The following is a 57,671-nucleotide window of genomic DNA, read 5'->3' on the forward strand; positions in this document are numbered from 1 at the left end:
AGTCAAGTGAAACGAGGAGACCACCTGCTAATTACGGAGGCCATGAAAATGGAAACAACCGTCCAAGCACCAAAAGACGGGATTGTGAAAGAGGTCTATGCAAGTGCAGGCGATGCGATTTCAACAGGTGATTTGTTAATTGAAATTGAATAAAAGAAACATAAGGACCATAGCTCTTACTACTATGGTCCTTTTAAATGGGAAATTCTGTTTGTAGAAATAACTCGAATTTTGTTGACAGATAATGCAAGTGAAGGGCATAATGCATAAGTACACGAACAATTATATCTATGTTACTAAGGTCGATTGTGAAATTTGTGCATAAGAGTAATAGGATAATTCACTTTTTTAACACTTTATTGCCATGAAACGTTCACAATCAAGAATGGCGCATTTTACAGTGTTTTTTGGTACGATGGAGGCAGTAACTGTAAGGAGCGAATGAGAAAATATGGAAACTGATATTAACGTATTTTTAGCTTTCGGTGCAGGGTTTTTAAGCTTTATTTCACCATGTACCCTTCCACTGTATCCAGCATTTTTATCATACATAACGGGTATGACTTTAGATGAGCTAAAATCTGAACGAGGCATGATGCAAAAGCGTGCTGTTTCTCACACCTTGTTCTTTTTACTAGGATTTTCAATTATCTTTATTATGATAGGACTAGGCGCATCATTAGCAGCAGAGTTCTTCCTTAATTATCAAACCTTATTACGTCAGGTTGGTGCTATTTTAATCGTCGTATTTGGTTTAATGATTGTAGGTTTACTACAAATTGACTTTTTAATGAAGGATCGTAAATTCCAATTTAAAAATCGACCATCTGGTTATCTAGGGTCTGTTCTAATCGGAATAGCCTTTGCGGCTGGCTGGACACCATGTACAGGTCCAATTTTAGCATCGATAATTATGTTAGCTAGTACAAACCCAGGTGCAGGCTTTAGCTATATGCTTGCTTATTATTTAGGCTTTGCGATTCCATTCTTCGTGCTATCGTTCTTTATTTCACGTATGACTTGGATTCGTACACATAGTCAAAAAATAGTGAAAATCGGTGGCTATATAATGATTGCCGTTGGGATATTGTTATTTTTTGATGGGTTAACGTATATTACACGCTTGTTACAGCCTATTTTCGGTGGATTTACAGGCTTCTAATCTGCTAAACTAAAGAGGCATACCGTACTTTAACGTGGAGGGAGATGAACAGATGCCTACAGTTTTGGTAGTGGATGATACGCTATTTATGCGTGTTGCAATAAGTAATATGTTTACAGAGTGGGGATATGAGGTAGTCGGCAAGGCAGCCAATGGTAAAGAAGCTGTAGCGATGTATCGAGAGTTGCAACCAGATCTTGTCACAATGGATGTAACGATGCCCGTTATGACAGGTATTGCGGCAGTAAAAAAAATCATCCCTGAATTTCCAAATGCAAAAATAATTATGATTACAGCTTTAGGTCAACAAAAGTTAATTGTGGAAGCGATTGAAAGTGGTGCGAAAGATTTTATCACAAAACCATTTGAGCCAGAAAGATTGAAAGCTGTAGTTGATCAATTGCTTGGACAAAATTGTTAATTTGACATTAGAGGAGGATTTTTTATGTTAAGCAATATCCCTTCTCACTATTATGTTATAGGTTCGACCATAATGGCCATTTTAATGGGTAGCTTTGTCATGGTAATACGTATGAGAGCATCCAAAAAACCAACAAATGAGAAGAAAATTATTATTCCACCTATCGCAATGTCTTCAGGTGCGTTAATGTTTTTATTTGAACAATTCCGTGTGCCGCCTACGCAAATTTTAGAGGCCTCAGCAGTCGGAATGGTGTTCTCAACTATACTAATTGCTACTTCAAAATTTGAAGTAAAGGGACAAGATATTTATTTAAAACGTTCAAAAGCCTTCGTTTTTATTTTAATCGGGCTCTTAGTGTTCCGAGTTGTGGCGAAAATGATATTAAGTAGCTCCATTGATGTTGGTGAGCTAGCAGGAATGTTTTGGATTTTGGCCTTCGCCATGTTAGTTCCTTGGCGAATTGCCATGCTTGTTCAATTTATCAAAGTCAAAAAAACCATCCCGCTTAAAAATTTGTAATGGAAAGCCTACACTAGCGTTTAGTGCAGGCTTTTTATCGTTTTGGGGAACGGATAGAATCATTGAAATGTTTGATAGCACTACATACATAGAATAGAACATCAAAAGTGACGGATAGCTCTACTAATAAGCACTAAAGTTAGTTTGTGTGGATAGCAGGAAATTTAAGTTTTAACTTCTTTCAGCAGAAGTCTCCCACCTCTATAGATATGAATGTGATGGAGGATGAATTGCTAGATTAAGATAAAGAACTGGCAAACCGTTGTGCGGATTATAGTATAGGCTATGCGATTATTTATGGGGCGTTTGGATAATCAGTCGCTAATGAAGCCTATCGTGTGTTGAGAGAACTGACACAAAAGCATGGCGTTGGTTTTTTGACGTGAGTGGTGAAGGAGAGATGTTCTAAATCATTAAATCGTATGTCAAAAGGTGGATGGAGAAATGACAGAAAATCTTATGGCACAGTGGCAAGTACAAAGAAAAGCATTTAATATGAAGAATGCCAAAGCAATTAATGCCATGCATGAATTAAAGGAGCAAGTTCAACAAGCAGAGCCAACAGAGATAAATTTACGCTTACTTGTCGAAATCTTCTGTATGTTGCACATGTATGATGAGGCATACAAAATTTTTATATCTGTTATGGACGTGAACAAGAAAAAAGAAATACAGTACGATTCTTTATTGGATGGACAATCCACAAAATGTAAAGCCTTTATTACCATGTAGTATTCAGGAGGAAATTGAGATGAAAACACCATTACCAACATTTAAATATATGCCAAACCCAATCCAAGCCAACATTTTTGAAACAGGAGAAATCGTTGTTTGTGATTGCTGTGAGCAGGAAGTGGAGATTTATTATACAGGTGGAATTTATGCGGTGACAGAAGTAGAGTATCTTTGCCCAAGCTGTATTCATAGCGGGCAGGCTGCCGAAAAATTCGATGGCGAATTTCAGCAAGATTTACTCAATTCAGAGCTTGTTAACAATGAGACCTACACGGATGAGATATTACATCGAACACCAGGTTATGCTAGTTGGCAAGGCAACAATTGGGTAGCCCATTGTACAGATTACTGTGCGTTTATTGGCTATGTCGGGTGGGATGAGCTTGTAGAAATGGGTGTTACGGAGAAGCTGGAGCATTTTGATGGTGATACAAATGAAGAGTTAGCTGCTACTTTACGCAATAATGGTTCACATCAAGGCTATTTGTTCCAATGCTTAGAATGCCAGCAGTACATTGTTTATTCTGATTTAGATTAAATAGAGTTGGAAAATCAAAAAGTTCTAAATGACAATATAGGGGGCGTCTAGTTACGCCAATCCTTGAAGATTGCTCAGATGAATTACGAGCTTTGTTTGAAGCGATATCCGTTCCTTTTGTTGAGAAGGACAGTTATTTTTGATTTATGGACATGCGTTAAAATGTCGTGTCTATCCTTTGAGCAGAGAATATATTGCTAGTATTCTACAAGAGGGTTATCGCAAAAATAGGGGGGAATGCATTGGTTAAATGGGAATTAAAAAATTTACATTTACAAGATTTTATTGAATATCCTGATAGTTTGGAGCGTGTTTTCTTCCAAGTAGCATTAGAGTTTGAATTTGTAGGCGAAGCATGCTCTATTATAGGTCAGAATGTTGTAATGGTTGCTACCCCTGAGGCATTGAGAAATAATTTTCGTCAATATAATCATTATATGATAAAGAGAATTTTAGTTATTGATGAATTTGATTTCAAAAAGATCAAAGATACCATTAATGAAATATTGCAAATTTGTTCTAAATCATCAAAGGAAGAGTCATATAGTTACTTAAGAAGATATGTTCGATGGGAGTATGAAGGTTACGATATAGTGGAAGGCGAAAAAGTGTTTGAGCTAGAATTAAGAGATTTATCCTCATCAAATGTTGCCTCTATTGACAAGTGGCGTCCTGATAGTTTGGAGCAAGTTTTCTTTTCTTTGGATTTGGAGATTGGACTAAAAGGCGAAACTGCTTCCAATATGTTTTACGTTAAGGTAGCTACTCCAGAGGCATTGAGAAGTCGCCAACATGAATATGTCATTGCAAGAAATAGAACATTAGTTATAGATGAGTTTGATTTTAAAAAATTAAGAGAAGCCATCCAAGAAATTATGCAAAGCTGTTCCAAGCAGACTTGGGAAGAATCGTGTATATGTTTGCAACGATTTTTTCAGTGGGAATATGAGGATTACAGATGAAAACGAGGCATGTGAAAATTGATATGACGCAGTGTTTGGGTATAAAAAGATTTTATCTGTTCGACAGGAAACATTGTTCATCATACGAGATATTTGTATGGAAAAAGGACTAGCAAAGGTGAATACAATATTTCATTATATTTATTCGCAGCTTCCAATGATTAATAAAAATAAACTGTACAATGGCTTAGTATATATAGGGGAATTTGAGACATATTTCATTTAGTAGCTTTCTTACCATTGATAATCATAGGTGGCAATATGTATTATTCAGGAAGAAGTTGAGATGAAAACACCCATTACCAACATTAAAATATATGCCCAAACCAATCCAAGCCAACATTTTTGAAACAGGCGAAATCGTTGCTTGTGATTGCTGTGAGCAGGAAGTGGAGATTTATTATAATGGATATAACGCAAGATTTCATTGATGAGAACTTTAAAACGTATGTACTTGAAACGTTTTGTAACAATCGCAAAACTATTTTATTTAGCGATGTGAATCAAATTGAATCCTTACAACTGAGGAATCACAATTACACTAGTCTACAAGGTATTGAGCATTTTATAGCTCTCAAAGAATTAGATTGTGCTTTCAATGATTTAACTGAACTGGATACTCGTCATAACTATCATTTGCAAACTCTTATTTGTTGTACAAACAAAATAACATCACTAGATATAAGTAATCAGTCAAAATTAGAAGAATTGTCTTGTAGAAATAATGAGCTAACGCAACTAGATGTAAGCTATAACCCTCTTTTGAAAATACTAAACTGTACTGAAAACCAAATCACGTCTTTGAATTTGATGAACAATCCTTTCTTGGAAAAGGTCGATTGTGGCTTTAACCGAATGCGAGAGTTGGATGTCAGTCACAATGTCAAACTTGTCTCTTTGATGTGTTATCAGAATATGCTTTCGGCGTTGCATTTGGAGCAAAATCACCATCTGCAAGAACTAAACTGTGGGTATAATTCTTTATTAACACTACATTTAAATCATCATGCTGAGCTCACCCACCTTGACTGTGAAAACAATTATTTACTTCTTTTAGATATAACGAGTTGTCTAAAATTAGAGAGTGTTCGTTGCAATCATAACCACCTTAACTATTTGGATGTCAGTCAAAATTCAATGTTGCAACGATTAAGATGTTTCAACAATCATATTACGGAGCTAGATATTCGCCATAATGTGCAATTGGTTGAGCTATATTGTTCAGAAAATAAAATAACTCAGTTGGATACGACATATAATCTATTGCTAGAAGATTTGAACTATGCTGACAATCTAATGATGGAGCCAATGTACGTTATTCAAGGTGTTGGAACGTTTCAATATGATAATGGGACAACTTTTTATCAGACGACATGGAGTTATCAGGAACAGGAAATTTTTATTCAAACGAAAGCAAGAACAGAAGCAATGATTAAACGGTTATCACCCTCTATCAAAAAAGTGTGGAATCACTTGGATACACTAAACAGCAGTGCGCTAGACTTGATTACTGAAATACATGCTGAGGAAGATACCAGCGATTTACTGTTAGTTGAATTGATTTTTAACACAGATGATACAATACAATTAGGCTATGATGTAGGCGACTCGCCAGCGGGACAACTTTATATTTATGTATCTTTTGATGGGAAATTCAATATAGACCGCAAACTGGTTTATGAAACATACTAGGGCTGTTAGAATCCATTCTTAAAAGCCACGACAAACGCTAAGGGAGAAAAGTACAAGTTTGTCGTGAACTAGAAAAAAGAGGTGAACGTATAGATGACCTTATCGGAATTAGCAGCTTTTTTGAAAATCAAACCCACTTTCCTAGATTATAAAGATGAATTGTTACTGATTAAAGCATTACCAAAACTATCCACTCAGTCGGTACATGAACAAAAGGAACTCTTTTTACAAGTGCTCGATACGTTGATGGATTCGCATACGTTTGGCGGTAATTACTTGGAAAAGGAAGCAAAAAACCAACCTTATTTTGATGTATGTTTGGCTTTTCTTGAAAAATTAGATGTGCCAGTTATGATAGAAGATTTGCGTTTGTGAGGGATAGAAAGTGACTTTACAACGACTTATGGCTTTGCAAGATACTTTAGATGACATTGGATGGATAATTATAGAACCAGCATCCAATCCTTTTTGTATTCATCATAATTGTATAGAGTTATTACTAGAACATGATACGACGCAATTGCAGATGACTATTTTTATCTATTTGGCGAATGGTTTAACTGGCGTAACAAATGATTTAGTAGATGTACTCTATCTTGAAATCCTCCAAACAAACGAGATTTTTTACTTTGAGAAAATCAATACAAAAGAGTGGCGAGTATTTTTACAAACTGAGAAAGGTATCTTTACATATGGCGTATTCGAAAGGATGAACATGGGTGATTGTGTTGGAGTTGAAGGAGATAATTTCATCAAATATAAATTGGCAACCTGGTCCCGCTAACACCCAATTTATAAGTGTTAGGGTCCGCTTTTCTATCGGCATTTCTTAAACTACATACAGAATCACCATTTATTTTTTTAGAATACTCTTAAGTCACGGGATAATTTACTTTTATAGAAAAACGCTGCACATAATCGATGTGCAGCATAACCATTAATCAAATAAATGTTCATAGGGGGTAATGTCAATTTTCATTTCCGCTAATTTTTTTCGTAAAAATTTATGATCACGCTTAGGAGTTGCTTGAATATAACCACGAATAATTAAGTCATGATTAATGGCAGGCGCTTTTTCTTCTAATGCAAGCTCGCCAATTTTGCCAGCTATTTTTTCCTTTGCTACTTGTCTAAACAGCTCAGGGACAGGGCTAACAAGCTCATATAAAAGCTCCTTCTCAGGTTGTCCCCATAAATGAATGGTTTTATCTAAATAAAACTCTTGCCAATCTAAATCCGATTTACCATCCTGCTTTGGTAATGCCTTTAAAAACTTGCGGAACATAAAAAATCCACCAATCCCCATAAAGGTAATCAATACGACTACCCAAAACAAGATAAACCATAAAAACCAGCCTGTTAACAAATCGTTCACCTCTTTGCTTTCTCTCACTCTATTATAAAAGCTAGCAAAAAAAAATTCATCCTTAATGTCCCTCTTTTAGCAATAAGTCTGTATATATTGTGTAAGAAAGGGGGTGACACCTATGACAAGTGTAAATTTTGTTAATGCAACGCTTCGTTTAAAGTATGTTACTGGCTACAATGAACAAAACGAGCCAAAGTTCGCAACGAAGACATACCGAAATGTAAATGGTTCGCATTCAACAGTGGATTTAGTAGCTGTGGCGAATGCCATTGCAAGTCTATCTACACATCCATTAGACAGCATTTCTAAAGTAGAAACAACAGATTTATCCTAAGGAGGGGAAAAAAGATGACACAAGTTTTAGAACTGCATTTTGAAACAGCTATAGGAAAAACAACTGTGCTTACGATTGATGCACCAAAGCCAACAATTACAACTGCAGAAATCCAACAGGTTATGCAGACAATTATCGCTAAAAATGTTTTTGAAGGACAAGCAGGTACTCTAGTTGCCATAAAAGGGGCACGGATCATTGACCGCCAAGTGACGGATCTTGAATTAGTGATGGCATAATGAAGAAAAGGTCTTTGTGGGATTGTACTACAAAGACCTTTTTATACAGGAGAATACTCGATTTTAATTTGTGAAGGAGGAAATTAAAGATGGAGCAGTGGTTAAACATGATTTCAGATATTGGCTTTCCAATTTTGGTGTCGTTTTATTTATTGCACCGAGTAGAGGTAAAGCTGGATGCGATTCATGAAGCACTTATTTCCTTAAAGTGAAATCTATTTCACAAAGATGTTCGAAAGCTGTCACTTGGAGTCCTTGTCAACGTTATGATCATACGATAGGATGAGGGTAATGTAGGTAGGGAGCGTGTTAAGATGAAAAATAAAATAATTGGATTCATACTACTTTTGATGTTGACAACTGTACTTAGTGCATGTGGAAATGCAAAATTTAAGGCAGATTACAACTTAGCACTGCCAGATTTTGAGCATGTTAATCAACGTGGAGAAGCTGTTTCTTTAGAAAGTTTAAAAGGAAAACCATGGATTGGGATGTATATTTTCACGAATTGTACTTCTATTTGTCCACCAATGTCCTTTAATATGGCGCAGGTCCAAGAAAAGCTGAAGAAAAAAGGTGTGGAAGATTATCAGATTGTTGCGTTTTCAGTGGATCCTGATGTTGATAAGCCAGATGTACTTGCGGATTATCTAAGCAAATATAATGTACCTGATGAATTAAAATGGAATCTCCTTACTGGTTATTCACAAAAATATATTGAACAATTTGCAGTAAAATCAACTAAAATTATGGTTAAGGATGACCCTAATTCCGATCAAGTGATTCATGGTAATCAATTTTTCTTAGTGGATAAAGACGGGATTTTAGTAAAAATGTATACGGGATATGCCAAAAATATTGAGGATGTACCCATTGATACAATGGTGTCTGACATCGAAACATATATTGATGAAAATTTATAATAACAAGAAGGAAACCGTCTCAACATGAAGAGACGGTTTTTTTGGAGAAATATAATCTTTTATAGCTTGGGCTTCGTTTATGTAACTACATACAGAGAGTAGTACGAATTGATTACTATTACACAAAGGATTTATAAATAGCAGAGGAAATTGTGCAATGAGCTTTACACCTATCATAATGGTTATGTTTTTCATATCGCCTATCTAGTCAATTTAAATGAAGCGGCTATGCAAAAGAAAATGATTGGGCTGGTAAAGGAATTTAGCTGAATAACCTCTACTGTACAAAAAATTCTACTTTTCCTGTGTTAAATATTGTAAAGTAAAGATAACATCAAATAATAGGGGAGGATCCTTGTTTGATAGCTAAGTGTAAAACATGTGGAATTGAAGTAACCAAAAGCTTGAAGGAGTTGACAAATAATCAACTATTAAATAATAATGATGGACAGAATTTTGTACCAGAAGGTTATTATGTTAAAAGTGAGGGTGTATTTATGGATCAACAAGAGTCCATTATATTGATTCATAAGGAAGATTTAATAAATAGTAACTATCATTCTAGTGAAAGAAGATTAAATGGCTGCTGTGGATACGATGGGCTTGATGGAATGAACCGTATTTGCCTTCAAAATCATGAAATTGGGACAGAGTACTCTGATTGTTGGATGTCTCACAAAATTGCATTGAGTCTTGACTGTATTGATATTATTTGAAGAAAGGGGAATATTTATGAACATTGAACAAATCTATTTAGATGTAATTGGTAAAAGGTTTAACAGTCTCAAAGAGCAAGGTGACAAAACACTATCACAGTTAAATCATGAACAATACCATTGGACTATTAATGAAGAGTCAAATAGCATTGCAGTTATAGTAAAGCATATTAGCGGCAACATGATATCCAGATGGACAGATTTTTTAACAACGGATGGCGAGAAATCAACGAGAAATCGAGATGATGAATTTATAGACAGTCTTACTACTACAGAAGAGATTTTAACAGCCTGGGAAAAGGGATGGCAAGTTTTTTTGGATGCCATCGAGCAATTAACAAAAGCTGATTTAGAGAAAGTTATTACAATCAGGGGAGAGCAGCATTCAGTGATTGATGCAATTGAAAGACAAATGTCACATTATGCTCAGCATGTTGGACAAATTATTTACATTGCAAAGCAAGTAACGGGCTCACAATGGCAAACATTAAGTATTCCAAGAGGGCAATCTCAGAGTTTTACAGATGCGATGGTAAAAAAACATCAATAAAGAAAATCGTAGCTGTTTTTCGCTACGATTTTTTGATTTTGTTCTCTATGAAAAATAAAGCTGATACATGGAGGTTTCTGTATCTATAGATTTAGCGATTTCATAGGCCTCCTGCTGTGTTTTCCCATGCGCTATAATTTCATACATATATCTAATTAAAAACATTAAATTTGCATTGCCATCTATGTAGTCATCTGGGCCTAAATAGGAGCGACAGCCACTTTCTAAAAAGGCAGAAGCTAATGGCTTTTCACCTAGTGAACAGCCAGAGGCAATCACCTTTACACCATGAAGTTGACAATATTGTAGAACTTCTTGTGAACTGAAAAATGCTCCTCTTGGTTCATTTAATTCATAAATCTCCTCCCCTAGCTCTGGCATGCAAAAGCGCCCCTCATCTCCATGAAAATTAAGAATTAAATAATCCAGTTTTTGGTCAAGATCCTGACCTGATAGCACATCTATGAAGTCATTGGGCCTTCCAATTAAATGAAGCGTCACTCTTGCACCAAATGACTCTAATACAGATCTTAAAGCAATGGATTCGATATCACAATCTGGACCAACTACTAAACTAACATATAATTCTGGTTTACTCATACTTATTGACCTCCTTTATCTCGCATAAACGGGCAGTAATTTATCTGTGCCCAAAAGCGAAGTGTCGCCAACACGTTGTTGTTCACACAAGCGTTTCCGCAGGATGAGTGAGGAGTACGCCCCTCTATAGCAATGATTGAAAATTCACTTTATCTAGTCACTGTTAGTATAAGCCATTTCATCTAGTAAAGGGAAATGGAACCATTATAATAATATTGAATCTTTTTAGTGGAATTAACCGTATATAACAATAGTTGGATGTGAAGAGAGGATTTTGGAGATAGGGAAGAATTAAATGAGAAAAGGCAACATCTATTTAACACTTTTACTCGGAATTGGTTGCGCTCTAGTATTATTCATTCATTATGATACACAACATGAAGAGCTTGTATCACGGCCATCAAGTTTTTTGCAAACATTGCAATGAGCACTTCACTCATTGCTTTAACTAGCAATTGATTGAAACGTGGAAAAGTCAAGATATTTTAAAATGTGTTTATTTATTGTAAAAAATTAGTTTGATAAGAAGATTTTCGATTTACTTCATCTAGGATAATAGTTATAGATAGGCTATACTCAAGAGAGCTTATGACAATAGCAGAATAGAGGGAGCTTTATGAAGATAACGGTAGAAAGAAAATTGCAGTTTGCTTTTGGGCTAGTGTTGATTTTTCTATTATTAATTACAGGGATTTCTATGTATTATTTAAATGATAATCGTCACACGCTTAAAGAGATTCAAGAAAAAACAGAATTAATCGATTTATATCAGGATATTTCCTTCCAAACAGTTCGAGCGAATGCAGCCATAAGAGGCTATATGCTGTATGGAAAGGAAGAAATGCTTAATAATCATTTTGAAATTCGAGATACCTTACATAAATCCATTCGTCGTATTGAAGAACTTGGCTATAAAAATGCAGACTTTGAACAGTTTTTAAAGCAATTAGATGAATGGGAAAAGCCAATTGATGAAAAAATAGTGCCACTATTTCAAAATGGTGAGCATCAACAAGCACAGCAGCTTGCATTACCGATATTAGGAGAAGGTTCGCAAAAATTAGTTGTCTTTGGAAAAACAATGGCAACAGCGCAGCAAAAGGATATGCAGGCCCTTATAGAGGTAACAAGGCAAAGTGGAGACACAAGTGGTAAAGAAATTGCTGTATTGGCAATTATATCACTGCTTATCAGTATTATTATTGCAACTGTATTTGGCAGAAGGGTTGCAAAAAATATTCAACAAACTGTTGTTGAAATGGATAAGTTTTCAAATGGTGATTTACAAACACACCTTCAATTTAAAACAAAGGATGAGTTTGCCCAGCTTGCAAATTCCTTTAATATAATGTCAGAAAAACTGAGACATACGATGAAGCAAGTTGGACAATCCTCTGAACAAGTAGCAGCAACCTCTGAGCAGTTGACAGCAAGCAGTATTGAGGTAACGCAGGCAACAGAAGTGGTGACAGAATCCATTCAAGATATTGCACAGGGGATTGAACAGCAGGACTCTCTAACAAGTGATGTTCGGAATTTATCCACTCACATCTTGAAAAAAATGAACGAAATTTCTACAAGTATTGATAATGTTAATAATGCCACGGTGGAAACGAAAAGCATGGCAAGTTCAGGGCGTTCCTCAGTTCGGGATGTTATTGAACAAATGAATGAGATTTCAGATAATACGGCAGAGCTAAGCACTCGCGTTAATGATTTAGATGAAAATACGGCATCGATTGTTTCAGCAGTGAATGTTATCAAAAATATTGCCACGCAAACGAATTTATTAGCAATCAATGCCTCGATAGAAGCCGCAAGAAGCGGTGAGCATGGTAAGGGATTTGCGGTCGTTGCCGAAGAGGTTCGAAAACTAGCAGATGAATCGAATTTAGCTGCTATAGATATAGAAAAAGTCGTTGCACAAATTACTGAAAGTACTCGAATTATTGAGGAAGACATGGGCAATAGTAATGAGTCTGTAACGGTTGGCAGGGACAAAGTGAATGTGGCAAGAGATAATTTCATAACAATTGATGAGGCTATAAATGACGTACAGGCACAAACACAGGCTGTCACGGCAGCTATACGAGCGATTTATCTAGATATTGAAAAACTAGTGAAGGAAATTGATTATATTAGCGAGGTATCCATGAAATCAAGCGGCAATGTGCAAAGTGTCGCTGCATCATCTGAAGAACAAAACGCGGCGATGGAAGAAGTTGCAGCAGCCTCTTCTCATTTGGCTAAAATGGCAATTGACCTACAAGAATCGATTCAGGCATTTAAATATTAACATTCATCTCATCTTTGACGTGTCGAGATGATACAGGAGTTATAAAAAAATAAATTCAATCGTCTAAATTTAAGCGTATTCGATATATCAGTCGAATACGCTTATAAATTTTATCGATCAATATTGTGAATTTATCAACAGTTTTATATGATTTATCGAAACTTTTTTGCGATTTATCGAGAAATTTAAAGTATTTTCACTCATGGAGAAAAAATTAGTTATTTCGACCGATAAAAGCTTGGGGTGAATTGAAAAGGAAGGGAAGGTTGAAAAGGGGAGGGAAGCGGCATTCTTTTTGAGTCTAAAGTGCCAATAAAGCATATAGCGTACAAACACATCTCTAGAATAAACTTTTATAGCTAACGAAGACAAAAGGAGAACTGTTGCATGATACAATTTTTTGGAAGCTTTAAGGGCAAGCTTTATACTTTATTTGCTCTTATATTACTTATCCCGGTCATTTCTGTTGGGAGTCTGTCCTACCTTTCGGCTAAAAATTCTATAGAGCAAGAAATTTTGTTTAGTGCAAATGAAAGTGTAGATATTTTAAATAAGCTTATTGATAAAACTATTAGTGAAAAAATAAATGATGTAAGTATTTTCAGTAATGAAATAGACGCTTTACAGTATGAAGCATCAAAAACGACTATACTATCAAATTTTCAACAATATACAAAGCTTCATCCAGATGTGTTAAGTATTTATGTTGGAACAGATAAAGGTGAATTTCTACAAGAGCCTAGACTAAATGGGGAAGATTATAACCCATTAGAAAGAGATTGGTACAAGAAAGCAAAATCACTTAAGAGTGATACATTAATTACAAACCCTTATATTGATGCAGGGACTGGAGATATGGTGGTGACAATCGCCAGACAAGTGAAGGATCAATCTGGAGTTGTCGCAGTGGATATAAAATTAACGGATCTTCAAAAAATCTCCGACTCCATTAGCATCGGTAAAAATGGCTATCCATCCATTTTCGGTGACAATAATATGGTAATTGCTCATCCTACCTTAGAAGCGGGCGGAGAATTAAAAGAGAGTTTCCTTAATAAATTATACGACAGTACGTCAGGAACATATGAATATGTCTTTAATGGCGATAATCGTATTATGTTTTTTACAACAAATGAGCTAACAAATTGGAAAATTACTGGCACAATTTTTGCGAAGGAAATAGATGAATCTGCTTCAACGATCTTATCTCATACACTTTTAGTATTAGGTGCAGCTATTGTAATCAGCTCGATTGTTTTCTATTTTGTTATGAAGGCTGTGATTAAACCGATTAGAGCACTAAAGGATAGTGCTGTAACGATTAGCAAGGGTGATTTAACTGAAAAAGTCGTGGTAACCTCCAAGGATGAAATTGGACAGCTAGGTCAAGCCTTTAATGATATGCAAGGTAGCTTACGTACACTTATCCAAAAAATTGAGCGAAATGCAGAGGAGGTGGCATCTTCAGCCGAAGAGCTAACTGCCAATGCGAATCAAACAAGTATAGCAACGGAAAAGGTGGCAATATCAATCCAGGATGTTGCATCAAGTGCAGATATACAAACAACGAGTGCCAATAAAAACGCACAATCGCTTCATGAACTTTCGAAGGCAATTCTTCATATTGCAGATATCTCTTCTACTGTGACAGACCTCTCTCAACACGCTACTCATCAAGCAGATGAAGGTGGAAAGGCAGTCCAAAATACAAAGAATCAAATGCAATCGATCCATGTATCGGTGACAGAATCCAACCAAAAAATTCAAACTTTACACGAGCGCTCACAGCAAATAACATCTATTTTAGATGTTATTACGGGCATAGCGGATCAAACTAACTTACTGGCTTTAAATGCTGCCATTGAAGCAGCAAGAGCAGGGGAACATGGTAAAGGATTTGCTGTTGTTGCTGATGAAGTAAGGAAACTAGCAGAGCAATCTCAGACATCAGCCAAGCAAATTTTTGAGCTTATTCATAGTATTCAGCTAGAAACAGAACAATCTGTTACTATTATGGCGAAAGTTTCAGAGGATGTTCAAAATGGTTTACAGGTATCTGATGAAGCTATTACCAAATTCCAAGTAATCCTCACAAGTATGAATGATATTATGCCAAAAATGAATGAGGTTTCTTCTGCCTCCGAGCAAATGTCAGCAAGCGTCCAAGAAGTAGCAGCTATTACAGAGGATCTGGCTTTCTCTGCACAAGGAAATGCAACTGCATCTGAGGATGTTGCTGCCTCTACTGAGGAACAATTGGCCTCTATGGAAGAAATCAATGCCTCTGCACAAGCTTTAGCACATATGGCAGATGAATTAAAACAGTTAATTAGTCAATTTAACTATTAACACAAAAGGAGAACACTGAAAAAGTCGATTTGCCACAAAAAATGTGATGCAAATCGACTTTTTTAGTTTTTAAAACTATCAATCCCCTCCATTGAAGGAGTTGCGTTTGAGGTATTAACGATCTTCGTCCCAACAATCTGTATTTTTCAATGTTGGAATTGATTTTGCATAAAATACTGGATTTTTGCCTGTATTACGTTGCTTCGTAAAATCGTCTAAAACAAGGAAGGCAATTTTGCCAAGAATCATGATAATTGCTATATTAATAAAAGCCATAAGTCCCATAAATAAATCTGCTAAATTCCAGACTAGCTGAACTTGTGCAACGGAACCAAACATGACCATCGCCAGCACTAACGTACGGTAGAAGAACATCCACCCCTTATGGGCATTCATAAATTCAATATTGGATTCTCCATAATAGTAGTTACCAACGATCGAGCTAAAGGCAAAGAAGATAATGGCAATAGCAATAAAGTAAGGTGCCCACTCACCTACATGGATAGCAAGTGAGTTTTGCGTAAGGATAATGCCATTGCTTTCTCCTTTATCATATAAGCCCGCTAAAATAATGATAAATGCGGTTGCTGTACAAATCATAATCGTATCAAAAAAGACACCTAAGCTCTGTACAAGCCCTTGCTTTGCAGGGTGTGAGGTATTAGCGGTAGCTGCTGCGTTAGGTACACTCCCCATTCCAGCCTCGTTTGAAAACAAACCACGACGTACACCTTGCATAATGGCGATGCCAATTGCTCCTCCAGCAGCTTCCTGAAGACCAAAAGCTTGCGTGAAGATAAGTTTGAAAACTGTAGGAATTTCAGATAAGTTCGTAACAACCACATATAGTGCGACAAGTAAATAGAAAATAGCCATGACGGGTACAAGGACCTGTGTCACTTTTACAATTCTTTGAACTCCACCAAAAATAATCATGGCTGTTAATACGACCAAAATAGCCCCAATAATCCAAGGTCTTATACCAAACGCTTCACCAACAGAGGTTGCAATAGTATTGGACTGTACAGCATTAAATATAAAGCCAAAACTTAATGTTAACAGAATACTAAAAATAATACCTAGCTTGCGTTGTCCTAGCGCCTTTTCCATATAATAAGCTGGTCCACCACGAAATGTTTCGCCATCCTTCACCTTGTATACCTGAGCTAGAGTGCTTTCAATAAAGGCAGTTGCCATCCCTAATATAGCAATGATCCACATCCAAAATACTGCACCAGGTCCACCTACACCAATTGCTAAAGCAACACCGGTAATATTACCTGTCCCTACACGCGAGGCTGCGCTTATCGTAAAGGCTTGGAATGGAGAAACTCCTGACTCTCCTTCTCTTTTTTCAACAATTAAACGGAACATTTCAGGAAAAAGTCTAATTTGTACAAATTTTGTGCCGAATGAAAAATATAATCCTGCTACTAATAATAGTATGATAAGAATATATGTCCATAATATTGAGTTCGTGTTATTGACAATCGTAGATAACCATTCCATCAGCTTTCCTCCTTTCACAATACGTTTTAGTCTACACTTATTTTTTATTAAAAATCAACTTTTTGAAAATAATGAATTATGGTAATATTATGGTGTTTAAATCGAATATTTATAGCCTTTCCTATAGAAGAGGATTGTGGATGTGTGACTTTGTAATATCAAAATAACAACAAAAGTATTCCGGGGTTTTATCGGAATGTTCAGATAAGGGTAAAGAAACAGACATTATGATGAATGGAGGAGAGAGAATGGCTTTCTATTTTCAACTCTATTGGCATTTTTTACTGATGATTATGGTTATGATCTTTTTGGCAGGATTGATCACTTTTCTCATTCCACGAATCCCATCTGTATTAGTTTTAGCTTTTAGCAGTTTAATAGGCATTATTTATTCACATTTAATTGAAATGGAACAGGCTTATCTATTTTTTAGTAGTATCAATCTATTGGCTACAGTTCTTCCAATTTTTTTAATTAGGTATTTGCAATATTTGAAAAGAACGGCTGAAGAAATGGAGAAGCGCAATAGACGAATTGAATCTTAATAAGTGAAAAACACATTTTTGTGATTAAATTAAATATATAATGATAGAAAAGGAGAGAAGCATATGAATACGATTGGACTAATTGGTGGCATGAGCTGGGAATCTTCTTCAGAGTATTATCGACTACTTAATGAAGAAGTAAAAAAGCAGTTAGGAGGTTTGCATTCGGCAAAGTGTATATTATATAGTGTAGATTTTCAGGAAATTGAACATTTTCAAGCTAGAGGAGAATGGGACAAGGCTGGTGAGGTGCTTGCTGAAGCCGCCTATTCTTTGGAGAAGGCGGGCGCGAGTTTTATTGTTATTTGCACCAATACCATGCATAAGGTAATTGATACAATTCAACAGAGAATTACGATCCCCATTTTACATATAGCCGATGCAACAGCACATAAAATAGTAGAGATGGGTTTACAAAAAATAGCTCTTCTAGGGACAAAGTATACAATGGAGCAGGATTTCTATAAGGCTAGAGTGGAAACCTTCGGAATTACAGTACTTGTTCCACAGGTAGAGGAGCGAACAGAGGTCAATCGAATCATCTATGAAGAATTGTGTTTGGGGGAAATTAAACCCTCTTCCAAACATTATTATTTACAAGTAATTGATAACCTTGTGAAGTCTGGTGCGCAGGGAGTAATTCTTGGATGTACAGAGATAGGGTTGCTGATCAAGCAGGATGATGTAGAAATTCCCGTTTTTGATACAACGATGATACACGCGCAAGCTGCTGTAAATAAAGCTATTCAAAAGGAGGAATAAGATTGCCAGGTAAAATTCGAGATAGAGGTATTTCGATTGGGACGCTGCCTCTCGGTGAAAAAAATTGTATTACGGATGTAGCAGGCGTATGTGTAGGGCATATGACAATTGATGAAGCATTGACGCAAGATGGTGCATATGCATGTACAGGTGTAACCGCCATTTTACCACATAAGGGTAATTTATTTCAGCAAAAGGTTACAGGAGCAAGCTATGTATTAAATGGTTTTGGAAAAACAGCAGGACTAATACAGGTAAATGAGCTGGGGGTTATTGAAGCACCTATTATGCTTACTAATACTTTCGGTGTGCCAGCTGTTTCACAGGGGACATTGCAATATATGCTTGACATGAATCCTGATATAGGACAATCCACAGGAACGATTAATATTATTGTAGGCGAATGTAATGATAGTTATTTAAATTCAATACGTGCATGTCCAGTAACACAGGAGCATGCTATAGAAGCGATTCGTATGGCGACCAATGATGTTGCACAGGAAGGAGCGGTTGGAGCTGGTAAAGGCATGATGTGCTTTGGCTATAAAGGGGGAATAGGCTCCTCGTCCCGCATTGTCGAATATGAGACAATCACCTATACCATTGGCTGTATGGTGCTCAGTAATTTTGGGCAAAGTTCAGAATTTTTAGCACAACGTTATGTTGAGGCATCTGTATCTCCTCAATCAAGTATATCTCCAACAGATGGCTCCATTATCATTGTAATGGCAACAGATGCACCACTTAGCAGCCGTCAATTAACACGCGTTATTAAACGCTGTGGTATCGGGCTCGGCCGCACAGGAAGCCATTTTTCCCATGGTAGTGGCGATATTGTTATTGGCTTTTCCACTGCACATTGTATTCCACATCTATCAAACCAACTTGTAGAGACACGCACACAGCTTCGTGAGGATCATCCAGTTATGAATCAGCTATTTACGGCAGCTGCAGAGGCAACAGAGGAAGCTATTTTGAATTCCTTATCACAGGCAATAACTACAGTTGGCAGAGATGGACATAAAGTAGAAGCTTACCCATTTTAGGAAAGTAATAGGTTATAAAAAGTTATTGAGACATAAAAAATGGTTCAATGGCTTTTTTGTTTCATCAATTTTTATTTTTTCGGGTATTATCAACCTTAACTACGAATAAACTCCATAGATAAGTGAAAAAGAATAAAATTCGACCATCAGCAGTCATTTATGTCGTCCATTGTTTTATGATAAGAGAATAACCATTATTATGTATTTGTTCTCTATTTAACTAGTCAATGGCATATAGGTATGGTAATATCCATTTTTAAAAACTGAATTATTAGATAATTAAATGGTTATTTTATAATTTTGCTTGATTGGATTGATGCATATAGAGAAAAGCGTTTTTCATCCGATTACAGCCAATATCACTTCATTTCAATCATTGAAAATAGCCGTGTGTGAAGGCTTTGTGCCACTTATCCAAATTAAAGCGCAGCATCCAAGAATCTTTACCAAGCCCATTTACCATCAACAAAAGATACCTACAGGTGATCTATGTACGTGAAGGTGTCTATGAGCTATTAAAAGAAGCGCTTTCAGTATTGTTTAGTGTTATATAATCGTCCCTTTCAAGTAACAGTATTTGTTTACACATTTTGCACAGAAGATTGCACAACGATTTCCGCATTTTTCCACACAAGTGATTGACAACGAAACGCGAAGGTATGTTGCATTTCCAAGCTTGGATTGTATAACTGCATGACAATGGCTGGTTTTACTAACTATTCAGAGGAATGGTGGCATTATGATTACAACAATATTGCTTGAGCTAGGAGAGTTCAAGTAGAGATAGCGAGTTACGGAGCCGTGCAGGCAGTTATTCATAATCATTATGTAAAGGAGTTCAATTTTATATGAAGGTTTATATAAGTGCAGATATTGAAGGAATTACAGGTACTACAGTATGGAGTGAAACGGAGCTAAATGCCCCAGATTATCAGTTTTTTCAAAAGCAAATGACTCAGGAAGTAGAGGCTGCGATTGAAGGGGCAATTGCTGGCGGAGCTACTGAAATTTTATTAAAGGATGCACATGATTCAGCTCGGAATTTAGATATTTCAAATTTACCCATCAATTGTAAAATCATTCGTGGATGGACCTATGACCCAATGTGTATGGTTGCAGGATTAGATAACACGTTTGATCGAGCCATTTTTATTGGCTATCACAGTAAAGGTGGAAGTGAGCGAAATCCTTTGGCCCATACACTCTGTGTGTTTGCAGATGTCAAAATTAACGGAGAGTATGCCAGTGAATTTCTGATTAATACGTATGCAGCGGCATTACAAGGGGTTCCTGTTTCATTTGTTAGCGGGGATGTTGGGCTAACAGAAGAAATTCAGTCCATAAATGAAAACATTGTCACATTTGCTACGAAAGAAGGAATCGGTAATGCAACGATTAGTGTTAGTCCAAAATTAGCCATTCAGGAAACAAAAAGACTAGTGGAGGAAGCTATGAAAGTTTCACGCAATTCCTTACAAGTATCATTGCCTAAACATTTTAAAGTAGAAATTATTTATCGTGACCATACACGCGCATATCGAAATTCCTTTTACCCTAATGCTACATTTAAACCTCATAATACAGTGGAATTTATCACAGATGATTTTTATGAAGTGCTTCGAATTTTACAGTTCCTAACATAGGTGAATTTGTAGAAGGGGAAAATGAATTTTGACAATTTGGAGAGCAATTGGACACGCCCTTCTTGTTAATTTGGGGGAGCATTTTTGGACGTAGGGGTAAATATCAAATAATCCAGTAACCGTGATTATCATCCATAATAATGTGATTTAGATGAACATTCAGGTGCTTATTCGAGCAGTTTTATCGCTCCATTTTAACGGCTTGCCTATAACGTGAAAGTGGAGTGAATCTACTGCTTATTATGCGAGACAAAAAAGAAACTTAGGGGGATGCCTATGATGAAAAGATATTGGTGGCTTTTCGTATGTCTTGTCGCATTGCTTTGTGCAGCCTGTAGTGATGATTCTTCGAATGAAAAAAAATCAGAGTATCGTGTTGTCTATTCAGGGGAAATAAAAACATTAAATTACTTAAAAACCTCTGAAACCAATGAGTTTGCGGTGGCAGCGAACTTAGTCGATGGATTAATTGAGTATGATAAATATGGTGTCGTGCAGCCTGCTCTAGCGAAGGAATGGTCTTCCAATGAGGATGCAACGGTATGGACATTTAAGCTTCGTGGAGATGCAAAGTGGGTTACCCATGATGGAAAGGAGTATGCGGATGTTGTTGCTCAAGATTTTGTAGATGGCCTACATTATGTACTGGATGCAAAGAATGAATCATCAACAGCTTGGATTGCCACGGTTGTTAAAAATGGAGAAGCCTTCTATAACGGCGAAATTAAGGATTTTAAGCAGGTTGGCATAAAGGCAACGGATGAACATACAGTAGAATATACTTTAGAAACGCCTACACCATATTTTCTTTCTATGTTGAATTATGTCTGTTTCTTCCCAGTAAATGGTGAATTTATTGAGGAAAAAGGGAATAGCTTTGGAACAACACATGAAAATTTCCTTTATAATGGCTCCTATATTTTAGACAAATTCGAACCGCAAAATGAGCGTGTACTTGTGAAGAATGAAACATATTGGGATAAGGACAATGTGTTCATTGATCGTATTCGCTATAAATACAATAAAGAAGCGGCTACGGTTGCACCAGAATTATTTTTACGAGGGGAAGTAGATACTGCAAGCATTCCAACGTCCATTATTGATGAATGGTTCAAAGATGATAAGAAAAAATCACAAGTTCGTCAAACGCAAAATAACTTCTATACGTACTTCTATGCACTAAACTTTAACCCTCAATTCGATGCAGAGTATGAGCCAGATAACTGGAAGGTCTTAGTCAACAACAAAGATTTCCGTAAGTCCTTATTCCATGCTCTTGATCGTGTTCCTGCCATGCTAACTTTAGAACCATATAATCCAAAAGATTTGCTTAGCAATACAATTACACCTAAAAACTTTGTTGATATAGATGGCCTTGATTATACGCAACTAGCACCATTAGCGGATATTGCAAATCAGGATTCCTTTAATAAAGACCAGGCATTGGCATACAAGGAAAAGGCAATGGCTGCACTTGAAGGAAAAGCAACATTCCCTGTAAAAGTATTAATGCCATATAATGCTGGTAGTTCAGATTGGGCAAATCGTTCACAAGTGGTGGAACAGCAAATTGAGAAATTATTAGGAACAGACTATATCGATATTATTGTGGAGGCAGGACCATCCACAGGCTTTTTATCAGAAGTTCGTCGCCCTGGTAAATTTGCATTGCTGGAAGCTAACTGGGGACCTGACTATGCTGATCCATCAACGTATACTGATCCATTTACTGTAGATGGAACTTACAATAAACCAGAACTAGCGGAAGGTTATACTGAAGCTAATGGTAAATCAAAATATCAAAACTTAGTGGACGGAGCAAAGTCAACAATTGATACAGTAAAACGATATGAATTGTTTGCGAAGGCTGAGGCTTTCTTGATTGATGAAGCATTTGTCATTCCTTATTCAGTAGGGGGAAGCGGCTATGTTGCCTCTAAATTAAATCCTTTTGAGGCTCAATATTCTCCATTTGGAGTGACAGCAGAGAAATTTAAGGGACAACGACTATTAGATAAACCAATGAGCAATGATGAATTTAAAGAAGCGCTAGCAAAGTGGGAGCAGGAACGTGCCGATGCATTAGCAAAAGCAGCACAATAAGATGAAAGTTGGGCAGTAGGGTTAACAAGGAGATTCCGAATAAAAAATATCGGCATCTCCTTTCATCTTTCTGAAAAAGGAGGATACTTCTATGCTGTGGTATTTAGGGAAGCGACTCTTACAATCAGTGATTACTCTTTTTATTATCCTTACAATTGTTTTTTCATTATTACGATTGATGCCAGAGGAAGGCTATTTAGGAGCAGCAGCTGATAAAATGTCACCTGCGCAACAAGAAATCTATTTAACAAATTTAGGCTTACGTGATCCATTACTAGTACAATTAGGGAATTTTTATAGTAAATTATTCCAAGGGGATTTAGGGAAATCTGTTACCTATCGTACAGATGTACCAGTCGTTACAATTATTGCAGATAAAATTATGTATTCCTTGGCTTTCGGTTTAGGGGCTGTTGTGTTATCTCTTTTGCTTGGTGTTCCACTTGGTATTTTAATGGCTCAAATGAAAGGTCGTTGGCTGGATAGATTGGGGACTGGCTATATAGTGATTGTCGTTGCAGTACCAGCTGCTGTTTACTATTTAGTTATTCAAATGTATATTACGGAAATTTTTCATTTGCCAATGCTCTTTGATGAGTATAAGCCTATTACCTGGATTTTACCACTTGCTTCAATGGCATTAGCACCAACTGCCTCCTATGCCATGTGGATGCGACGTTATATGGTAGATGAATTAAACAAGGATTATATTAAGCTAGCACGAGCAAAAGGCATGAAAGAGCGCACATTAATGTTTAAACATGTTTTACGAAATGCCTTTATACCAATGGCACAATATTTACCTGCAACGATTCTTTTTACAATTACTGGATCCATCTATATTGAATCTCTGTACTCGATTCCTGGGATGGGTGGCTTACTCGTTGATGCGATACAGCGCCAAGATAACACCATTGTACAGGGCTTAGTCCTTGTTTTTTCTTCACTTGGGATTGTTGGCTTGATTTTAGGGGATATTGCCATGGCACTTGTTGATCCACGTATTAAATTGAGGAAAGGGGAGAGTGTACGCTAATGGGTATGTATTCCGAGGAAATTAATAATATTTCTCATAAATCACGTGAAACATTATTTGAGTTTGCAGTAATGGATGAGCGTCAGGCAGAAGAAACAGCCTATTCAAACTATTCCTATTGGCGTTCAACCTGGAAATCCTTTTTGAAAAATCGTATCGCCATCTTTTTATTAATCGGTGTGCTAATAATTGTAACCTTCACCATTCTTCAACCGTATTTACCAGCACAAAAATCTCCAACTGAAATTTATTTAGATGAACAGACAGGTCTACAGGCACGGAATATTACTCCAAATGCTGAATTTTGGTTTGGGACAAACTCCATAGGACAGGATCTATGGTCGCGTATTTGGGCAGGGACAAGGACCTCTTTATTGATTGGCTGTGTCGTTGCCATAGTAGAGGCTATTATTGGAATTACAATTGGTACACTTTGGGGCTTTTCGCGTAAATTGGAGTTGCCGATCACACAGCTTTACAACATCGTTGATAATATTCCGACAACCATCGTGTTGATTTTAATGTCATATATTTTACGACCTAGTGTTTCCACCATTATTATTGCGATGTGTATTACGGGGTGGGTTGAAATGGCGAGGTTTATTCGCAATCAAATTGTCATTTTACGAGATCGTGAATATAACTTAGCTTCAAAATGTTTAGGAACACCCGATTATCGCATTATTGTCAAAAACCTATTACCTTATTTGATTTCAGTAATAATGCTACGAATGAGTTTGGCTATTCCATTTGCAATAGGTGCTGAGGTTTTTTTAACCTACATCGGATTAGGTTTGCCAATCAGTGAACCGTCTTTAGGGAATTTAATTAATGAAGGACGAGTGCTGATGATGTCTCCAGAATTACGATATCAGCTTCTATTTCCGAGTATTGTTTTAAGTGTGATTACAATTGCATTTTATATTATAGGAAATTCATTTGCAGACGCAGCAGATCCCAAAAATCACGTATAAAGGGTGAGGATATTGACACAAGCACTATCTCGTATTTTGGCTATTCAAAACCTAGTGATTAAATTTTCGCTTCGTGGCAGGATACTAACAGCCATTCGTGATATCTCCCTTGATTTGTATAAGGGAGAAAGTCTTGCAATAGTGGGTGAATCAGGTTCGGGAAAATCAGTGCTAATGAAATCAATTATGGGCTTGCTCGATAAAAATGGTTCCATAGATCAGGGACAGATTATCTACAACAACTGGGATTTAACACAATTTAAAAAGGAGCAGGAGTGGCTAGCTATTCGTGGAAATGAAGTGGCGATGGTGACTCAGGACCCAATGACATCATTAAATCCACTGAAAACGATTGGCAAGCAAATAGAGGAATGCGTTATGTTACATCAGTGTCTAAAGGGCAGAGTCGCATATGTAGAAACCTTAAAATTGTTAAAGGATGTTGGTATTCAAGACGTAGAAAAACGTTACAAGCAGTATCCGCATGAATTTTCAGGTGGAATGCGTCAACGAATAGTCATTGCTATTGCTCTAGCTTGTAAACCAAAAATATTAATATGCGATGAACCGACAACAGCCTTAGACGTTACCATACAAGCCCAAATTTTACAGCTTTTAAAGCACCTTCAACAAAAATATGGGCTAACAATCATCTACATCACACATGATTTAGGTGTTGTTGCCAAGGTAGCCAATCGGATTGCTGTAATGTATGCAGGAGATATTATTGAAATTGGTGAGACACATGAAATTTTCTTTAATGCTAAGCATCCCTATACATGGGCACTCATTTCTTCATTACCACAGCTAGGCTCAAAGGGCGAACAGCTTTATTCCATTAAGGGTACACCACCAAATCTTTTTCAAGACATTAAAGGAGATGCCTTTGCACCACGCAATCCGTACGCGTTAAAGGTTGATTTTGTGGAACGTCCTCCATTTTTTCAAGTAAGTAAGACACATTATGCTCGTACATGGCTGTTAGATCCTCTTGCTCCTAAAGTACAGCCACCTGAAGCACTTCAGGCATTTTTTGAAGAAGGGAGGCGGTACGCATATGACTCATAAAGAGATTCTAGTTGAGGTGAAAAATTTAAAGATTGCTTTTGGTAAGGGTAAGCATAAATTTATGGCGATTAATGATGTTAGCTTTACTATTTTTAAAGGTGAAATATTTGGCTTAGTAGGAGAATCAGGCTCAGGGAAAACTACAATTGGTCGAGCCATTATGCGTATCAATGATGTGACTGACGGACAGATATTATATCGTGGTAGGAATATTCATGGTAAAATCCCAAAAAGCTGGGATCGGGAAATTACCCAGAAAATCCAAATGATTTTTCAAGACCCTATGGCATCCCTTAATGAACGAGCTAAGGTTGATTATATTATCTCCGAGGGACTACTTAATACAAAAAACTTTAAAAATGAGACTGAGCGTCAACAAAAGGTGCGGGCTGCACTTTTAAATGTAGGATTATTACCAGAGTTCTCTAGCCGCTTTCCACATGAATTTTCAGGTGGTCAGCGTCAGCGTATTGGCATTGCACGAGCTTTAGTAATGGAGCCAGAGTTTATGATTGCAGACGAACCCATTTCGGCCTTAGATGTCTCTATTCGTGCACAAGTATTAAATTTATTAGCAAACTTACAGCAGCAAAAGAATTTAACCTACTTATTCATTGCGCATGATTTGTCAGTAGTCCGCTTTATTACGGACAGAACGGCTGTTATTTATAAAGGGAAGATCGTTGAGCTAGCAGATACTGAGCGGCTGTTTTCTAATCCTATTCATCCCTATACGCGAGCATTGTTATCAGCCGTGCCAGAGCCTAATCCCTATAAGGAACGAAATAAAATCATAGAGATTTATGATCCAGCACAGCATTGTTATGATAAAAATCCTCCGTCGTTTAAGGAAATAGAAGAAGGACATTTTGTTTTGGCAAATGAAGAGGAAATGGCAAGATACAAGGCATCTCTACACATGGAGGGACACAAATGATACGTCCAAAAGCTTTAAAAATTGGGGATACAATTGGTCTTATCAGTGCGTCAGGTGCAACTCCATCTGACAAATTAAAGCCAGCTATAGAAAGTGTTGAAAAGCTTGGATTAAAGGTAGTCGTTGGAGAAACATGTCGAGCAAGGCACGGTTATTTAGCAGGAACTGATCAACTTCGTGCATCTGATGTCAATCAAATGTTTAACGATTCTACGATTGATGGTATCTTCTGTATTCGTGGAGGTTATGGGGCAACAAAAATTTTACCTCTTTTAGATTTCGATATAATAAGAGCCAATCCAAAAGTATTTGCTGGTTATAGCGATGTTACAGCTCTACATATCGCCATCAATCAGAAATGTGGCTTTGTGACCTATCATACGCCGATGCCATCAACCGAATTTATTCAACAGGATATGGATAAATATACATGGGAATCTTTTAAACAACAGGTGATGGCAACAACTTGTCATGATTATCTGCTAAAAAATCCACCTGGTCGTAGTATGATAGCACTTGCTGCTGGTCAAGCAACAGGACAGCTAATTGGAGGAAACTTAACATTAGTGACAGCCTCACTTGGCACTCCATATGAAATAGATACTAAAAATAAAATATTATTTTTAGAAGATATTGATGAAACTGAACATCGTGTAGATCGAATGCTCACACAGCTTAAATTAGCGGGCAAACTTGATGAGGTGGCGGGCATTTTATTAGGAGCTTGGACCAATTGCGGACCTGATAACCTGAAGCATCCAGAGCATAGTTTATCACTACAGACTATTTTTCAAGAGATTTTATTACCACTAAAAAAGCCCATTATAATGGATTTAACATGTGGTCACTGTTTACCAACAATGTCTTTGCCTCTTGGTAGTACCATCTCCTTGAATACTAAAAACCAACAAATAAGAGTTATAGTGTAGGTATAACATATGGAACGTGCTATTCAAAGAATGCTAGAAGAAGCTCCTTATAATGTACATGTATTTGTCAAAGACGCGAATACAAATCACTATTTCATACAGGAAAAGTTACAGGCAGTTTTTTTCAGTGCTAGTTTGATTAAAGTACCTATTCTACTTGGAGTGCTGCATTATTTAGAGGGCAACAATCAAGACATCCATCAAGAGATTAAGGTAGCACCAAAAGAATGGGTTGACTATAGTGTGATCAGTGAACAGCTCATTGAACAAAGTACTATCTATGACTTATTGGTGTGGATGATTATTACCAGTGATAATACAGCCACCAATGTCTTAATAGATTTTATTGGAATAGATGTTTTTAACCATTATTTTAGTCAAATTGGCCTTCATCAAACGAAATTACAAAGGAAGATGATGGATTTCGAAAAGTTAGAAAGAGGATTTGACAATCTCACTTCAGCAAATGATATGGCCCATCTTTTTTCACGTATCTACCAACAAGACCTTTTATCTACAAAATTTAGTAAGTTAACAATGGATATCTTAAGTCGCCAGCGTGTCCATGAATCATTAAAACGTTATCTAGTAGATGATGTGAAAATGGCTCATAAAACAGGTGGTCTTGAAACAGTCGATCATGATGTTGGGATTGTTTATAATGGCTCAAATGATTATCTGATAGGTGTTTTTATAACTGAGGTAACAAACAATGAGTATGCAAAGCAGCTTATTGGTCGAATATCAAAAATTGTGTATGAGCATTTTGTGAAGCGAAGGGAGTGATCAAATGAATGCTGTTGTGACAGCAATGATTGCAAATTTACATGCCATACCACAGGAAGAATCCGAATTGGTGGATGAGGTACTTAATGGCATGCCTGTACAGATCATTGCCAACATAGATGCTAATTGGGTACGTGTACAAACAGCCTATCGATATGAGGGGTTTTGCCAGAAAAAATATTTAATTGCGGACGAGGATAAAACAAACGCTTGGCTACAAGAAGCCAACCATTACATTATTCAAAACTTCGCAGATATTCTACAATATCCGCGAATTCAAAGTAGCAAAATAATGACGCTCGTAAAAGGTTCAATTGTACGATCTTTATCAATCGAAGTGAACGACCCAGAGTGGGTGGCTATACAAATAGCGTCTGGTGAAATAGGATATGCACGAAGAAAATGGCTTCAACCAAAAGTTGCTAAAAATAAATTATCAGACTCCCAATTCCGAGAAAATGTTGTGCAAACAGCGCTTAGCTATTTAGCTACTCCCTACCGCTGGGGAGGTAAATCTCCTTTAGGTATTGATTGTTCAGGGCTTTGTTCAATGGCTTATATGCTAAATGGAGTACGGATTTACCGAGATGCTAAAATTGTTGATGGGTTTCCGATTAAACAAATATCTTTTGAGCACCTGCAAAAGGGCGATCTATTATATTTTCCAGGACATATGGCCTTATATATGGGGGATAGTCTTTATATTCATTCTTCACTTGGTGGGAGTGAGGTAAGTATAAATAGTTTGGATAGCCAACATCCGCTTTATCGTAAAGACTTAGCTACAACACTTGCTGCTGTCGGTAGCTTATTTAATTAATTATATTTTAATGAACGTGGTGAAGTGAAATGGAGCAATTGTTTAGCTTCATTCAGCAAATGTTTTTTGTATCGAAAGCAAAGCGGCAGTTACAATTACGCCAAGGTGAAATTGATTTAGTTTCCAATCATTTATTAGATGTCTTCTGTATACAAACAGAGTGCATCTTTTTTTTGTTTTCATAAAACTATGGGGTGATGAGATGAAAAGGGGTGCAAAAAAACATACAAAGAACGTGGTAGATCCTTGGTGTCACGCAGTATACAACGTTGATAGATATAGTTAAATTCCAGCGGATAATATTGGTATTTTATTCCTGTGAATTGTTAATAATAGATAGTTAGAATGGGATTATTTTATGCTATACTAAAGTCAAAAGTTAAAGGAAAGGGGGAGATGTATTGGACACAGATTTAAAAGAATTATTACGTTCCGTTTTAAGGGAAGAGTTAGCACCGATTAATCAACGATTAGATGGAATGGATAAACGATTTGATGAAATAGACAAGAGATTAGATGGAATGGATAAACGATTTGATGAAATAGACAAGAGATTAGATGGAATGGATAATCGTTTTGACGGTATTGAACAGCGCTTAGATAAAATTGAAAGTGATGTACAGGAACTGAAGGCTGGACAAACTGAGCTTCAGAAAAACATTGTTGAGCATTTAGGAAATTTCACCGAAAAAATCGCTCATCAAGTAGAGGATAGAACGGGTGCATTAAATAAACGTGTTTTTGAAATAGAAACGGTGATTCAAAGATTGACGAATCAGTAATTTTTGAAAGTTTCTATTTGTATTGTTGCTATACATGTATATAAAAGAAGATATTATTAAAAATCTCCATGCCACAAAGGGTGTGTCCCAAAGTAGCGTGGAGATTTTAATATTGATAAATATTTAATTCTTGGCCTGCTTCGATTTTATCAGATCGGAGCTGATTCCATTGTTTAAGGGATGTTACTTTCACTTTATGTGCCTCCGCAATATGCGTAAGAGAATCACCGTCTGTTACGGTAATCGTTTTTTTATTTTTTACAGGACTATCGTATTGATTTAGATCATATTTTGCAATGACTGTATTGAGTTTTTCATTGTATTTGGAATCTGTTGCATAAGAACCTGTTAAAAAATTAGTAGCATCTGTATAGGATTTTGTATTGCTTTTAAATACTCCTGCATAGAAATCTTTATTCCAGGAGACACCGTTACGCAATAATTTTACATAGTCTTTCATGGATTCTTCATAGGAAGGATATTTGCGAAATTCAGCCATCACAGTTGTCATGTTACCAGAACCATCGTCCTCAGATGTTTCAAGTGTTACTGAGTTATTTTGGTAACGACCTTTCATCCCAAATAAATTGTTATTAGGTGCAGCGCCAAGTCCACTTTGACCATGCTCACTTTCTAAAATGGCTTGTGCAATCATAACAGATGCGTATAAATCATTATCAGCTCCAAGTTTTCGTGCAGTTTCTGCAATAGAGCCAATAAATTCTTCTACGCTTGGACGATCATCCACAACTTCAGGAACTGTGGTTTCACGCGTATTGAATAGCTGCGTTACCATAAAAAACGAAATACAAATAACGATAGTAGCAATCATTAGACCTTTGAAGAAATTTATGAAGTATTTCATGGTTTCATTGATGTTGGTGGATTACAACATCTCCCTCCTTTCTATCAAAGTTTAGCTATCTCTAATTATTGCAAAGAGTGCAAGAGAAATAAAGAGCTGTTTAAATAGATTCCATCATTAATAGAACGTCATTTGTGTCAATTAGTTCCTAGCTTGGTTTGACACTTTCTTGGACATAAACTGTTTGAAACCCTCGAAATATTGTTCGGAAGCCTCCCAGCGTCTAGCATCCAAAAAAGAAATATCTAGGCTACCATAGTAGTTAGGAGGTTGATAGTATCGTGAAACATAGGATTGATTGTCAAGTGTATAAAAATAATACGTTTCGTCAGGAGTCATAATTTCAACTCGAGCGTGTATAAAGTCACCTTCTTCATCAATATACGATTGACGGAAGCTGTAATATTTGGAATCGTCCCAGAAACCATCATTATCATCATCTAGTGCTTGAATTTCTGGATGCTGCAAAATATCCTCCACGTATTGGATTTCGATGTCCCGTAAATAAAGCTCCGCTACATTTACAGAGGTCAATAGCAAAATCCAGTAAGCCTTCAAATCCGATAAATCATCCTGTGGTACTTCCATAATGGCCATCCACTCGGCTCCCTCATCTAAGGTTTTTCTCAATAGGGAAATGGATTGATCTTCGTTGAGCCAGATAAAATAATGGTATTGCGAAGTTTTCAGGTAAACATTGTCGTTGCGTTTGTCTCCATCTTCATCTATCTGCTCCCGCTGAACTGTAAAATGCACACCTTGCTCCTCAAAATTAAAAGTAGATGTATCTTCTGACATAAGAATACATTGTGTCAGCTTTCGAATATTTTCTTCATCTATATTATTATGCGTAAAATATAAAGGGGCTGTTTTCTTTGTTTGATGGATTCCGTTTAGATTAGTAAGTGGGGAACGTCCTTCTTTAAGAATTCTGACGAGTGTATCGAATGAAAACCCAATCTCATCGTCATCCTCATCATCGTCGTCATCCATGTTCAGAAATACCTCTTCGATTAACACATCCTGAATCTTTACGGGAAGGTCCTGAAAAACACCATCTCCATACCAAATGTTTACTAGACACTTTAACCACTTCTGTCCATCTACTTTGAAGCGATACTCGTCATCCTGAACTAAAACCGTTGCATGAAGATTGCCTTTTACAATCGTTTCACCGTGATTATAGGAGCCGCTCAAAATACCTTCAACCTTCAAATGACCGTGTACGTAGATTTCTTGACCACCTACAGCTATATTTTTAGCAGTCAAATTGCCCATCACGGTTAGCCCTATAGCCCCGTCTGTCCCTGCATTGTAGAGATTGTCTACCGTGAAATTACCACCAATAAAAATGGTGATTGTATTTTCTTGTTCTGGGAAGGGCTTGCCCCAATCCAAATCAAGGAAAGGGAGTGTTAAATCGCCTTCATAATAAGCAGCAATATCATCATCGCTAAAATCCTTGTAAAACTTTGCCCACCAAGAGTCTTCAGGAAATCTTTCAGCTAGTTGGCTGATAGGCATAAATTGAAATCCATTGTTCATACTTCACTACCTCTCGATTTCTATTTTTTTTATCTTCTCATAAGTGGCAATTAAACGTCAATTTCATAGATTATAAGAGACAGGCACAATTTAAGAAGAAATGGTATTATTAACCTTTAAAGATATTAACTGTTGAAAAGAAACACTTTTAAATAAAGATTAACAAGAGATATTCTGGATGAAATAATGTTAAAGTGGTAAATGTTTGAAATGGCTTTAGGTTGTGAAATATAAAGGGGGGAAACAATGTAACTAGGACTAGGCTTTCAATAGCAAATTCAAAAGGAGATGACAGATGATAACATTTGACAATGTCTCAAAAAAATATGGTAACAACCATACGGCTGTTAAAGCACTGAACGTAGAAATTAAGAAGGGCGAATTTTTTGTTATTATCGGTCCAAGCGGATGTGGCAAAACTACATTATTGAAAATGATTAACCGATTAATTTCTTTAACTGAAGGAACTATCTGGATAAATGACAAAAGAATAAGCGACTATAATATTCATGAGTTACGCTGGAATATTGGCTATGTATTACAACAAATTGCCCTTTTCCCACATATGACGATAGAAGAAAATATAGCAGTTGTGCCTGAATTAAAGAACTGGGGTAAAACGAAAATCCAAAAGCGGGTTAAAGAATTATTGGAGATGGTTGGGCTTGAGCCTGAAACATATCGTCAGCGTAAGCCAAAGGAGTTATCAGGTGGCGAACAGCAAAGGGTTGGAGTTATTCGCGCCTTAGCGGCTGACCCAGAGATTATTTTAATGGATGAGCCTTTCAGTGCGTTAGATCCAATAAGCCGTACAAAGCTGCAGGACGATTTATTGGATATGCAGCGTTCTATACAAAAAACAATCGTTTTTGTATCCCATGACATGCAGGAGGCACTTAAATTAGGGGATCGAATATGTGTGATGAAGGATTGTAAAATTGTTCAAATTGGCACACCTCAAGAAATTGTTCAAAACCCTGTGAATGATTTTGTCCGACAGTTTATCGGCTTAAACAATGTGTACAAACCCTTTGATATTCATATAGTCATGCAACCAATCATTGCGTCAAATAAGCTAGATGGTATCATTTTTATCAATGATTCATTCGCTACAATTCTTGAAAAACTAGCACAAGTTGACAGTTTAGGTGTTCAAGAGAATGGAAAACTGATTGGTATGGTAACAAGAGTATCTATGCTGCAGTATTTAGCGAAGGATTCTTTAGAAAGAGGGCATGGACATGGCTAATATTTTTGAGATGTTTCATGAGCGTAAGGGACAGTTAGCGGCAGCATTACTGGAACATATACAAATATCCTTTATAGCGCTATTTTTTGCCGTGATCATCGCCATTCCATTAGGTATTTATTTAACAAATAAAAGGAAAATAGCAGAAACTATTATTGGGGTCAGTGCGGTCCTTCAAACAATTCCTTCACTAGCGTTACTTGGCTTATTAATACCTCTGTTTGGCATTGGAAAAGTACCTGCCATTATTGCCTTAGTGGCCTATGCTCTTCTTCCAATATTAAGAAACACTTATACGGGTATTAATGAGGTAGAGCCATCTTTAAAAGAGGCAGCGATGGCGATGGGAATGAATACAAGAAAACGGCTATTAAAAGTAGAATTGCCACTTGCCATGCCTGTTATTATGGCAGGCATTCGAACAGCAATGGTATTAATTGTTGGAACAGCAACATTAGCAGCCTTAATTGGTGCTGGAGGATTAGGGGATATTATTCTTCTTGGTATTGATCGAAATAATACATCTCTGCTACTTTTAGGTGCTATACCCGCAGCAATATTAGCACTAGTTTTCGATTTTTTACTAAAAAAATTAGAATTTTTGCCTTTTAGAAAAACGATGACAGCCCTAACTATGATTAGTATTTTGGCATTATTCATGATCATTTTCCCATTGCTAAACAACACAGAAAAAGAGGAGATTGTGATTGCTGGAAAGCTGGGATCGGAGCCTGAAATACTCATTAATATGTATAAATTACTTATTGAGCAGGAAACAGACCTGAAGGTACAATTAAAACCTGGTCTTGGAAAGACTTCCTTTGTATTTAATGCACTAAAATCAGGCAGTATTGATATCTATCCTGAGTTTACAGGAACGGCTATTTCAGAATTTTTAAAAGAGGAAGCGGTCAATAACAATCAAGAAGATGTCTATAATCAGGCTAAAGAAGGAATGATGAAGCAATTTGAAATGGTGATGTTAAGTCCAATGAAATACAATAATACGTATACTTTAGCAGTTTCCAAAGAAATGGCTGAAGCCTACCATTTGCAAGCAATTTCTGACCTTAAGCCGATTCAAGAATCTATAAAAGCAGGCTTTACATTGGAATTTAATGATCGAGAAGATGGCTATATAGGTATTCAAAAACGCTATGGCATTACACTTGCGAATATTACAACAATGGAGCCAAAGCTAAGATACCAAGCAATTCAATCTGGGAATATTGATTTATTAGATGCATACTCTACCGATAGTGAAATACGTCAATACAATTTGCATGTGTTGGCAGATGATAAAGAGCTATTCCCGCCTTATCAAGGTGCACCTCTACTTAGAAAAGAAACAATTGAAAAATATCCTGACGTAGAAAAAGCTTTAAATAAGCTGGCAGATCACATCACTGATGATGAAATGCGCGAAATGAATTATCAGGTCAATATAGAAGGTGAAAATATTGTAAATGTTGCACGGGACTATTTAATAAAGGCTCAATTACTAAAATACAAATAATCATAAAAGCTAGAAAAGACAGTGTATTTCTTTTCTAGTTTTTATTAATTTTAAATAATAATTAATTAATGATAAACATTAAATAATTATTGAAAAAAATAAAATACTATGTATACTAAATAATAAGAAAGGGGATGCTTTATTATGGAGCAAACAATCCAAAGTAAGGAATTTCGATTGTTAACAAAAGGATTACGTACAATTTTCACCATTATTATGGTTCTGATGATTTTTGCGCTAACAATGATAGGTGTTCTTTTGGTAGCAGTAATTGTAGTGACGGAAAAGGAAGTAAATAATATACTGGTACATGGGCAGATTGCTGCGTCTATTAACTTTGAGGGCTTGGAAATCGTATTAGCCAATAAAGTAGCAGATGATTTTCAATTTTCCAAATTGATTGTCTTGAGATTACTATTTACTGCTACAATATACATAGCTCTATTATTATTTATCGTTGTGCAAGTCAGAAATGTGTTAAGTAACTTAAGTAAAGGAATTATTTTTTCAGGTACAAATAGTAGAAAAATGGAATGGATTGCTTATGCTATCGTTTTTTTAAGCTTAACAGTCAGTGCATTCCGTACGTATGTAGCCTATACCATTTTTGAACAATTTAAGTTAGCGGAATTGCTGGTCGATACGGGATTAATCAAAGGGGTGGCTTATCAATTTACTGGCGTTAATTGGACACTTCTACTATGTGGATTAGTCATTTGGACGATTGCACGTGTATTCCGATATGGAGCGTTTTTACAAGATGAATATGATGCAACAGCTTAGGAAGTGAAAAAATGACAATAATTATTCGATTAGACCGAATGCTTGCTGATCGGAAAATGCAGCTAAGTGAGCTAGCAGAAAAAGTAGATGTGTCGATTGTCAATCTATCCAATTTAAAAACGGGAAAGGTTCGTGCCGTGCGTTTCTCTACATTAAATGCAATCTGTAGAGCACTGGGATGTCAACCAGGAGATATTCTAGAATATGTAGAGGATGAGGAATCATAGAGACCCTAAGAGTAGAATGCTCCTTGGGTCTTTTATTTACGGAATAAATAAGGTATAACAGAGGCTATCTTTAAAACAGTGGGTTAGGAGGGACAATCAAACATGAATACTTTTGGTTTTCTATTTATTGCAATCATCTCAGAGGTTTTTGCCAGCTCAATGTTAAAACAAACAGATGGCTTTAAACGTATACTACCGTCTATCGGTGTCGTAGTTGGATATGGTACAGCTTTTTATTTTCTTTCCCTAACATTGCAATCCTTAGCCATTGGTACTGCATATGCGATATGGGCTGGAGTGGGAACGGCACTAACAGCCATCGTTGGTGTAATCTTCTATAAGGAATTAATGAATCGAAAAAAATTTTATGGAATGTTATTTATTATTATTGGTGTAATTGTTCTTAATCTTGCTGGTGGCGGTCATTAAGGAGGAATAAACAATTGAGAGGTTATCTGTTTTTAACGTTATCGATTATTAGTGAGGTATTTGCGACAACAATGCTTAAACTTTCAGAGGCATTTACAATTTTAGGTCCATCAATAGCGGTTGCATTCGGATATGGGCTTTCGTTTTTCTCGTTATCACTGTGCTTGAGAACATTACCACTGAGTCTGGCATATGCGATATGGTCTGGGGTAGGAACCGCACTTACAGTAATTGTGGGAATCGTTATATGGGGAGATTTATTTAATCTATACTCAGCTATAGGAATTGTCTTGATTATTGGGGGCGTCATTCTGCTAAATCGTGGAGATCAACAACAAACAACACCATAGTGTCTCAACAAGAAAACGCCCAAATGAATGGACGTTTTTTTCTATTTGGAAGAATCTTTAAACTTATAAAAATTAATAGCAAATATAACTGTTAATAATAAGATGACATAGCTAGTTGGAATAACGCTATAAAATCTGCGGATATTTTCAATTGATTGATCAAATATCACTTGACTACAGTAGAAGATTGGTGCGAATAAAACACTTGAAAAAACGGTGTGATAAAAGCTGATTATTTTACGTGAGTAAGGAAGCACTATATGTACAATAAGCAGTGCTATTAAATGCATAATTACAAAGAGAGCAGTCATTTGTATGAATCGACTTGGTAGCTGATGATGAATAATAAAATAGGGAAATACTATTAAAACAAAAAGTATAATTAGATAACTAAACATTCTCATAACCTGTACCTCCTTAGTATGGTAGAATTACACCTACACTTATATGGTGTACAACATCCTTTTCTAAATAGGGGAGGATGTTTTCAATTGTACCTGTTAAGACGGCACCACTAACCTTTAGAGAATGTGCATCTGCGTCACCAATAGTCTTATTTAAAATCTCTGCTTCGTATACTTTTTCATGGTATGGAAAACTTAATCCTGTTGCATCTTCACCTCTCTCTTTTATTCTCTCTTTTAAAATAGCAAGTGCTTCTTGTTCATCGTTACCATACGTAGCTACTTCATCTAAAAAATTTTGCGCGGACTGAAATGGTTGATCGTTTAAGATGTGAAAGCCATACGCTGAATCACCATCTACTAAACCATAATTTTTGGGTATATAAGTAGGCATTTCTTTTTTCATTTCTTCTGCATGTTCTTTTTCTTCCTCGATAGATTCAAATAGTCCATTTTGAATAATCCATGCCCATTGCGCAGTTGGGAATTGTTTAATCATCTCTTCAAACGTTACCTCTTGTGTGAAAGAGACAGCAACTTCTACATTGTAGAAGGGTGGTAAAGTTTTTAAATAAGACAGATCGTTTTCAATTTTAGGCTCTGTGTAGGGATAAAATTGAAATACTCGATAATTATTATTGTATCCGTTTAGATAGTTATTATTTTCAATGTATGCTTTTGTTCCTAAAATTGTATAAAAATGTTCAATGGTACCCCATTTTATTTGATGACCATTAATATCCTTAAACTGATTGGATTTTGTCGTACCTGCTAAGAAAAAATGATCGTAGTTAGTACTATTTGTTTGAATATTTGCGCCTGTAAATAGGCTGTTAGTATAATTCTGCAAAGATTGCTTATCCATTTCCTTATACATAATATATTGTCCCATGGCAATTAGTCCCCATAAGATAAGAACAATACTTATAAAAACACTTATTGAAACAATAATAATCCGTTTTACCGATTTTCTTTTAGCGCTCTTCACTAAATGTTGAAATGATTCATCGTTATTAATAATTGATATTTTCTCCATAATTACCAGTCCTTTCGAAAATCTCATTAAATTTTTTGCGTGCTCGGGCAAGCTGAGTTTTAATGCTTTTATCTGTCGTTTTAAAAAGAATAGCGATTTCATTTAATGTTAATTCAGCGCTATATTTTAATATTAATAACTCCATTTCTTTAGGCTGAAGCATGCCTAAGGTTTGTTGAATGGTACTTTGTAGTTCTTTTTGTAAAACATACAATTCAGGTGTTTGTTCATCTAATAAATCCTGCAAGTTAAACGTGAGTACATAGTTGTTCGCATGCTTATTCTTTCGTAAGGCATCATAATATTTGTTTATTGCTACACGGTAAAGCCAAGCTTCCGCAAAATTTGCATCAATCCCGTCTATGTATTTGATGAATTGATAAGCTGTCTCCTGCAATATATCCTCAGCATCTTGCTTATTAGCGCCCATTTTGAGCAGTGTAAAGTATACTGCTTTTAATTTTTCATGTAATTGAATACCAAATTCCTCATTCATATCAACCCTCCTAATTAGATAACGTTTCATTTGGAAAAAGGTAAACAACAATGTAAAAATTCATTTAATGCTTAGGGATGTAAAATATATGAATAGCTATAACAGCTATGGCACGTGGTATATTCAATTAATTCTTTATATACATTTTTTTTGTCAGAGCCTTCTTTACTTTAATTAAAAGGGATAGGAGTGTTGTTGAAAAGAAGCCAAAAACGACATAGTCAAGCAGTGTCTTTTGCCCCTGCAATCGTTTTCTACATTAAGTTCGAGTTTTACAATACAAAAAAAGTCGTCATATTCCTACATTCTACATATTATATCGAGAGGGGTTGAATCATTTGTTATGGCTTCGATGTTACAGATGGCTCAAAAAGCCGTGGGAGGGGCTGGAGAAAATTGAATCATGAAAAAAGAAGAAATCATTTTCTATGTGAAGCACTAAATGATATTAAGGATCTACAGGATATCATGAAGGATTTTCATTCTAAATACTTTGGTCAATTGCTTGTGAAAATTGTTGGAAGTGATACGATTCCCTTCTTTCTCATAACTCATAATGGCTCACATTTACGATTAATGGATACTGTTAAGCAGTTTGAAACAGAGTATTTCCGTATAGAGGCTGTTGATATCGAGCGATGTCGGGGGACGGTTTCATTGTTGCGAGCCTATGATTATGAAGGAAAAGATACAAATTTAATAGCGGATGTTGTGCGGCTAGAAAAAACAGCTACTGAAAAATCCATTGAGTTAAGTGGTATATCAGCTATCCAATTATTAAAACCTGACATGCTAAAGGGAAAATTCATCATTGAACCGAAATGGTAATGAAATTAAAACTACTAATCATGTGATAGGTAGAGCATCTGTCTATATGCACATTGCATTGGCTGAATTTATTAAAGAGAGAATCATATGAAAGGAAGAGATAAATGACAATTATCGGAATGTTGCATCATCGTCTAGACCCAACAACCGTTATTAAGTCATATGCATATGCAGCCGTTGCAAAAGCAGAAGGGGCTCAATTTTTTTATTTTACACCAAAAAGTGTAGATTTTAATAAACGATCCATAAGAGGAAAGGTATATGAAAATGGTGAATGGCTCGAGAGAATAATGCCTTTCCCAGATGTAATTTATAATGCAGGTAGTCCAGAAAAATTATCGGTTTCGAAGGGAATTATTGAGAAACTGAAAAATGAAATCCCATTTACAACAAATTCTATAGGGAATAAATGGAACGTAATGAAGCGTCTTAAGGAAGCAAAGGAATTTGATAAATATTTAATTCCAACAGAGATTGTAAAGAACGCTGAATTATTTCATAAGTTTGTTACTTACTATAAAAAAGTCGTATTTAAGCCGATAGACGGTCGCAAGGGAAAAGGAATTTATTTTATAACGAAAGCAGGTAATTCGAATTTTGAGGTAAGGAAGGATAGTGAAAATCGGATATATACAAAGCACCAGCTAGATGAATTAATTAAAGGGCAACTTGCTACAGGAACCTTTATCATGCAGCCTTATATCCAATCTAAAACGAAGGCAGGTCAGGTTTATGATTTCCGTCTTCACGTGCAAAAAAATGGCGAGGGTAAATGGGTTATCACAACAGTCTATCCGAGAATAGCACCACCTGGTTCGATTATTCCGAATATCAACAATGGAGGTTTTACGAATTATTTAGATCCTTTCTTAGAGCAGGAGTTTAAGGAAGAAGCCTATGATATTCGACGTATGTTAGAGCATTTCTCCTTAACATTAGCTCAGCATCTAGATGAAATTCAGATGGTGCAATTTGGGGAGGTTATTGATGAAATTGGTATTGATGTGGGTTTAGATGAGCAACAAAAAATTTGGATGTATGAAGTAAATTGGCGACCAGGTTGTCCTCCTGCTTTTTATTTAGAACTAGATGTTGTAATTAATTCTATTCGATATGCGATGTATCTTGCCAAAAATCAAAAACAAGTGAAAAAAGTAATTAGACAACAAAAACCACAACCGCAACCACAACCGCAACCGCAACCGCAACCGCAACCGCAACCGCAACCGCAACCGCAACCGCAACCGCAACCACAACCACAACCACAACCTAATGAGCAGCAGAAACCGATTATTGCGATTACAGGAAGTGCAGGGAAAACAACATCTAAAGCATTTCTAGGCTCTATATTATCGAAGAAATGGAATATTTTTGAGTCAAAAGATTATTGGAATACGACTGAGCATACCAAAAAACATGCAGAGGAAATTAATGCTTCTCATAAGGCGGTAGTGTTAGAATATGGAATGGCTTACCCAGGCATCATTACCAACCACTGTAGTATTATTCAACCGAATATTAGTATTATTACAAATATTGGATTAGCGCATGTTGGTAATTTTGATGGAGATATTAAGGGAGTGGCAAGGGCAAAATCTGAATTAATACACGGAATGGATCAAAGTGGGTTACTGATTTTGAATAAGGACGATGATAACTCTAAGTTTTTGGAAACCCAACAATTTAATGGGAAAATTATAACTGTTGGTATTCATCGTCTCGCAGACTATAAAGCCTATGATATTCAATATAAGGATGTTGGAATGACCTTTAAAATAAATCTGCAGGGACAGGAAATGACAATGTATATTCCTATTTTAGGAGAACATCATGTTTATAATGCCCTGAATGCAATCGCTGTTGCGGATAGTTTAGGTTTTAGTCCAGCTGATATTCAAGCAGGGCTGAATTTCAAAAAACCGCCTAGACGACTAACGATTTATAATTGTCGTGATAACATCACTGTTATTGATGATACAGTCCATTCTCATCCTCAGGGTGTACGTGCGGCGATTGATGTTCTTACTAATATTGCAGAGAAACGGAAAATTGCTATCATTGGTCAAATGCGGGAATTAGGGGATTTGCGAGAAGAGGAGTATCGTAAGTTGGGTGAATATGTTTATGAGCAGGATATAGATCTTTTTATCACATATGGTTTTAGAACAGAGGAGATGGGCGCTGCTGCGAAGGCAAATGGAATGGACCCAGCGAAGGTTTATCATTTTCTTAATAAAGAAGAGTTGCATGCACTGTTAGAGAAAATAATCAAACCACATGATACCATTTTAGTTAAAGGTGCTAGTAAAACGAATATGTTTGAAACAGTTAAATTTTTAGATGAAAACTATAAGGCGTAAAAAAGCCCGAGTAATTGTCCAATGATAAAAGGACAATTACCCGGGATATTTTTACTATTTAACTGCACATTCTTATTACTAAACGGTGAGGGATAATGTATCCCCACAGTTTTTTACGCGACCTTTAAGATGAATTTTATTTCCTTGGCTGCATTTACAGCGTTGTTTTTAGCCTCAGCTAAGGTTGCGCCTTCTGCGATAACATATGCATAGCGATGACCCATGGATAGAGGAGGGGTTAGCAATGTTCCTCTTCTTGGTTTCACATAGACATCTACAACACCTGATGATTTAGATGCCCTAGTTCTACCAATAACTCTCTCTAAAATGCCTTTACTTTCAACAATGACATATTTCGTATAGACAGATTTTTTATGTCTTGGGTGAATATTTGGAGGCTCCCCTAAGAATAGCTTTAGTGTTTCTTTCACTAAATTAAAGCCAAATGCTGCAAAAATCATATTATTCATAGCGCCACCGGAAATTCTCGGATTAATCTCAATAAGCTTCCAACCGTTTTTTGTTAAGCGAAGCTCTAAATGCAGCGCACCATTTTCAATGTCAAATGTTTTAACAATGGATTGAAGTACTTCTTCAAGACCCGCTTGTATTTCTGGAGGAGCATTTACAAGAACACCATAGCCTGTGATGATGAAACGTTTACCCTGAGTTATCTCTTGCTCAATAATACCGATTATATGAGGCTGTCGCTTATAGACAATTGCCTCTACTAAATATTGAGGACCATCAATATATTCTTCAATCATAATGGTTTCTCCTGAATTCTTATTTCGAAGATAACGGAGGTGATCGTTAAGTTGACTTGAATCTTTGGCTAATAAAACATCTTTTGAGCCAGTTGATTTTGGAGATTTGACAATGAGCGGGAATTCTAGGTCTGTCTCAACGGATTCATGTGGTTTGATAAGAAGGAACTTTGGCGAATAGGGTTGATTTTTTAAATAATTTCTAGTTTTTTCTTTATCCTCCATCATTTCAATGGCAGTCGAAGATGTATAGTTGTCACAAAATTCATCGCATAAGGTGGAGGCAATATGGACATAAGGATCGACAAAGCTAACAATCGTTTTTATCTCTAATCCAGATTTTTTTAATTGATAAATTTCATCCTTCATGTCTTCTATATTTGACGTATCAATAAGAATCATTTTATGGATATCTGGATAGGCTCTTCTCTGCTGTAATTGCTTTTCATTGTTTGTAAAAAGTACAGTAAAATAACCCATTTCTTCTGCTGCTCTTGTGGCTTCACGACTGGACCCGGATTTGTTTGTACCGATAAATATAATCGTTTTCAGATATATCACTCCTTCTAGTGGTACTTAGATACTTAATCACATTTATATATATGCAAAGAAATAGTTTTCCTCTAGTTATGTATCTTGACTACATCCAAGCAACTTTTATGACCTGACATATACTAGTATGGAAAGGAGGGAAATTGATATGAAGCCTCTTACGGTGAAGAACTTAACAGTGATAACTGCAGGCGATTTAGTGCAAGGGTCCGAGGAAACATTGATTCAGCACGGGGCTTATCGGCTTAAGCAAGTGAAAAAACCAAATACTGCTCTTTTTACAAATAAACGTATTGTCAATTGGAAAAGTCTTGAGCCACTTTATCCACTAGTGCTAGTTACAGATTGGTCGTACAGTCATAATGAGATTCCTAAGCAGATTATTACTATAAAAGTAGCAGATGCAGATGAAGCTTATTGGAAATTTGTAAACTTTTATCGAGATCAATTTAATATTCCGATAGTAGCAATTACAGGTACTTCTGGTAAGACCACAACAAAAGAGATGATTAAACATATACTTTCAGCAGAGAAAAAAGTATCTGCTACAACCTTAAGCAGTAATTCTAGAACAGCATCTTTACAGTATTTACTAAGCATTGATGAGGAAACAGAGGCGGCTGTTTTTGAGACTGCCGTTGGGGAACCAGGAGATGTAACAAAGGCAGGTAGATATTTTAAGCCGAAAATTGGTATTATCACAAATATTGGGGCACATCATTTAAATTATTGTAAAACGTTGGAGGGCTATATTCAGGCAAAGGGAGAAATGTTAGATATTGTTCATCCAAAAGGCACATTAATTATTAATGCTGAGGATAACAACACTCAAAAAATAGATTTTTCAAGATTTCATGGCAAAATTATTAAAATAGGAAAGCATAAATCTTGTGATTTTAGAGCTATCAATATTCGCTATCACCATAATGGCATGCTATTTACTATTATTCACAACAACAAGAGCTTTGCGATTTTTGTACCAGGATATGGTGAGCATCAAGTATATAATGCATTAGAAGCAATTGCAGCTGTTTGTGAAATGGGTATGACAATTCCAATGGCAGCGAAACAACTGCAATCCTTTCGGCATCTGAATAAGCAGCTTCAGTTATTTGAAGGCATTAATCATTCCATGCTTTTAGATGACACTTGGAGTATAACAACGACTTCATTGGAGGCAGCTTTAAAGGTTTTACAGGCGCTCGGTGAGGGCAAGCAAAAGATTGCAGTCATTGGAACAATTACCGATTTAGGCGCATGGGGATATATCATTCATGAGCAGGCAGGAGAATTGATTTATCAAATTGGTGTAGATGTCCTCATTACTATTGGAGAGCATGCTAAAATTATGGCAGATCATGCCATTGACTTAGGATTTAGTTCGCCAGTATATACATTTAAAAATAGTTTACTTGCCTATAAATTATTACAAGATATTGTGGATGAGAATACGATTATTCTTATTAAGGGAGATATGTATAGTAAGCAGGTTTCTAATTTGGCAGCAGATCTAAAAAGAAAGAAAGGATTACCACCTGAATAGTTTGACTATCAATTCTATTGATGAAATTACTATATGTTAATGAATTTGTTTGTTTCACTAGTTGAGGCGGTGTATTTCAAAGAAAGGGGGCAGAGTAAATTTGCAACAAATAAATGTAAAAGACCTGAGGAAGGTACTGCAAGGGGATCTATTGTGCGGTTCTGAACAATGGTCTGTGAAGCAGGCGATTTATTATAATCGGCATGATTTGACTCAAAGTCATACGCTGATGTTTGTAAGCAGAGGAGATACTATCAATTGGCAGGAGATAGATCATAAAGGTCCGGCACTAGTCATTTCAGATAAAGCCTCAGCAGAATTAAACAATGCATTAGCTAATACCACTGTTATCCAAGTGAAAAGCATTGTGCAGGCATATTGGAAATTCATTGAATATTATCGAAATTTATTTCAAATACCAGTGGTTGCTTTGACGGGTACCTGTGGAAAAACAACAACGAAAGAAATGATTAAGCATATAGCTAGTAGAGAATGGAATGTTCAAGCTTCTGTCAGCAGTAAAAATGAACCACGCCAATCCCTACCATATTTAACAGGGATCGATAAATCAACACAAGCAGCAGTTTTTGAATTGGGCTTAGGGAATACAGGGAATATTAAGCATCAATGTATGATCTATCAGCCTACCATTGGTATTATTACAAATATTGGTGTCCATCATCTTGATGGATGTAAAGACCTTGAAGGCTATATAAAAGCAAAAGCGGAAATATTAGAAGGCATTTCAGAAGGTGGCACATTAATTATTAATGCAGATGATGAAAACACCAAAAAAATTCCCTTGCATACTTTCAAAGGGAAAATCATTACCGTTGGTGTACACAAACAGGCAGACTATCAATGCACTTCCATGCATTTTATGAGAAATGGTATGAAGTTTGTACTGCAGGTGTCAGATGCACAGTATAATGTATTTGTACCTGGCTATGGAGAGCACCAAATATACAATGCATTAGCGGCTATTGCTGCAGCTAAGGAAATGGGATTATCCATTAATACAGCCATCGCTGGTTTAAGGACATTTAAACCAATGGCCAGACATCTAGAATTTTCAACGGGTATGGGAGAAAGTACAATAGTGGATGATACATGGACAAATAACCCAACTTCTGTTGAAGCAGCCTTAAAGGTATTAGATACAATAGGTAAAGGAAAGAAAGTCATTCTTATTTTAGGAGATATTAAACGATTAGGTAGGTTTGAAGAAAAGTATCATCGAGAAATTGGCTCGTTGGTTGCAAAAAGAGATATTCATATGCTTATTACCATTGGTAGTCGAGCAGAGCATATCGCAAAGCAAGCGACAAAGGAAGGCACAAAGGCAGATGTTCATATATTTAAAGATGTAGTGGGTGTTTTAGATGTACTAAAACCGCAACTTGATTCTGAAACGATTGTATTAATAAAGGGACCAATGTCTAGTCGATCAATGATAGAGTTTGCCAATCAATTGAAAGAAAAATAAAAGCTAGAAATACAACTATGTCAAAACGAAGCCTAAGCAATGAATATTTAATAAAGTTATAGCATTAAATATTTTCTATGCGAAAGAGGAATGAATGAAGCTAACATGTTGTTGCTATCACAGCGATATCTTGCCACAGAACATTATTCATATTCACTTCAATATGACAAGTTAAGCCTTAAATATTTGACTACTTACAACCTATGACAGTCATTCTATTATAAGTAGTCTTCTATCCAGCATAAATACTAGTCAATTGTGCATATAATCTCATCAATTCAGCAATCCTACCCTCAAAACAAAAATTTCCTTATGTATTCGACAAAATAAAAATCCTCGCATAACACAAGGATTTAAGATTTCTAGTAGTTTGGAACGAAAATTCATTCAATACTATGAAAAAGAAGTACCCTCAAGGAGGAATACTTCTTTTTCTAATTATTCTATAGTATGCAACGTGTTGTTATAAAATTTGTTATGCCCAAACCTTGTTGTAATTTCCTTTCCGCTATAATTGGTGCGGTGAAGAATTCAAGCTTCGTTATAATCAGCTTTCCATTCAATTAAATTTGTGCTATTTTGAAAAAACACGTTTCGCTGTAATATAATGTTTATCATAATAATCGACAAACAATACTCTAGTAATAATTCCATTTGAATTTGGAATCATTATACGATGATCTCCTGCATATATGCCCACCATTGAAGGTGTTTGAGATCCCGGAGTACTATTAAAGAATACCAAATCGCCCTTCTTTAAATTTGCACGTGAAACTGTAGATCCTAATTTCATTTGCTCTTTTAAATTTGTTGTACCAAGTTTTACACCACTTTTACGATAAACATACTCGACAAATCCAGGGCCTGTAAAACGCAGATTTTGTTCATTAATCGTAGAACTCATCGTCACTTTATCTTTATAGCTATAAGCGTTTTCGACAATTTTATCACCCTTTGTTGCTGGGTTAGCGGAAAGTAAAGTAGGTAATACTCTACGGGCTGTTACATAATTTTCAGTATAATATGGCTTACTGCTTAAATCAGAAATTACGATGTTCTGTTTAGAATCAGCCATATGAATAATTTTATTGTTTCCAATATACATGCCTACATGGTCAGGATCTGTGCCAGTTTTTTTACTTTTAAAGAATAATAAATCACCTTTTTGTAGTTGATTTTTAGCTACATATGTTCCTTGCTTCATCATATAATCTTCATTGTAAGTTGCAAGATCGACACCATTTTTCTCGAAAATGTACATCAAAAATGAAGCGCAGGAAAATTTATATGGATATGTAGGCTTGTATACCGTATTGCTGTATGTTGCCTTTCCAATTAAACTTTTACCAGTTTGAATTAGTTGCTCTGCCTTTGCGGCAACAGCCTGTTGATTGTTGAAATTATTAATAGTTGCAGCTTCTACCTCTATTGGCTGAATAGCTGGCTGTACCATTCCTAATGTGGTAAAACCTATTGACAATGCTAATGTAGTACTTAAAAATCGTTTACGTTTGTTCATGTTGTTAGTTACCTCCTGAAGCTAATGTTAGGATTAATCCTATTTTGGCTCGCCATTGGAATTAATCGTAGCATGAAAAAGTAAGGCTTCTTCAAGGTAAATGTTACCACGCGTTGCTGGAAATTGACCTAATTGCTTGGTATAAAAGGCTTCATCCCCGGAATTTACAGTTTCATTACAAATGTTTCAATAGGATGTATTTGTTTTAATTTAGAATCGATTGACAGCATCATATAGAAAGCAGCCAAATGCTGCATAATGGCTGCTCTAAAGGTTTATATTTGTTGAATGATTTCCACCCAATTACTGAAGGGATCCCTAAATTTAGAGCGCTCAAAATTAGGGATTGGAATGGACTCAATTATTTCGATGGAATGCGCTGTTAAACTAGCTTTCCAAAATGGTAGGCAATATGAGACTTAGTAGTGAATCGATTAAAACCCTTCCTCTGTTCCAACATATACCTCCATATTTTCTGCTTGCAGCCAAAATCCACCTCTTCCTTTTAAGGACGCAGGCTATTCAAGCTCATTCAATTCTAAAACTTGACAATAAAAAGAGCTAATAAACCCTTTTAACTTGGAATAAAGATGAATTTTTTGCAAATCCAGTGAGCAAAATCAAAGCATATGCCCAAAGCAGCCATGAGGCAAACAAGCGATCCATGTCTGCTGATAAATTGGTGAAGATTTTATCAAAATATAATAGAACAATAGCATCTATCCCAGGCAGTGCAATATAAATACACCATAGCTACCACCGTTATAGCCTCCATAATAACAATTGTTGTTGTAATTTCCGATATTTCCGTAGTATCTCATGAAATATCTCCTTAATTTTCTACAATCTATAATATGTATAGTTGTAGAAAATTAAGGAGATATTCATCCTAATAAAAAATATGTAGGAGTAAGATGGGGATGCTCAGTTAGTGAGTCAGTTTGGAAATAAGTTAAAAATAATGGGCTAAAAATGGTGAATACCTAGCATTTTGTGCTCATTCTTATCTCTTAGCTCAAAATCTCATTTTTAAAATCAGAAAAAACTAGTATACACGTCCATACATAGATTTGATTGCTACATATTTTAGCAATATAGAGAGCGCTCTCTAATACTAAAAAATGAAAAGAGGGAATTTTTTTGAGTGGTCAATCAGAAAATCAAAATCAAATACCACCTTGTCCAGTAACTTCAACTGAACTAGTACCATTAAATAGTGAGGTTACTCCACTAGCCGCTACACCGGTTACAGCTCCAACTATTAAAATTCCAGTTGTACTTGCAGAACCAACACTTCAAATTGTTGTGGAATCGGATATTACGCTTAGTCCTGCAGCAACTGAAATCAAAAGAGTGAAAAAAAATGTATTCCTAAATCAAGTTAAATTAGTACCGGTTAGATTTGCACGTATTGCTAACACAGACTTTTTTAGGGTAACAAGAGCTAAATTGTTTGTAGCAGGGCATATTCGCAAAAATATAGAATATGCTTCAGCGGCTTGTAGTGGAGCACTACAAGATAGAATTGCAGACGTTCCGTTTTCTGGTTTTACAGAACTTTTTTTCCCACAAACAGCTGGAGGCCCTACTCCAATCTTAGGCATTTCCGAGTTTGCCGAAGCGAACTTCCTGAATGAGAGAACTCAATTGGATGCTCGATTGGATAAGGCTTTCTTCCAAAATCTCGTTAAATACAATGAACAACCATTTGGCGAATTAGTCGCTGCAAACTTCTTTGAACTTGATTTTTCACCAATTATGGCAGCACCCGAAGGTACATTCAGCACATTGCGTGAAAAGATTGTTCTGGATCTTACAGTAAAAGTACTACAAGTTCAACAAGTCCGCCTTGGCGCTGGTAGTACTGTAATAACTCCTGTTCTTTTCGGACTTACGCCTCCTACTAGTCCTTAATAGTCTTTAGTTTTTAGAGGAACAGAACAAATAAAGAGGCAGTTCACTAAAAAAAGATGATGGAAAAAACAACACTGGAATATTTAATGGGTACTGATAAAAATCTAATATTTAATTTGGCAGTTAAAAGTTTGGTTGATATCTGAATTTCAACTGCCTTTTTGTTTTAATAGCAACAACCTTTGAGAAAACAGCCTAATTTTAATAATATTAGATTGAATTTCGGTAAGCTCTCAATGTTGTATTTAAATTTGTTTTTGATAAAGCCTTTTGGAAATTGTGCATCCCCAATGACGACTGACCGTTTAATTGGGTTGTTTATTACGATTCAGCAGCGAAATAATGATAAAAAGTAATTAAAATAAGTATGGTACCTGTTGAATTCAATCATAAATTTACCGTTTGTTAAGAAGTTGTATAGGTTGATTCTCTAAAAATGCCCAGGTACTCAATTAATTTGAGCATGGGCTTTTTTATTACTAGAACATAGTAGTTGGAATCTTCGATTAGGTTTCCATCTGGTGGAGGGTAATTGTAATTGAATAAGAGAAACTAAAAAGCCGGTTTCTGAACATACAGAAAATCAGCTTTTTTATACCTTTTATACGAGAGGCTTTTGAATTAATGTAGCAAATTCTAGTTGATGTACATGCCCATCATCAAGTGTAGTAGTACCTTTGACAAAGTGTACATGTTTATCATCGCTAACGCGGATAGCAGGGCCTGTTTCTATTGCAACCTCATGATGATGATCTAAAAAATCAGTATTAGTCATAAGTACATGTATATGACTATTTCCCTTAGGAATTACTTCACTTGTAAATAGGGTCCTCCTTAAAATTAGACTACGGAATATAATACTCGATGGGGAAAGTATTTATGAATAAAAGGAAAAATAATAAAACTTTGCTAGAAATATCAAAGGAGCTGTATTGGTAGGGGGGGTTAACAAGACTGAAGAGCGTTTGAATAATACGCCTGGTAAAATTCATTATATACAGAAGAACTCTTTATAAAGAGCGTCCAGTACCTTTCTATAACTGGCTGAATGAGTGTGATAGTCAAACAGAGATATGTAGTGATTTCTTGTTTACACCAATAAAGGTAGCTGGAGAATAACCATTCGTTTTCTCCAGCTACTTTTTTTGTTAGGCTGCTTTCTTACTGCTTTTCTTTTTATCTTTTTTGTTAGCAGCTTTCTTTTCTACTTTTTTCTCAGCTTTTTTCTTCGCTAACTTTTTCTCAAGTTTCTTTTTGTCAGCTTTTTTCTTTGTTTTTTTCTCAGCTACAGCCTCTTCATTTTTGTTTTTCTTAATTTTTTTTGCCATGTTTAATGCACTCCTCTTATTTGTATTGACTCCTTGTAAAAGGATGTCTATATACATAGGTTATATTAAACATAAATGGAATGCAAATATATTTAATGTAAAATATTTACAATATACTGTTTTTATGTATAGTTTATGAGATTTTTAATGGAAAACGTCCAAAATAGTAAAATTTCGGACGTTTTTTTCTTGTATGCAATCACCAAGCTAGTCAGCTAGACTTAAAGTTTAAATTTGAAATAGATTACGCGTAAGGCAATGAAGTAGCCCTATATTAGGTAACACGAAGCTTCTTTGAATAAATAAAAAATCGTTCATTCTTCACCTCCAAAAAGATTCAAATTATACTTTTCTGAAAGAGATTTAATATGATCCCATGATTTATCTAGTTGACGTAAAGAATTTTCATACTCTTCTTTAGCATTTTGTATAGGAACTTGATTAATTGTATCGACTAAATTGGTAGTTGGAGTGTAATGATAGAGTTTTTTGGTTTTAAAATCATCTATCGCATCATAGATTTCTTTTTCTTCTGGCGAGCTTGTTTTAGGATTGAAATCTATTTTAATATCTGAATAATTTGTTGCATCTTCATAGAATACTTGCTGTTGTGCAAGCGTTTCTTTTATTTCATCACTAGAATTTAGAAATGAGTGAGATTGTGACTCATGTAAATTAATCAAACTAATAATATTATTCTCTTCTATGTTTTTATATTCCCATTCTACTTGTATATAGTCTTTTAAATCAGCAATAAATTGATCATCGAAACCTGTATCATTTTCTTTACTACAAGCAGATAAAACTAAGATAATGAGTAAATTTATTAATAGTAATATTCCGATTTTATTACATTTCATATGTATTCCTCCCAAAACATATATTCCCTCATATGGTAACATAGTCTTAAAATCAAAAAAAGTTTGTTTTTAACTCACTTCAACACAGGAAGGGAGAATATGAACGGATTGGAAGATACTTAATGGTGAAAAAAGATATAATCTAACAAGTTACAAGGAATACAATTATTCTATCTGGATTGTGACTGTGCACACAAATCTTTATGGTATAATAATAAAAACGGAATAATAAGATAGAGGTACAAATCGGATTTTTCGATTTGTTTAAAAGGGAAGTTCGGTGGGAATCCGACGCTGTCCCGCAACTGTAATTCGGAGCAAATCACAAAAGCCACTGGGAAACTGGGAAGGCTGTGAGGCGTGTTGATGAGAAGCCAGGAGACCTGCCTTTATCTAGTACAACCAAAAAACCTACGAGGATAGGGGGTGTTGAGTGTGACTAGAGAAATTCTCCTGCACGCTCATAGTACGATGATTGCTAAACTGGTAGCTTTTATGTCTAATAGAAAGCTTTTTTCACCATGGCAATCACTGTTCTATGTCGTGTATTTGTCATAGTAGACATCTTTCTGATAAGGGAAAGATGTTTTTTTATGTAAAAAATTAAAGGAGTGGTCCACATGAATCCACAAGTCGTTGAATACTATGAAAGCTTATTAAAATTTGAAATTATGCAAGAGCCTTATGCTGCAAAACCACTAAAGGAGCTTGTTGAACAATATCTTGGCCATGATGGTGCACATGAGCAGTCTATTATAGCAGCATATGCCAATGTTATGAAAGAATTACTAGGATAGAATGTTTTTGGCTACCTTGCTGTTAGAGGTAGTCATTTTGTTGTTCTAAATAACATAATACCAATGGGAATACATTTGTTTGTCATAAAACTGCCTTTAGTACTTCACTCATATTTCACTTTTTATTTATATAATTAATCTGCTATAAATAGTGAGATAGGAGATTAATTATGAAAAATTTACTTTATACAAGATTTTGGCGGCTGCATTTTTTCGCAGCACTTTTTATTACGCCATTACTTCTATCATTAACATTGAGTGGAATTGGCTATTTATTTTTCACAGATGTTGAGAATCAGTTATATGATGATTACTTCTTTGGCAACAGTCATAAAGAAGAGGCTTTAACAATTGATGAAGCCGTTGAAAACGCTGAAGCGGCATTTGCAGGATTCTCCACTACTAAAGTGATTATGTTAGAGGAACCTTATAATACTCGTTTAACATTATCAAATGGAAAAGAAGAGAAATACGTATTTTTAGATAATCATCATCAAATGGTTGGTAGTCAGGATGCCAATTATACATTTTCTAATATTATGAGAAATACGCATAGCTCTTTATTTATTGGTGGTACTTTTGTTAATTATTTAGTAGAACTAGCGGCATGCTGGACGATCTTTTTATTACTGTCTGGACTTTATATGACCTTTAAAGGGAATTTATTGAAAAGGCGAAAGTCGGAAAATAAACGACAAAAAAGTAAGAGATACCATGCACTTGTTGGGACAATCATTACGATACCAATGGTGATGTTTATTTCAACAGGGCTACTATGGTCTGCTTTTCAAGGTTCGATCCTTGCAGATATAGCGTCAGAAAATCCAACTTTCGGTTACCCATTATTACAACAAAAGCCACCAACATCTGATGTGTCTGAAATTCCATGGGCAACTCGTCAATTAGAAGCACCAGCATCTGAGGGTGAACATGCTCAGCATCATGGTGGTGGCGCTGTCCGTTATACAAACGACAACCAAATTTCTATTGCTAATCTTGAAAAAGAAATTACTGCCATGAGTATCGCCAAGCCATATTCGATTATTTATCCATCAAACGGAGAAGGGGTATATACAGTGGCAAAGGCTAGTAACTCTGGTGTAACAGGACTCGATGTTAAGCCTATAGAAGAAGCAACTATGTATTTTGATCAATATAGCGGCAAGTTTATTGACCAAGTTAACTATGAGGATTATGGTATGTTGGCCAAGTTCTTTACATGGGGAATTCCTTTACATGAAGGTCACTTGTTTGGCTGGCCAAATAAGCTATTAAACCTTGTTGTCTGTCTAGCCTTTTTAGCAGTGATTGCGTGGGGAATTCGCACTTGGATTTTACGTAAGAAAAAAGGTGAGCTATCTGCGCCACCACAAATTTCTCATAAAATTTCGATGCCTTTTGTCATTTTCCTCATACTTTTAGGAATTTTAATGCCATTATTTGGCGCTTCATTGATTGCTGTGGTGTTGATTGAATTCATCATCTTAGGCTGGCAAACAAAGAAAAAATTAAGAACAGAAGAAATTAAATAAAATCAATATCGATACGGCACAACAAAGAAAGTGCCGTATCTTTTTTTCGTGTTTATTTCGTTAATATGAGCGGGAATACTATATTGATACTGAAAAATTGTTTATAGATTTTTCAGCACGATTTTATAAAGTTTTAAGATTTGTATGATACATTGCTAATAGTTTCAGCTTATTGGGGGAATGCATATGTCCATTAAAACGAGGTTTTTGCTATCTTATGTAGGGGTTATTATTATTGCTATCACGCTCTTATTGGCATCGGTTTTTCTTTTTTCCTTTGCGATAACAGGTGATGTGAAAGCAATTGAGCATTTTTACAAAAAATCGTATGTGCAAAAACCTTTGACGACGGTAGAAGAAAATGCTTTTTTAGATTTAAAACTACTGGCAAAAAATAATCCCCAGCAGTTATTAGACATCGAGCAGCTACAAAAAATAAATGCATCATCTATTGAAATCGTTGTGCGAAAAGATCATCAAATTGTTTATGCATCACAGAAAGATCATGAGAAAATATTGCTTAAAAGTTTACCTGGTTTTGAAGCGACCAATATTAATTCACGTGATACGATACTGATTAATCAAGCATTTTATACGTACGTTAAGTTCGATTTTTATTTTCCTGATAAAACAGAGGGGAGTATTTTTGTTTTGAGAGAGGTTAGTTCTCATGCGGAATTAACACGAGAGCTTTTACCTATTCTTTTAGGTATTTTATTTCTATTATTTATGATGATAATTGGCTTGTTAAATTATTTAGTATCCAGAAGTATTATTAATCCTATCATAGCTTTAAAGGAAGGTGCTGAACGGATTAAGTCTGGGGATTTAAATTTTGATATTACTTCCCGTTCGACTGATGAAATTGGTCAGCTCAATCGATCATTTGAGGAAATGAGAGTAAAGCTAAAAGAATCTGTTCAACTTCAGCTTCAATATGAAGAAAATCGTAAAGAATTATTATCAAATATTTCCCATGATTTAAAAACGCCGATGACTTCTATTATTGGCTATGTGGAGGGTATTAAAGATGGCGTGGCGAATACAGAAGAAAAAATGGATAAATATTTAACAACTATCTATACAAAAGCAAAGGATATGGATGTATTAATTGATGAGCTCTTCTTATTTTCTAAATTGGACCTAAAGAAGATTCCTTTTCAAGTGGAAAGTGTGAATCTTCATCAATACATGCTTGATTATGTAGAGGATGCTAGCTTTGACTTTATTGCAAGAGACATTCATATACAATATATTTCAGCAGGTTCACCTCTTTTTGCGATGGCTGACCGTGATAAATTAAGACGTGTACTGTCGAATTTATTAAGCAATAGCGAAAAATATATGGATAAATCATATAAGCAAATCATTATTTCCCTGCATGAGCGAGTAGATGATGCGATTATACAAGTAACAGATAATGGTACAGGAATAGACCCTAAGGCTTTACCTCATATTTTTGATCGTTTTTACCGTGCGGAGCCCTCTCGAAATTCACAAACAGGAGGAAGTGGCTTAGGGTTAGCCATTGCGAAACAAATCGTCCTTGAAATGGATGGCGATATTTGGGCGGAGAGCGAATTAATAAAGGGCACCAGCATTTTCATTTCACTGAAAAAGGCTGAGGAGAGGGTGAGAGATTATGAAAAAAATACTGTTAATTGAAGATGAAGTGAGCATAGCGGAGCTCCAACGTGATTATCTAGAGATTAATGATTTTACAGTAGACATTCAACATAATGGAGATGATGGACTACAGCAGGCATTACAGGGTGATTATGATTTAATTATTTTGGATATTATGCTTCCTGGGATGAATGGCTTTGAAATTTGTAAACAGATTCGTGCAGTGAACAACATCCCAATATTATTTGTTTCGGCTAAAAAAGAGGATATTGATAAGATCAGAGGGCTTGGTTTAGGAGCAGATGATTATATTACAAAGCCATTTAGTCCAAGTGAGCTTGTGGCAAGGGTCAAGGCACATTTATCAAGATATGAGCGTCTAGCCACAAACCAGCAAACGAACCATATGCTGTCCATCCATGGCATTACAATCGATACATCTGCCAGAAAGGTCTTCGTGAATGGTAAAGAAATTGCCTTTACTACAAAAGAATTTGATTTGCTCGTGTTTTTTGTCAAACATCCAAATCAAGTATTAAGTAAAGAGCAGTTATATGAAAGAAACTGGGGTTATGAATCAGCTGCGGATGTTTCAACCGTTACTGTGCATATTCGAAAGCTACGTGAAAAAATTGAACGTGATCCAGCACAGCCGAAGTTTTTGGAAACAGTGTGGGGCGCAGGTTACCGCTTAAATGTTTAACCAAAGAATATCTCGTCGAGGTGGCGAGCTATTTTTTTGACAAATTTTTAGACTTTTTTAAGAAAGGGTTAATGGATTATTTAACATTACCACTTACACTAAGAATAGTATGACAACATCATAACAGTGAGGTGGTGTATGACAATTGAAGAAAATACAGGCAGTTATGATAGCATTATCATTTATACTTCAAGGATGTACCTCAAACGAAACAGAGGCTCTAAAAATTAATAAAAGAGGGAGCGAGGAGATGGCTACAGATTGGGCTAGTGAATTGTTTCAAGCAGTAGAAAAAGGGGATTTGGATGCGCTTCAAAATGCTTTGGCTCAAAAGGTAGATATCAATGCTCAGGATTCAAAAAAACGAACAGCATTAATGATTGCCACATACAATCAGGATGTCGAAGCAGCAAAATTATTAATGGATGCAGGTGCAGAAGGCTATCTTGAAATTTTAAAGCTGACGATTCAAGCTAATGCAGATCCTACGATTTTGAATAGGTATGGGGGAACTGCATTAATTCCGGCAGCAGAGCATGGTCATGTCGAGGTCATAGAGGAATTATTGAACAATACGACTATTGACATCAACCATGTTAATCGTTTGG

The 57,671-nt window shown here is 35.9% G+C and carries 62 protein-coding genes, 1 pseudogene and 1 riboswitch (1 of these 64 running past the window's edge); of the genes and pseudogenes, 49 read left to right on the forward strand and 14 right to left on the reverse strand.

Going from position 1 to position 57,671, the window contains the following annotated elements; genetic code table 11:
• From AC1RNS_RS19885 to AC1RNS_RS19935, 11 genes are all read left to right on the forward strand, one after another.
• Positions 1 to 153 (forward strand): biotin/lipoyl-containing protein (locus AC1RNS_RS19885; protein ID WP_492995282.1); only part of this gene is annotated, 153 nt, incomplete at its 5' end.
• Positions 154 to 451: 298 nt separating this feature from the next.
• Positions 452 to 1,162, forward strand: coding sequence for a cytochrome c biogenesis CcdA family protein (locus tag AC1RNS_RS19890; protein WP_492995178.1), 711 nt, complete (start codon positions 452 to 454; stop codon positions 1,160 to 1,162).
• Between the two features lie 52 nt (positions 1,163 to 1,214).
• Positions 1,215 to 1,583, forward strand: coding sequence for a response regulator (locus tag AC1RNS_RS19895; protein ID WP_427545547.1), 369 nt, complete (start codon positions 1,215 to 1,217; stop codon positions 1,581 to 1,583).
• A 24-nt stretch (positions 1,584 to 1,607) separates the two neighbouring features.
• On the forward strand, positions 1,608 to 2,105 hold the full coding sequence (locus AC1RNS_RS19900) for a CcdC family protein (RefSeq protein ID WP_492995180.1): 498 nt from the start codon (positions 1,608 to 1,610) through the stop codon (positions 2,103 to 2,105).
• 444 nt (positions 2,106 to 2,549) lie between these two features.
• Positions 2,550 to 2,837, forward strand: coding sequence for a hypothetical protein (locus AC1RNS_RS19905; RefSeq protein WP_492995181.1), 288 nt, complete (start codon positions 2,550 to 2,552; stop codon positions 2,835 to 2,837).
• A gap of 19 nt (positions 2,838 to 2,856) precedes the next feature.
• Entirely contained in the window at positions 2,857 to 3,378 is a 522-nt protein-coding gene (locus AC1RNS_RS19910) for a CbrC family protein (RefSeq protein WP_286923064.1), read from the forward strand.
• A 242-nt stretch (positions 3,379 to 3,620) separates the two neighbouring features.
• The gene (locus AC1RNS_RS19915; protein WP_492995183.1) at positions 3,621 to 4,340 is read left to right on the forward strand and encodes an Imm8 family immunity protein; all 720 of its coding nucleotides are present in this window, start codon (positions 3,621 to 3,623) and stop codon (positions 4,338 to 4,340) included.
• 317 nt (positions 4,341 to 4,657) lie between these two features.
• A complete protein-coding gene (locus AC1RNS_RS19920; protein ID WP_492995185.1) occupies positions 4,658 to 4,771 on the forward strand; it encodes a hypothetical protein in 114 nt (37 codons plus the stop codon).
• Positions 4,746 to 6,032 carry a leucine-rich repeat domain-containing protein gene (locus tag AC1RNS_RS19925; RefSeq protein WP_492995186.1) on the forward strand — a complete coding sequence of 429 codons (1,287 nt, stop codon included), beginning with the start codon at positions 4,746 to 4,748 and terminating at the stop codon, positions 6,030 to 6,032. The genes AC1RNS_RS19920 and AC1RNS_RS19925 overlap by 26 nt, the downstream gene beginning before the upstream one ends.
• A 93-nt stretch (positions 6,033 to 6,125) precedes the next feature.
• On the forward strand, positions 6,126 to 6,407 hold the full coding sequence (locus AC1RNS_RS19930; RefSeq protein ID WP_492995188.1) for a hypothetical protein: 282 nt from the start codon (positions 6,126 to 6,128) through the stop codon (positions 6,405 to 6,407).
• Between the two features lie 10 nt (positions 6,408 to 6,417).
• On the forward strand, positions 6,418 to 6,816 hold the full coding sequence (locus tag AC1RNS_RS19935; RefSeq protein WP_492995189.1) for a hypothetical protein: 399 nt from the start codon (positions 6,418 to 6,420) through the stop codon (positions 6,814 to 6,816).
• A 153-nt stretch (positions 6,817 to 6,969) separates the two neighbouring features.
• Here AC1RNS_RS19935 and AC1RNS_RS19940 read toward each other — a convergent pair whose 3' ends face one another.
• Positions 6,970 to 7,398, reverse strand: a complete 429-nt coding sequence (locus AC1RNS_RS19940; RefSeq protein WP_492995190.1) for a DUF2621 domain-containing protein — start codon at positions 7,396 to 7,398, stop codon at positions 6,970 to 6,972.
• A 121-nt stretch (positions 7,399 to 7,519) separates the two neighbouring features.
• Here AC1RNS_RS19940 and AC1RNS_RS19945 point away from each other — a divergent pair, with 121 nt between their 5' ends.
• From AC1RNS_RS19945 to AC1RNS_RS19970, 6 genes are all read left to right on the forward strand, one after another.
• The gene (locus AC1RNS_RS19945; RefSeq protein WP_492447373.1) at positions 7,520 to 7,735 is read left to right on the forward strand and encodes a DUF1659 domain-containing protein; all 216 of its coding nucleotides are present in this window, start codon (positions 7,520 to 7,522) and stop codon (positions 7,733 to 7,735) included.
• A 14-nt stretch (positions 7,736 to 7,749) separates the two neighbouring features.
• The gene (locus tag AC1RNS_RS19950; protein ID WP_492995191.1) at positions 7,750 to 7,974 is read left to right on the forward strand and encodes a DUF2922 domain-containing protein; all 225 of its coding nucleotides are present in this window, start codon (positions 7,750 to 7,752) and stop codon (positions 7,972 to 7,974) included.
• A gap of 89 nt (positions 7,975 to 8,063) precedes the next feature.
• Positions 8,064 to 8,186 (forward strand): YvrJ family protein, encoded by a 123-nt coding sequence (locus AC1RNS_RS19955; protein ID WP_492995192.1) that lies wholly within the window; start codon positions 8,064 to 8,066, stop codon positions 8,184 to 8,186.
• A 102-nt stretch (positions 8,187 to 8,288) separates the two neighbouring features.
• Complete coding sequence (locus AC1RNS_RS19960; protein WP_492995194.1) at positions 8,289 to 8,897, forward strand: SCO family protein; 609 nt, start codon at positions 8,289 to 8,291, stop codon at positions 8,895 to 8,897.
• Between the two features lie 359 nt (positions 8,898 to 9,256).
• Entirely contained in the window at positions 9,257 to 9,613 is a 357-nt protein-coding gene (locus AC1RNS_RS19965; protein WP_492995195.1) for a hypothetical protein, read from the forward strand.
• A 16-nt stretch (positions 9,614 to 9,629) separates the two neighbouring features.
• The gene (locus AC1RNS_RS19970; protein WP_492995197.1) at positions 9,630 to 10,163 is read left to right on the forward strand and encodes a DUF1572 family protein; all 534 of its coding nucleotides are present in this window, start codon (positions 9,630 to 9,632) and stop codon (positions 10,161 to 10,163) included.
• A 45-nt stretch (positions 10,164 to 10,208) separates the two neighbouring features.
• Here the strand turns inward: AC1RNS_RS19970 and AC1RNS_RS19975 are convergent, their stop codons facing one another.
• Entirely contained in the window at positions 10,209 to 10,763 is a 555-nt protein-coding gene (locus AC1RNS_RS19975; RefSeq protein ID WP_492995199.1) for a delta-aminolevulinic acid dehydratase, read from the reverse strand.
• A gap of 616 nt (positions 10,764 to 11,379) precedes the next feature.
• On the opposite strand from AC1RNS_RS19975, the gene AC1RNS_RS19980 reads away from it, so the two are divergent.
• Together AC1RNS_RS19980 and AC1RNS_RS19985 are read left to right on the forward strand one after the other, a co-directional pair.
• A complete protein-coding gene (locus AC1RNS_RS19980) occupies positions 11,380 to 13,059 on the forward strand; it encodes a methyl-accepting chemotaxis protein (protein ID WP_492995201.1) in 1,680 nt (559 codons plus the stop codon).
• Between the two features lie 387 nt (positions 13,060 to 13,446).
• Positions 13,447 to 15,408, forward strand: a complete 1,962-nt coding sequence (locus tag AC1RNS_RS19985) for a methyl-accepting chemotaxis protein (protein WP_492995203.1) — start codon at positions 13,447 to 13,449, stop codon at positions 15,406 to 15,408.
• A gap of 114 nt (positions 15,409 to 15,522) precedes the next feature.
• Here the strand turns inward: AC1RNS_RS19985 and AC1RNS_RS19990 are convergent, their stop codons facing one another.
• Positions 15,523 to 16,917 (reverse strand): alanine/glycine:cation symporter family protein, encoded by a 1,395-nt coding sequence (locus tag AC1RNS_RS19990; RefSeq protein WP_492995205.1) that lies wholly within the window; start codon positions 16,915 to 16,917, stop codon positions 15,523 to 15,525.
• Between the two features lie 248 nt (positions 16,918 to 17,165).
• On the opposite strand from AC1RNS_RS19990, the gene AC1RNS_RS19995 reads away from it, so the two are divergent.
• The 14 genes from AC1RNS_RS19995 to AC1RNS_RS20060 all read left to right on the forward strand — a co-directional run bounded on the left by AC1RNS_RS19995 (position 17,166) and on the right by AC1RNS_RS20060 (position 30,348).
• Entirely contained in the window at positions 17,166 to 17,462 is a 297-nt protein-coding gene (locus tag AC1RNS_RS19995) for a hypothetical protein (RefSeq protein ID WP_492995207.1), read from the forward strand.
• Between the two features lie 63 nt (positions 17,463 to 17,525).
• On the forward strand, positions 17,526 to 18,224 hold the full coding sequence (locus AC1RNS_RS20000; protein WP_492995209.1) for an aspartate/glutamate racemase family protein: 699 nt from the start codon (positions 17,526 to 17,528) through the stop codon (positions 18,222 to 18,224).
• 2 nt (positions 18,225 to 18,226) lie between these two features.
• Positions 18,227 to 19,270 carry a DmpA family aminopeptidase gene (locus AC1RNS_RS20005; protein ID WP_492995211.1) on the forward strand — a complete coding sequence of 348 codons (1,044 nt, stop codon included), beginning with the start codon at positions 18,227 to 18,229 and terminating at the stop codon, positions 19,268 to 19,270.
• Between the two features lie 699 nt (positions 19,271 to 19,969).
• Positions 19,970 to 20,032, forward strand: a complete 63-nt coding sequence (locus tag AC1RNS_RS20010; protein WP_492995283.1) for a hypothetical protein — start codon at positions 19,970 to 19,972, stop codon at positions 20,030 to 20,032.
• Positions 20,033 to 20,118: 86 nt separating this feature from the next.
• Positions 20,119 to 20,913, forward strand: a complete 795-nt coding sequence (locus AC1RNS_RS20015; RefSeq protein WP_492995213.1) for a M55 family metallopeptidase — start codon at positions 20,119 to 20,121, stop codon at positions 20,911 to 20,913.
• Positions 20,914 to 21,192: 279 nt separating this feature from the next.
• Positions 21,193 to 23,016 carry a peptide ABC transporter substrate-binding protein gene (locus AC1RNS_RS20020; protein WP_492995285.1) on the forward strand — a complete coding sequence of 608 codons (1,824 nt, stop codon included), beginning with the start codon at positions 21,193 to 21,195 and terminating at the stop codon, positions 23,014 to 23,016.
• 91 nt (positions 23,017 to 23,107) lie between these two features.
• On the forward strand, positions 23,108 to 24,052 hold the full coding sequence (locus tag AC1RNS_RS20025; RefSeq protein WP_492995215.1) for an ABC transporter permease: 945 nt from the start codon (positions 23,108 to 23,110) through the stop codon (positions 24,050 to 24,052).
• On the forward strand, positions 24,052 to 25,026 hold the full coding sequence (locus tag AC1RNS_RS20030; RefSeq protein WP_492995217.1) for an ABC transporter permease: 975 nt from the start codon (positions 24,052 to 24,054) through the stop codon (positions 25,024 to 25,026). Before AC1RNS_RS20025 ends, AC1RNS_RS20030 begins: the two co-directional genes overlap by 1 nt.
• Positions 25,027 to 25,038: 12 nt before the next feature.
• Positions 25,039 to 26,094 carry an ABC transporter ATP-binding protein gene (locus AC1RNS_RS20035; RefSeq protein WP_492995219.1) on the forward strand — a complete coding sequence of 352 codons (1,056 nt, stop codon included), beginning with the start codon at positions 25,039 to 25,041 and terminating at the stop codon, positions 26,092 to 26,094.
• A complete protein-coding gene (locus tag AC1RNS_RS20040) occupies positions 26,084 to 27,031 on the forward strand; it encodes an ATP-binding cassette domain-containing protein (protein WP_492995221.1) in 948 nt (315 codons plus the stop codon). Before AC1RNS_RS20035 ends, AC1RNS_RS20040 begins: the two co-directional genes overlap by 11 nt.
• Entirely contained in the window at positions 27,028 to 27,960 is a 933-nt protein-coding gene (locus AC1RNS_RS20045; protein WP_492995223.1) for a S66 peptidase family protein, read from the forward strand. Before AC1RNS_RS20040 ends, AC1RNS_RS20045 begins: the two co-directional genes overlap by 4 nt.
• Positions 27,961 to 27,969: 9 nt before the next feature.
• A complete protein-coding gene (locus AC1RNS_RS20050; protein WP_492995225.1) occupies positions 27,970 to 28,746 on the forward strand; it encodes a serine hydrolase in 777 nt (258 codons plus the stop codon).
• Between the two features lie 4 nt (positions 28,747 to 28,750).
• Complete coding sequence (locus AC1RNS_RS20055) at positions 28,751 to 29,566, forward strand: C40 family peptidase (RefSeq protein WP_492995227.1); 816 nt, start codon at positions 28,751 to 28,753, stop codon at positions 29,564 to 29,566.
• 401 nt (positions 29,567 to 29,967) lie between these two features.
• Positions 29,968 to 30,348: a hypothetical protein gene (locus AC1RNS_RS20060; protein WP_492995229.1), complete on the forward strand. Its 381-nt coding sequence runs from the start codon at positions 29,968 to 29,970 to the stop codon at positions 30,346 to 30,348.
• A 106-nt stretch (positions 30,349 to 30,454) separates the two neighbouring features.
• Here AC1RNS_RS20060 and AC1RNS_RS20065 read toward each other — a convergent pair whose 3' ends face one another.
• Together AC1RNS_RS20065 and AC1RNS_RS20070 are read right to left on the reverse strand one after the other, a co-directional pair.
• A complete protein-coding gene (locus AC1RNS_RS20065) occupies positions 30,455 to 31,180 on the reverse strand; it encodes a glucosaminidase domain-containing protein (protein ID WP_492995231.1) in 726 nt (241 codons plus the stop codon).
• A 174-nt stretch (positions 31,181 to 31,354) separates the two neighbouring features.
• Complete coding sequence (locus AC1RNS_RS20070) at positions 31,355 to 32,758, reverse strand: hypothetical protein (RefSeq protein WP_492995233.1); 1,404 nt, start codon at positions 32,756 to 32,758, stop codon at positions 31,355 to 31,357.
• 295 nt (positions 32,759 to 33,053) lie between these two features.
• Between AC1RNS_RS20070 and AC1RNS_RS20075 the strand changes: the two genes are divergently transcribed.
• From AC1RNS_RS20075 to AC1RNS_RS20100, 6 genes are all read left to right on the forward strand, one after another.
• Positions 33,054 to 34,007: an ABC transporter ATP-binding protein gene (locus tag AC1RNS_RS20075; protein WP_492995235.1), complete on the forward strand. Its 954-nt coding sequence runs from the start codon at positions 33,054 to 33,056 to the stop codon at positions 34,005 to 34,007.
• The gene (locus AC1RNS_RS20080) at positions 34,000 to 35,523 is read left to right on the forward strand and encodes an ABC transporter permease/substrate-binding protein (RefSeq protein WP_492995237.1); all 1,524 of its coding nucleotides are present in this window, start codon (positions 34,000 to 34,002) and stop codon (positions 35,521 to 35,523) included. The genes AC1RNS_RS20075 and AC1RNS_RS20080 overlap by 8 nt, the downstream gene beginning before the upstream one ends.
• A 144-nt stretch (positions 35,524 to 35,667) precedes the next feature.
• Complete coding sequence (locus AC1RNS_RS20085; protein ID WP_492995239.1) at positions 35,668 to 36,306, forward strand: DUF2975 domain-containing protein; 639 nt, start codon at positions 35,668 to 35,670, stop codon at positions 36,304 to 36,306.
• An 11-nt stretch (positions 36,307 to 36,317) separates the two neighbouring features.
• Positions 36,318 to 36,533, forward strand: a complete 216-nt coding sequence (locus AC1RNS_RS20090; RefSeq protein ID WP_492995241.1) for a helix-turn-helix domain-containing protein — start codon at positions 36,318 to 36,320, stop codon at positions 36,531 to 36,533.
• A 102-nt stretch (positions 36,534 to 36,635) separates the two neighbouring features.
• Entirely contained in the window at positions 36,636 to 36,962 is a 327-nt protein-coding gene (locus AC1RNS_RS20095) for a DMT family transporter (protein ID WP_492995243.1), read from the forward strand.
• Between the two features lie 14 nt (positions 36,963 to 36,976).
• Positions 36,977 to 37,312: a DMT family transporter gene (locus AC1RNS_RS20100; RefSeq protein WP_492995245.1), complete on the forward strand. Its 336-nt coding sequence runs from the start codon at positions 36,977 to 36,979 to the stop codon at positions 37,310 to 37,312.
• Between the two features lie 41 nt (positions 37,313 to 37,353).
• On the opposite strand, the gene AC1RNS_RS20105 is transcribed toward AC1RNS_RS20100, so the two are convergent.
• Genes AC1RNS_RS20105 through AC1RNS_RS20115 form a run of 3 tightly spaced genes read right to left on the reverse strand, consistent with a single transcriptional unit; the run spans position 37,354 to position 39,248 of the window.
• The gene (locus tag AC1RNS_RS20105; RefSeq protein ID WP_492995247.1) at positions 37,354 to 37,716 is read right to left on the reverse strand and encodes a hypothetical protein; all 363 of its coding nucleotides are present in this window, start codon (positions 37,714 to 37,716) and stop codon (positions 37,354 to 37,356) included.
• A gap of 13 nt (positions 37,717 to 37,729) precedes the next feature.
• Positions 37,730 to 38,752 carry an anti sigma factor C-terminal domain-containing protein gene (locus AC1RNS_RS20110; protein WP_492995249.1) on the reverse strand — a complete coding sequence of 341 codons (1,023 nt, stop codon included), beginning with the start codon at positions 38,750 to 38,752 and terminating at the stop codon, positions 37,730 to 37,732.
• The gene (locus AC1RNS_RS20115; protein ID WP_492995251.1) at positions 38,730 to 39,248 is read right to left on the reverse strand and encodes an RNA polymerase sigma factor; all 519 of its coding nucleotides are present in this window, start codon (positions 39,246 to 39,248) and stop codon (positions 38,730 to 38,732) included. Before AC1RNS_RS20115 ends, AC1RNS_RS20110 begins: the two co-directional genes overlap by 23 nt.
• Positions 39,249 to 39,644: 396 nt before the next feature.
• On the opposite strand from AC1RNS_RS20115, the gene AC1RNS_RS20120 reads away from it, so the two are divergent.
• Positions 39,645 to 40,076, forward strand: a complete 432-nt coding sequence (locus AC1RNS_RS20120) for a hypothetical protein (protein WP_492995252.1) — start codon at positions 39,645 to 39,647, stop codon at positions 40,074 to 40,076.
• Positions 40,077 to 40,180: 104 nt separating this feature from the next.
• Entirely contained in the window at positions 40,181 to 42,436 is a 2,256-nt protein-coding gene (locus tag AC1RNS_RS20125; protein ID WP_492995254.1) for a YheC/YheD family protein, read from the forward strand.
• Positions 42,437 to 42,549: 113 nt separating this feature from the next.
• Here AC1RNS_RS20125 and AC1RNS_RS20130 read toward each other — a convergent pair whose 3' ends face one another.
• Entirely contained in the window at positions 42,550 to 43,755 is a 1,206-nt protein-coding gene (locus AC1RNS_RS20130) for an ATP-grasp domain-containing protein (protein WP_492447384.1), read from the reverse strand.
• A gap of 148 nt (positions 43,756 to 43,903) precedes the next feature.
• On the opposite strand from AC1RNS_RS20130, the gene AC1RNS_RS20135 reads away from it, so the two are divergent.
• Positions 43,904 to 45,298: a Mur ligase family protein gene (locus AC1RNS_RS20135; RefSeq protein WP_492995256.1), complete on the forward strand. Its 1,395-nt coding sequence runs from the start codon at positions 43,904 to 43,906 to the stop codon at positions 45,296 to 45,298.
• A gap of 100 nt (positions 45,299 to 45,398) precedes the next feature.
• The gene (locus AC1RNS_RS20140; RefSeq protein WP_492995258.1) at positions 45,399 to 46,784 is read left to right on the forward strand and encodes a Mur ligase family protein; all 1,386 of its coding nucleotides are present in this window, start codon (positions 45,399 to 45,401) and stop codon (positions 46,782 to 46,784) included.
• A gap of 574 nt (positions 46,785 to 47,358) precedes the next feature.
• Here AC1RNS_RS20140 and AC1RNS_RS20145 read toward each other — a convergent pair.
• Both AC1RNS_RS20145 and AC1RNS_RS20150 read right to left on the reverse strand, forming a co-directional pair.
• The gene (locus AC1RNS_RS20145; protein ID WP_492995259.1) at positions 47,359 to 48,303 is read right to left on the reverse strand and encodes an NlpC/P60 family protein; all 945 of its coding nucleotides are present in this window, start codon (positions 48,301 to 48,303) and stop codon (positions 47,359 to 47,361) included.
• 561 nt (positions 48,304 to 48,864) lie between these two features.
• Positions 48,865 to 49,047: a DUF5367 family protein gene (locus AC1RNS_RS20150; protein ID WP_492995287.1), complete on the reverse strand. Its 183-nt coding sequence runs from the start codon at positions 49,045 to 49,047 to the stop codon at positions 48,865 to 48,867.
• A gap of 396 nt (positions 49,048 to 49,443) precedes the next feature.
• On the opposite strand from AC1RNS_RS20150, the gene AC1RNS_RS20155 reads away from it, so the two are divergent.
• Complete coding sequence (locus AC1RNS_RS20155) at positions 49,444 to 50,217, forward strand: CsxC family protein (protein WP_492995260.1); 774 nt, start codon at positions 49,444 to 49,446, stop codon at positions 50,215 to 50,217.
• A 601-nt stretch (positions 50,218 to 50,818) separates the two neighbouring features.
• Here AC1RNS_RS20155 and AC1RNS_RS20160 read toward each other — a convergent pair.
• From AC1RNS_RS20160 to AC1RNS_RS20170, 3 genes and pseudogenes are all read right to left on the reverse strand, one after another.
• Positions 50,819 to 51,037 (reverse strand): annotated as a pseudogene (locus AC1RNS_RS20160) (YmaF family protein); the annotation flags it as partial.
• A gap of 328 nt (positions 51,038 to 51,365) precedes the next feature.
• Positions 51,366 to 51,545 carry a hypothetical protein gene (locus AC1RNS_RS20165; protein ID WP_492995261.1) on the reverse strand — a complete coding sequence of 60 codons (180 nt, stop codon included), beginning with the start codon at positions 51,543 to 51,545 and terminating at the stop codon, positions 51,366 to 51,368.
• A gap of 314 nt (positions 51,546 to 51,859) precedes the next feature.
• Positions 51,860 to 52,405, reverse strand: coding sequence for a hypothetical protein (locus AC1RNS_RS20170; RefSeq protein ID WP_492995263.1), 546 nt, complete (start codon positions 52,403 to 52,405; stop codon positions 51,860 to 51,862).
• 220 nt (positions 52,406 to 52,625) lie between these two features.
• Positions 52,626 to 52,810, forward strand: a riboswitch (cobalamin riboswitch).
• Positions 52,811 to 53,025: 215 nt separating this feature from the next.
• Between AC1RNS_RS20170 and AC1RNS_RS20175 the strand changes: the two genes are divergently transcribed.
• From AC1RNS_RS20175 to AC1RNS_RS20195, 5 genes are all read left to right on the forward strand, one after another.
• Positions 53,026 to 53,202, forward strand: coding sequence for a hypothetical protein (locus AC1RNS_RS20175; protein ID WP_492995264.1), 177 nt, complete (start codon positions 53,026 to 53,028; stop codon positions 53,200 to 53,202).
• Positions 53,203 to 53,372: 170 nt separating this feature from the next.
• Positions 53,373 to 54,734 carry a PepSY-associated TM helix domain-containing protein gene (locus AC1RNS_RS20180; protein ID WP_492995266.1) on the forward strand — a complete coding sequence of 454 codons (1,362 nt, stop codon included), beginning with the start codon at positions 53,373 to 53,375 and terminating at the stop codon, positions 54,732 to 54,734.
• A 186-nt stretch (positions 54,735 to 54,920) separates the two neighbouring features.
• The gene (locus tag AC1RNS_RS20185) at positions 54,921 to 56,399 is read left to right on the forward strand and encodes a sensor histidine kinase (protein WP_492995268.1); all 1,479 of its coding nucleotides are present in this window, start codon (positions 54,921 to 54,923) and stop codon (positions 56,397 to 56,399) included.
• Positions 56,377 to 57,063, forward strand: coding sequence for a response regulator transcription factor (locus AC1RNS_RS20190; RefSeq protein ID WP_492995269.1), 687 nt, complete (start codon positions 56,377 to 56,379; stop codon positions 57,061 to 57,063). The genes AC1RNS_RS20185 and AC1RNS_RS20190 overlap by 23 nt, the downstream gene beginning before the upstream one ends.
• Positions 57,064 to 57,208: 145 nt before the next feature.
• On the forward strand, positions 57,209 to 57,671 hold the 5' portion of the coding sequence (locus AC1RNS_RS20195) for an ankyrin repeat domain-containing protein (protein WP_492995271.1). It continues 194 nt past the right edge of the window; the window shows 463 of its 657 coding nt (coding positions 1-463); it begins with the start codon at positions 57,209 to 57,211; its stop codon lies beyond the right edge, outside the window.

This window comes from Lysinibacillus sp. GW821-FHT14F06, from assembly GCF_058803665.1.

Coding starts and splice junctions, on each gene's coding strand:
- AC1RNS_RS20070 (WP_492995233.1), bottom strand. CDS start 32,758: ATGAACAATGGATTTCAATTTATGCCTATCAGCCAACTAGCTGAAAGA.
- AC1RNS_RS19905 (WP_492995181.1), top strand. CDS start 2,550: ATGACAGAAAATCTTATGGCACAGTGGCAAGTACAAAGAAAAGCATTT.
- AC1RNS_RS20025 (WP_492995215.1), top strand. CDS start 23,108: ATGCTGTGGTATTTAGGGAAGCGACTCTTACAATCAGTGATTACTCTT.
- AC1RNS_RS20090 (WP_492995241.1), top strand. CDS start 36,318: ATGACAATAATTATTCGATTAGACCGAATGCTTGCTGATCGGAAAATG.
- AC1RNS_RS20165 (WP_492995261.1), bottom strand. CDS start 51,545: ATGGCAAAAAAAATTAAGAAAAACAAAAATGAAGAGGCTGTAGCTGAG.
- AC1RNS_RS20020 (WP_492995285.1), top strand. CDS start 21,193: ATGAAAAGATATTGGTGGCTTTTCGTATGTCTTGTCGCATTGCTTTGT.
- AC1RNS_RS19900 (WP_492995180.1), top strand. CDS start 1,608: ATGTTAAGCAATATCCCTTCTCACTATTATGTTATAGGTTCGACCATA.
- AC1RNS_RS20180 (WP_492995266.1), top strand. CDS start 53,373: ATGAAAAATTTACTTTATACAAGATTTTGGCGGCTGCATTTTTTCGCA.
- AC1RNS_RS20015 (WP_492995213.1), top strand. CDS start 20,119: ATGAAGGTTTATATAAGTGCAGATATTGAAGGAATTACAGGTACTACA.
- AC1RNS_RS20115 (WP_492995251.1), bottom strand. CDS start 39,248: ATGAATGAGGAATTTGGTATTCAATTACATGAAAAATTAAAAGCAGTA.
- AC1RNS_RS19925 (WP_492995186.1), top strand. CDS start 4,746: ATGGATATAACGCAAGATTTCATTGATGAGAACTTTAAAACGTATGTA.
- AC1RNS_RS19945 (WP_492447373.1), top strand. CDS start 7,520: ATGACAAGTGTAAATTTTGTTAATGCAACGCTTCGTTTAAAGTATGTT.
- AC1RNS_RS20040 (WP_492995221.1), top strand. CDS start 26,084: ATGACTCATAAAGAGATTCTAGTTGAGGTGAAAAATTTAAAGATTGCT.
- AC1RNS_RS19970 (WP_492995197.1), top strand. CDS start 9,630: ATGAACATTGAACAAATCTATTTAGATGTAATTGGTAAAAGGTTTAAC.
- AC1RNS_RS19930 (WP_492995188.1), top strand. CDS start 6,126: ATGACCTTATCGGAATTAGCAGCTTTTTTGAAAATCAAACCCACTTTC.
- AC1RNS_RS20125 (WP_492995254.1), top strand. CDS start 40,181: ATGACAATTATCGGAATGTTGCATCATCGTCTAGACCCAACAACCGTT.
- AC1RNS_RS20075 (WP_492995235.1), top strand. CDS start 33,054: ATGATAACATTTGACAATGTCTCAAAAAAATATGGTAACAACCATACG.
- AC1RNS_RS20170 (WP_492995263.1), bottom strand. CDS start 52,405: ATGAAATGTAATAAAATCGGAATATTACTATTAATAAATTTACTCATT.
- AC1RNS_RS19995 (WP_492995207.1), top strand. CDS start 17,166: ATGGCTTTCTATTTTCAACTCTATTGGCATTTTTTACTGATGATTATG.
- AC1RNS_RS19955 (WP_492995192.1), top strand. CDS start 8,064: ATGGAGCAGTGGTTAAACATGATTTCAGATATTGGCTTTCCAATTTTG.
- AC1RNS_RS20175 (WP_492995264.1), top strand. CDS start 53,026: ATGAATCCACAAGTCGTTGAATACTATGAAAGCTTATTAAAATTTGAA.
- AC1RNS_RS20065 (WP_492995231.1), bottom strand. CDS start 31,180: ATGATTGCTACTATCGTTATTTGTATTTCGTTTTTTATGGTAACGCAG.
- AC1RNS_RS19910 (WP_286923064.1), top strand. CDS start 2,857: ATGAAAACACCATTACCAACATTTAAATATATGCCAAACCCAATCCAA.
- AC1RNS_RS19980 (WP_492995201.1), top strand. CDS start 11,380: ATGAAGATAACGGTAGAAAGAAAATTGCAGTTTGCTTTTGGGCTAGTG.
- AC1RNS_RS19890 (WP_492995178.1), top strand. CDS start 452: ATGGAAACTGATATTAACGTATTTTTAGCTTTCGGTGCAGGGTTTTTA.
- AC1RNS_RS19990 (WP_492995205.1), bottom strand. CDS start 16,917: ATGGAATGGTTATCTACGATTGTCAATAACACGAACTCAATATTATGG.
- AC1RNS_RS19895 (WP_427545547.1), top strand. CDS start 1,215: ATGCCTACAGTTTTGGTAGTGGATGATACGCTATTTATGCGTGTTGCA.
- AC1RNS_RS20185 (WP_492995268.1), top strand. CDS start 54,921: ATGTCCATTAAAACGAGGTTTTTGCTATCTTATGTAGGGGTTATTATT.
- AC1RNS_RS20030 (WP_492995217.1), top strand. CDS start 24,052: ATGGGTATGTATTCCGAGGAAATTAATAATATTTCTCATAAATCACGT.
- AC1RNS_RS20145 (WP_492995259.1), bottom strand. CDS start 48,303: ATGAACAAACGTAAACGATTTTTAAGTACTACATTAGCATTGTCAATA.
- AC1RNS_RS19950 (WP_492995191.1), top strand. CDS start 7,750: ATGACACAAGTTTTAGAACTGCATTTTGAAACAGCTATAGGAAAAACA.
- AC1RNS_RS19985 (WP_492995203.1), top strand. CDS start 13,447: ATGATACAATTTTTTGGAAGCTTTAAGGGCAAGCTTTATACTTTATTT.
- AC1RNS_RS20000 (WP_492995209.1), top strand. CDS start 17,526: ATGAATACGATTGGACTAATTGGTGGCATGAGCTGGGAATCTTCTTCA.
- AC1RNS_RS20110 (WP_492995249.1), bottom strand. CDS start 38,752: ATGGAGAAAATATCAATTATTAATAACGATGAATCATTTCAACATTTA.
- AC1RNS_RS20085 (WP_492995239.1), top strand. CDS start 35,668: ATGGAGCAAACAATCCAAAGTAAGGAATTTCGATTGTTAACAAAAGGA.
- AC1RNS_RS20050 (WP_492995225.1), top strand. CDS start 27,970: ATGGAACGTGCTATTCAAAGAATGCTAGAAGAAGCTCCTTATAATGTA.
- AC1RNS_RS20190 (WP_492995269.1), top strand. CDS start 56,377: ATGAAAAAAATACTGTTAATTGAAGATGAAGTGAGCATAGCGGAGCTC.
- AC1RNS_RS20080 (WP_492995237.1), top strand. CDS start 34,000: ATGGCTAATATTTTTGAGATGTTTCATGAGCGTAAGGGACAGTTAGCG.
- AC1RNS_RS20105 (WP_492995247.1), bottom strand. CDS start 37,716: ATGAGAATGTTTAGTTATCTAATTATACTTTTTGTTTTAATAGTATTT.
- AC1RNS_RS20135 (WP_492995256.1), top strand. CDS start 43,904: ATGAAGCCTCTTACGGTGAAGAACTTAACAGTGATAACTGCAGGCGAT.
- AC1RNS_RS19975 (WP_492995199.1), bottom strand. CDS start 10,763: ATGAGTAAACCAGAATTATATGTTAGTTTAGTAGTTGGTCCAGATTGT.
- AC1RNS_RS19920 (WP_492995185.1), top strand. CDS start 4,658: ATGCCCAAACCAATCCAAGCCAACATTTTTGAAACAGGCGAAATCGTT.
- AC1RNS_RS19960 (WP_492995194.1), top strand. CDS start 8,289: ATGAAAAATAAAATAATTGGATTCATACTACTTTTGATGTTGACAACT.
- AC1RNS_RS20045 (WP_492995223.1), top strand. CDS start 27,028: ATGATACGTCCAAAAGCTTTAAAAATTGGGGATACAATTGGTCTTATC.
- AC1RNS_RS20095 (WP_492995243.1), top strand. CDS start 36,636: ATGAATACTTTTGGTTTTCTATTTATTGCAATCATCTCAGAGGTTTTT.
- AC1RNS_RS20055 (WP_492995227.1), top strand. CDS start 28,751: ATGAATGCTGTTGTGACAGCAATGATTGCAAATTTACATGCCATACCA.